At 61.1% G+C, this 57671-nt stretch carries 49 protein-coding genes, 2 pseudogenes and 1 riboswitch (2 of these 52 running past the window's edge); of the genes and pseudogenes, 21 read left to right on the forward strand and 30 right to left on the reverse strand.

Going from position 1 to position 57671, the window contains the following annotated elements:
- Both AC245Y_RS11555 and AC245Y_RS11560 read right to left on the reverse strand, forming a co-directional pair.
- Positions 1–634, reverse strand: partial view of an ABC transporter ATP-binding protein gene (locus tag AC245Y_RS11555; protein WP_011652197.1) — the 5' portion only. It extends 212 nt beyond the left edge of the window; the window shows 634 of its 846 coding nt (coding positions 1–634); it begins with the start codon at positions 632–634; the stop codon falls past the left edge of the window.
- A 1-nt stretch (position 635) separates the two neighbouring features.
- Positions 636–1803, reverse strand: a pseudogene (locus AC245Y_RS11560) (MlaE family lipid ABC transporter permease subunit).
- Positions 1804–1902: 99 nt separating this feature from the next.
- On the opposite strand from AC245Y_RS11560, the gene dgcA reads away from it, so the two are divergent.
- Positions 1903–2886 carry an N-acetyl-D-Glu racemase DgcA gene (dgcA, locus tag AC245Y_RS11565; RefSeq protein WP_017994238.1) on the forward strand — a complete coding sequence of 328 codons (984 nt, stop codon included), beginning with the start codon at positions 1903–1905 and terminating at the stop codon, positions 2884–2886.
- On the opposite strand, the gene AC245Y_RS11570 is transcribed toward dgcA, so the two are convergent.
- Both AC245Y_RS11570 and AC245Y_RS11575 read right to left on the reverse strand, forming a co-directional pair.
- The gene (locus AC245Y_RS11570) at positions 2838–4058 is read right to left on the reverse strand and encodes an MFS transporter (protein WP_012757681.1); all 1221 of its coding nucleotides are present in this window, start codon (positions 4056–4058) and stop codon (positions 2838–2840) included. The genes dgcA and AC245Y_RS11570 overlap by 49 nt on opposite strands.
- A 165-nt stretch (positions 4059–4223) precedes the next feature.
- Positions 4224–5066: a UDP-2,3-diacylglucosamine diphosphatase gene (locus AC245Y_RS11575; protein ID WP_017994239.1), complete on the reverse strand. Its 843-nt coding sequence runs from the start codon at positions 5064–5066 to the stop codon at positions 4224–4226.
- A gap of 234 nt (positions 5067–5300) precedes the next feature.
- Here AC245Y_RS11575 and AC245Y_RS11580 point away from each other — a divergent pair, with 234 nt between their 5' ends.
- Positions 5301–6050 (forward strand): histidine phosphatase family protein, encoded by a 750-nt coding sequence (locus tag AC245Y_RS11580; RefSeq protein WP_012757683.1) that lies wholly within the window; start codon positions 5301–5303, stop codon positions 6048–6050.
- 66 nt (positions 6051–6116) lie between these two features.
- On the opposite strand, the gene AC245Y_RS11585 is transcribed toward AC245Y_RS11580, so the two are convergent.
- Together AC245Y_RS11585 and AC245Y_RS11590 are read right to left on the reverse strand one after the other, a co-directional pair.
- The gene (locus AC245Y_RS11585) at positions 6117–9269 is read right to left on the reverse strand and encodes an efflux RND transporter permease subunit (protein ID WP_017994240.1); all 3153 of its coding nucleotides are present in this window, start codon (positions 9267–9269) and stop codon (positions 6117–6119) included.
- A 5-nt stretch (positions 9270–9274) separates the two neighbouring features.
- Positions 9275–10447, reverse strand: a complete 1173-nt coding sequence (locus AC245Y_RS11590; protein ID WP_032996381.1) for an efflux RND transporter periplasmic adaptor subunit — start codon at positions 10445–10447, stop codon at positions 9275–9277.
- A 239-nt stretch (positions 10448–10686) separates the two neighbouring features.
- On the opposite strand from AC245Y_RS11590, the gene AC245Y_RS11595 reads away from it, so the two are divergent.
- Positions 10687–11247, forward strand: coding sequence for a TetR/AcrR family transcriptional regulator (locus AC245Y_RS11595; RefSeq protein WP_026157371.1), 561 nt, complete (start codon positions 10687–10689; stop codon positions 11245–11247).
- A 60-nt stretch (positions 11248–11307) separates the two neighbouring features.
- On the opposite strand, the gene AC245Y_RS11600 is transcribed toward AC245Y_RS11595, so the two are convergent.
- Positions 11308–12747: an FAD-binding oxidoreductase gene (locus tag AC245Y_RS11600; protein ID WP_026157372.1), complete on the reverse strand. Its 1440-nt coding sequence runs from the start codon at positions 12745–12747 to the stop codon at positions 11308–11310.
- A 185-nt stretch (positions 12748–12932) separates the two neighbouring features.
- The gene (locus tag AC245Y_RS11605; protein WP_017994244.1) at positions 12933–13820 is read right to left on the reverse strand and encodes a LysR family transcriptional regulator; all 888 of its coding nucleotides are present in this window, start codon (positions 13818–13820) and stop codon (positions 12933–12935) included.
- 103 nt (positions 13821–13923) lie between these two features.
- Between AC245Y_RS11605 and AC245Y_RS11610 the strand changes: the two genes are divergently transcribed.
- Positions 13924–14544, forward strand: coding sequence for an NADPH-dependent F420 reductase (locus AC245Y_RS11610; RefSeq protein ID WP_017994245.1), 621 nt, complete (start codon positions 13924–13926; stop codon positions 14542–14544).
- Positions 14545–14699: 155 nt separating this feature from the next.
- The gene (locus tag AC245Y_RS11615) at positions 14700–17012 is read left to right on the forward strand and encodes an NADP-dependent malic enzyme (protein ID WP_017994246.1); all 2313 of its coding nucleotides are present in this window, start codon (positions 14700–14702) and stop codon (positions 17010–17012) included.
- A gap of 90 nt (positions 17013–17102) precedes the next feature.
- On the opposite strand, the gene AC245Y_RS11620 is transcribed toward AC245Y_RS11615, so the two are convergent.
- The gene (locus tag AC245Y_RS11620; protein ID WP_017994247.1) at positions 17103–17636 is read right to left on the reverse strand and encodes a ribonuclease H family protein; all 534 of its coding nucleotides are present in this window, start codon (positions 17634–17636) and stop codon (positions 17103–17105) included.
- A gap of 84 nt (positions 17637–17720) precedes the next feature.
- Positions 17721–18365, reverse strand: coding sequence for a hypothetical protein (locus tag AC245Y_RS11625; protein ID WP_032996383.1), 645 nt, complete (start codon positions 18363–18365; stop codon positions 17721–17723).
- A gap of 472 nt (positions 18366–18837) precedes the next feature.
- Between AC245Y_RS11625 and AC245Y_RS11630 the strand changes: the two genes are divergently transcribed.
- The gene (locus AC245Y_RS11630) at positions 18838–19938 is read left to right on the forward strand and encodes a DUF2865 domain-containing protein (RefSeq protein ID WP_017994249.1); all 1101 of its coding nucleotides are present in this window, start codon (positions 18838–18840) and stop codon (positions 19936–19938) included.
- Between the two features lie 114 nt (positions 19939–20052).
- On the opposite strand, the gene AC245Y_RS11635 is transcribed toward AC245Y_RS11630, so the two are convergent.
- From AC245Y_RS11635 to AC245Y_RS11645, 3 genes are all read right to left on the reverse strand, one after another.
- Positions 20053–20799, reverse strand: a complete 747-nt coding sequence (locus AC245Y_RS11635) for an SDR family NAD(P)-dependent oxidoreductase (protein WP_017994250.1) — start codon at positions 20797–20799, stop codon at positions 20053–20055.
- A 190-nt stretch (positions 20800–20989) separates the two neighbouring features.
- Positions 20990–21676: a 5,6-dimethylbenzimidazole synthase gene (gene bluB / locus AC245Y_RS11640; protein WP_017994251.1), complete on the reverse strand. Its 687-nt coding sequence runs from the start codon at positions 21674–21676 to the stop codon at positions 20990–20992.
- 42 nt (positions 21677–21718) lie between these two features.
- Positions 21719–21906, reverse strand: a riboswitch (cobalamin riboswitch).
- The gene (locus AC245Y_RS11645; RefSeq protein WP_162770403.1) at positions 21905–22816 is read right to left on the reverse strand and encodes a LysR family transcriptional regulator; all 912 of its coding nucleotides are present in this window, start codon (positions 22814–22816) and stop codon (positions 21905–21907) included. (Overlaps the previous riboswitch by 2 nt.)
- 148 nt (positions 22817–22964) lie before the next feature.
- On the opposite strand from AC245Y_RS11645, the gene AC245Y_RS11650 reads away from it, so the two are divergent.
- From AC245Y_RS11650 to AC245Y_RS11670, 5 genes are all read left to right on the forward strand, one after another.
- Entirely contained in the window at positions 22965–24512 is a 1548-nt protein-coding gene (locus AC245Y_RS11650) for an MFS transporter (protein ID WP_017994253.1), read from the forward strand.
- A gap of 218 nt (positions 24513–24730) precedes the next feature.
- Positions 24731–26134, forward strand: a complete 1404-nt coding sequence (locus AC245Y_RS11655; protein ID WP_017994254.1) for an MFS transporter — start codon at positions 24731–24733, stop codon at positions 26132–26134.
- 281 nt (positions 26135–26415) lie between these two features.
- On the forward strand, positions 26416–28290 hold the full coding sequence (locus tag AC245Y_RS11660; protein WP_017994256.1) for a methyl-accepting chemotaxis protein: 1875 nt from the start codon (positions 26416–26418) through the stop codon (positions 28288–28290).
- A 60-nt stretch (positions 28291–28350) separates the two neighbouring features.
- Positions 28351–28932, forward strand: coding sequence for a hypothetical protein (locus AC245Y_RS11665; protein WP_017994257.1), 582 nt, complete (start codon positions 28351–28353; stop codon positions 28930–28932).
- A 309-nt stretch (positions 28933–29241) separates the two neighbouring features.
- Positions 29242–30309 (forward strand): 3-deoxy-7-phosphoheptulonate synthase, encoded by a 1068-nt coding sequence (locus AC245Y_RS11670; RefSeq protein WP_017994258.1) that lies wholly within the window; start codon positions 29242–29244, stop codon positions 30307–30309.
- Between the two features lie 236 nt (positions 30310–30545).
- Here AC245Y_RS11670 and AC245Y_RS11675 read toward each other — a convergent pair whose 3' ends face one another.
- A complete protein-coding gene (locus AC245Y_RS11675; protein ID WP_017994259.1) occupies positions 30546–31112 on the reverse strand; it encodes a hypothetical protein in 567 nt (188 codons plus the stop codon).
- A 409-nt stretch (positions 31113–31521) separates the two neighbouring features.
- Between AC245Y_RS11675 and AC245Y_RS11680 the strand changes: the two genes are divergently transcribed.
- Complete coding sequence (locus AC245Y_RS11680; RefSeq protein WP_245274041.1) at positions 31522–31977, forward strand: hypothetical protein; 456 nt, start codon at positions 31522–31524, stop codon at positions 31975–31977.
- A 60-nt stretch (positions 31978–32037) separates the two neighbouring features.
- Here the strand turns inward: AC245Y_RS11680 and AC245Y_RS11685 are convergent.
- Together AC245Y_RS11685 and AC245Y_RS11690 are read right to left on the reverse strand one after the other, a co-directional pair.
- Positions 32038–32872: pseudogene (locus AC245Y_RS11685) on the reverse strand (TolB family protein).
- 42 nt (positions 32873–32914) lie between these two features.
- Positions 32915–34594, reverse strand: a complete 1680-nt coding sequence (locus AC245Y_RS11690) for an NAD+ synthase (protein WP_017994262.1) — start codon at positions 34592–34594, stop codon at positions 32915–32917.
- Positions 34595–34786: 192 nt separating this feature from the next.
- Here AC245Y_RS11690 and AC245Y_RS11695 point away from each other — a divergent pair, with 192 nt between their 5' ends.
- Positions 34787–35317, forward strand: coding sequence for a DUF1003 domain-containing protein (locus tag AC245Y_RS11695; RefSeq protein ID WP_003540234.1), 531 nt, complete (start codon positions 34787–34789; stop codon positions 35315–35317).
- A 22-nt stretch (positions 35318–35339) separates the two neighbouring features.
- On the opposite strand, the gene AC245Y_RS11700 is transcribed toward AC245Y_RS11695, so the two are convergent.
- Together AC245Y_RS11700 and AC245Y_RS11705 are read right to left on the reverse strand one after the other, a co-directional pair.
- On the reverse strand, positions 35340–35987 hold the full coding sequence (locus AC245Y_RS11700) for a VOC family protein (protein ID WP_026157373.1): 648 nt from the start codon (positions 35985–35987) through the stop codon (positions 35340–35342).
- Between the two features lie 101 nt (positions 35988–36088).
- Positions 36089–36511, reverse strand: a complete 423-nt coding sequence (locus AC245Y_RS11705; protein WP_017994265.1) for a GFA family protein — start codon at positions 36509–36511, stop codon at positions 36089–36091.
- 295 nt (positions 36512–36806) lie between these two features.
- Here AC245Y_RS11705 and AC245Y_RS11710 point away from each other — a divergent pair, with 295 nt between their 5' ends.
- A complete protein-coding gene (locus AC245Y_RS11710) occupies positions 36807–38645 on the forward strand; it encodes an ABC transporter ATP-binding protein (protein ID WP_017994267.1) in 1839 nt (612 codons plus the stop codon).
- A 73-nt stretch (positions 38646–38718) separates the two neighbouring features.
- Here AC245Y_RS11710 and AC245Y_RS11715 read toward each other — a convergent pair whose 3' ends face one another.
- Positions 38719–40092, reverse strand: a complete 1374-nt coding sequence (locus AC245Y_RS11715) for a class II 3-deoxy-7-phosphoheptulonate synthase (RefSeq protein WP_017994268.1) — start codon at positions 40090–40092, stop codon at positions 38719–38721.
- A gap of 219 nt (positions 40093–40311) precedes the next feature.
- On the opposite strand from AC245Y_RS11715, the gene AC245Y_RS11720 reads away from it, so the two are divergent.
- Complete coding sequence (locus AC245Y_RS11720; protein ID WP_017994269.1) at positions 40312–41601, forward strand: TadE/TadG family type IV pilus assembly protein; 1290 nt, start codon at positions 40312–40314, stop codon at positions 41599–41601.
- A 170-nt stretch (positions 41602–41771) separates the two neighbouring features.
- On the opposite strand, the gene gor is transcribed toward AC245Y_RS11720, so the two are convergent.
- A complete protein-coding gene (gene gor / locus AC245Y_RS11725; protein ID WP_017994270.1) occupies positions 41772–43157 on the reverse strand; it encodes a glutathione-disulfide reductase in 1386 nt (461 codons plus the stop codon).
- Between the two features lie 247 nt (positions 43158–43404).
- Between gor and AC245Y_RS11730 the strand changes: the two genes are divergently transcribed.
- Positions 43405–43617 (forward strand): hypothetical protein, encoded by a 213-nt coding sequence (locus tag AC245Y_RS11730; RefSeq protein WP_003540246.1) that lies wholly within the window; start codon positions 43405–43407, stop codon positions 43615–43617.
- Positions 43618–43674: 57 nt separating this feature from the next.
- On the opposite strand, the gene AC245Y_RS11735 is transcribed toward AC245Y_RS11730, so the two are convergent.
- The 3 genes from AC245Y_RS11735 to rpiA all read right to left on the reverse strand — a co-directional run bounded on the left by AC245Y_RS11735 (position 43675) and on the right by rpiA (position 45333).
- A complete protein-coding gene (locus AC245Y_RS11735) occupies positions 43675–43959 on the reverse strand; it encodes an acylphosphatase (protein WP_026157374.1) in 285 nt (94 codons plus the stop codon).
- A 96-nt stretch (positions 43960–44055) separates the two neighbouring features.
- Positions 44056–44619: a DUF2059 domain-containing protein gene (locus tag AC245Y_RS11740; RefSeq protein ID WP_012757712.1), complete on the reverse strand. Its 564-nt coding sequence runs from the start codon at positions 44617–44619 to the stop codon at positions 44056–44058.
- A gap of 15 nt (positions 44620–44634) precedes the next feature.
- Positions 44635–45333, reverse strand: coding sequence for a ribose-5-phosphate isomerase RpiA (rpiA, locus tag AC245Y_RS11745; RefSeq protein ID WP_012757713.1), 699 nt, complete (start codon positions 45331–45333; stop codon positions 44635–44637).
- Positions 45334–45558: 225 nt separating this feature from the next.
- Here rpiA and AC245Y_RS11750 point away from each other — a divergent pair, with 225 nt between their 5' ends.
- Positions 45559–46275 carry an HAD family hydrolase gene (locus tag AC245Y_RS11750; protein WP_172643736.1) on the forward strand — a complete coding sequence of 239 codons (717 nt, stop codon included), beginning with the start codon at positions 45559–45561 and terminating at the stop codon, positions 46273–46275.
- Between the two features lie 302 nt (positions 46276–46577).
- Here AC245Y_RS11750 and AC245Y_RS11755 read toward each other — a convergent pair whose 3' ends face one another.
- A complete protein-coding gene (locus AC245Y_RS11755) occupies positions 46578–48491 on the reverse strand; it encodes a L,D-transpeptidase family protein (protein ID WP_017994273.1) in 1914 nt (637 codons plus the stop codon).
- A 94-nt stretch (positions 48492–48585) separates the two neighbouring features.
- A complete protein-coding gene (locus AC245Y_RS11760; RefSeq protein ID WP_157628334.1) occupies positions 48586–48852 on the reverse strand; it encodes a hypothetical protein in 267 nt (88 codons plus the stop codon).
- Positions 48853–48913: 61 nt separating this feature from the next.
- On the opposite strand from AC245Y_RS11760, the gene fumC reads away from it, so the two are divergent.
- Positions 48914–50305, forward strand: a complete 1392-nt coding sequence (gene fumC / locus AC245Y_RS11765) for a class II fumarate hydratase (RefSeq protein WP_017994275.1) — start codon at positions 48914–48916, stop codon at positions 50303–50305.
- 134 nt (positions 50306–50439) lie between these two features.
- Here the strand turns inward: fumC and AC245Y_RS11770 are convergent, their stop codons facing one another.
- Positions 50440–51273, reverse strand: a complete 834-nt coding sequence (locus tag AC245Y_RS11770; protein WP_012757718.1) for a VCBS domain-containing protein — start codon at positions 51271–51273, stop codon at positions 50440–50442.
- A 255-nt stretch (positions 51274–51528) separates the two neighbouring features.
- On the opposite strand from AC245Y_RS11770, the gene AC245Y_RS11775 reads away from it, so the two are divergent.
- A complete protein-coding gene (locus tag AC245Y_RS11775) occupies positions 51529–53136 on the forward strand; it encodes a fumarate hydratase (protein ID WP_017994276.1) in 1608 nt (535 codons plus the stop codon).
- A gap of 27 nt (positions 53137–53163) precedes the next feature.
- On the opposite strand, the gene AC245Y_RS11780 is transcribed toward AC245Y_RS11775, so the two are convergent.
- Positions 53164–53370: a hypothetical protein gene (locus AC245Y_RS11780; protein ID WP_026157376.1), complete on the reverse strand. Its 207-nt coding sequence runs from the start codon at positions 53368–53370 to the stop codon at positions 53164–53166.
- A 347-nt stretch (positions 53371–53717) separates the two neighbouring features.
- Between AC245Y_RS11780 and AC245Y_RS11785 the strand changes: the two genes are divergently transcribed.
- On the forward strand, positions 53718–54785 hold the full coding sequence (locus AC245Y_RS11785) for a GGDEF domain-containing protein (RefSeq protein ID WP_012757721.1): 1068 nt from the start codon (positions 53718–53720) through the stop codon (positions 54783–54785).
- A 295-nt stretch (positions 54786–55080) separates the two neighbouring features.
- On the opposite strand, the gene AC245Y_RS11790 is transcribed toward AC245Y_RS11785, so the two are convergent.
- Positions 55081–55692 carry a pyridoxamine 5'-phosphate oxidase family protein gene (locus AC245Y_RS11790; RefSeq protein WP_017994278.1) on the reverse strand — a complete coding sequence of 204 codons (612 nt, stop codon included), beginning with the start codon at positions 55690–55692 and terminating at the stop codon, positions 55081–55083.
- A 37-nt stretch (positions 55693–55729) separates the two neighbouring features.
- A complete protein-coding gene (locus AC245Y_RS11795) occupies positions 55730–56710 on the reverse strand; it encodes an alpha/beta hydrolase (protein ID WP_017994279.1) in 981 nt (326 codons plus the stop codon).
- Between the two features lie 47 nt (positions 56711–56757).
- On the opposite strand from AC245Y_RS11795, the gene AC245Y_RS11800 reads away from it, so the two are divergent.
- Positions 56758–57225: a MarR family winged helix-turn-helix transcriptional regulator gene (locus tag AC245Y_RS11800; protein ID WP_011652244.1), complete on the forward strand. Its 468-nt coding sequence runs from the start codon at positions 56758–56760 to the stop codon at positions 57223–57225.
- A 3-nt stretch (positions 57226–57228) separates the two neighbouring features.
- Here the strand turns inward: AC245Y_RS11800 and AC245Y_RS11805 are convergent, their stop codons facing one another.
- Positions 57229–57671, reverse strand: the final stretch of a protein-coding gene (locus AC245Y_RS11805; protein WP_017994280.1) for a low temperature requirement protein A. Its footprint extends 748 nt past the window's final position; the window shows 443 of its 1191 coding nt (coding positions 749–1191); its start codon lies off the right edge, out of view; the stop codon is at positions 57229–57231.

Consider the following 57671-nt stretch of genomic DNA (forward strand, 5'->3'; position numbering starts at 1 on the left):
CGGTCAATCCCAGACTATCGCGCAGGTTGGCGATCAGTTCGTCGAATTCGGCCGCACCGATCGGGTCGAGGCCGGAGGTCGGTTCGTCCAGGAAAACGAGTTCCGGATCGAGTGACAGTGCGCGGGCAAGGGCTGCGCGCTTGATCATGCCGCCGGACAGTTCGGATGGATATTTGTCGGCGGCATCGGCTGCAAGACCGACCATACGGATCTTCAGATGCGCCAGCTCATCCATCAGCGAGGTCGGCAGGTCGAGATACTCGCGCATCGGCACCTGGATGTTCTCCTTGACCGTCAGCGACGAGAACAGCGCCCCCTGCTGGAACAGTACGCCGAGCCGCATGTCGAGCGCGTTGCGTTGTGGTTCGTCGAGCTCGTCGAAATCCTGGCCGAGGATCTTGATCGTGCCTGAGCGGCGCGGCAGCAGCCGGAGCACCGTACGCATCAGCACCGATTTACCCGTGCCCGACGCGCCGACGAATCCGAGGATCTCGCCGCGGTAGATATTGAGGTTCAGATTGTCGAGCACGACCTTGGAGCCGAAGCCGACGGTGACGTCGCGCGCCGACAGCACGATGTCCCTTTCGTCCTTGTCTTCCATATCGATCGGTTTCTCGTCCACGCGGTCCGCCATCCTAGAAATCGATCGCTGCATAGAACATCGCAAAAAGCCCGTCCATCAGGATGACGACGAAAATCGCCTTCACCACCGCGGCCGTCACGTGCTGGCCGAGCGATTCCGCGCTGCCGCCAACCTTCAGCCCCTCGACGGCGGCGACGATCCCGATGACCAGCGCCATGAACGGCGCCTTGATCATGCCTGACAGCACCGTCGACAATGTGACCGCCTCGTGGAGGCGCGACAGGAAATTGGCGAAGGTGATGCCGGAATAGCCCCAGGCGACAGCGGCAGCACCGCCCAGAGAAGCGAAATTCGCCAGCACCGTCAAAAGCGGCAGCGCAATGGTCAGCGCCACCAGCCGCGGAAAGATCAGCACGCCGATCGGGTTCAGCCCCATCACCTTCAGCGCGTCGATCTCTTCGCGCATCTTCATCGAACCGATTTCGGCGGTGATGGCGCTGCCCGAGCGGCCGGCGATCATGATCGAAGTCAGAAGCACGCCGATTTCGCGCAATTGCAGGATGCCGACGAGATCGACGACGAAAACCTCAGCGCCGAAGTAACGCAGCTGGAAGGCGCCCTGCTGGGCGATGATCCCCGATCAGGAAAGACATCAGCAAGATGATCGGAACGGCGCGAACGCCCATATGGTCGATCTGGTTGACGATCGAGGCCGGTGAAACGCCACTGCCGCGGCCGAACTTCATCTGCGCGCCGCGCACCGCCGAGCCGAGGATATACATGGCGGCGGCGAAATTGTCCCAGACCTCGTAGGTCATTTTGCCGATCGGCGCGAAGATGCGCGCGGCAAGCGAGACTTTCTCCGTCTGCTCCGGCTCGACCTTGGTCGGCTCCTCGGAAAACATCTCCAGCATTTCGTCGATATGCGAGTTGGTGCCTTCGAAGCGAACCATCCGCCCGCCCGCCTCTTCTTGCTTCTTCAGCCGGCACAGCAGCCAGATGCCGGCGGTGTCGATCTCCGAAATATCCGAGAGGTCTACCGTCAGGTCGCCAGTCTTCTTCTGCAAAAGCTTTTCGAAATCGCGTAGCACCAGATGGATGTAGGCGCTGCGCCAATTGCCCTGAAGACGCACACGCTGTCCCGATCCATCAGCCTGGTCGTCCACATCAAGGGAGGCGGCGTTGCGATTCTCGGCGTTCAAGATACTTGTGTCTTTCAAGGCTTACAGCGACATTGCCGAATCGCGAAGCAGATCGTTCGCCCGGCGCGTCAATATACAGAAGCACCGTGCAATTTCCATGCTTGCAGGAGAGCAATAATGCCGCGCACCCTCGATATCCAGATGAATTCCTTTCCGATTGCCGGGACCTTCACCATCTCGCGCGGGGCAAAGACCGAAGCCGAGGTTATCACCTGCACGCTTGTCGAAGAGGGTGCGCAGGGGCGCGGAGAATGCGTACCTTACCGCCGCTACGGCGAGACCATGGAGAGCGTTTTCGCCCAGATCGAGGCGGCGCGACCGCTGATCGAAGCCGGCATTTCACGCCATGACCTGCTGTCGGCCATGCCGCCGGGCGCGGCCCGCAACGCCGTCGATTGTGCCCTCTGGGACCTCCAGGCAAAGCAGACAGGAGACAGCGTCGCCGCCCGCCTCGGCATTGCCGCTCCGCAGCCGCTCACCACCGCTTACACCATCTCGCTCGGTGAACCGGAGGTGATGGCCGCCCAGGCGCGCGAACATGCCGGCCGCGCCCTGCTGAAGGTCAAGGTCGGCACCGGCGACGATGAAAGCCGCATCCGCGCCGTCCGCGCCGCCGCGCCCGATGCCGCCATCATTCTCGACGCCAATGAGGGCTGGCCGGACGCCGTGTTGGAGCGTCATCTCCATATCGCCGCGGAAGCAGGCATCGCCCTCGTCGAGCAGCCGCTGCCGGCTGGCCGCGATGGGCTGCTCGCCGAAATCCGCCGCCCGCTCCTCGTCTGCGCCGATGAGAGTGTCCACCACACCGGCGATCTCGCAAGCCTTGCCGACCGCTACGACGCGATCAACATCAAGCTCGACAAGACCGGCGGCCTGACGGAGGCGCTGTCGATGAAGGCCGAGGCCGAACGGCTCGGATTCAGTATCATGATCGGCTGCATGGTCGGCACCTCGCTTGCCATGGCGCCCGCCGTTCTCCTCGCCCAGAATGCCGATTTCGTCGATCTCGACGGTCCGCTGCTGCTTGCCCGCGACCGCGATCCCGGCCTGCGCTACGCCGCTTCGCTGGTCTTTCCGCCGGAAAGCACCCTTTGGGGCTGAAGATAGTAGGCGAAGATGACGAGGCCGAGGCCGGAAAACGCGACCAGCGCCATGACGTAATAGCTGACGACGCCGAGCCAGGCATAGAGATAACCCGACGCCAGGGTCATCAGCGCCATCGCCATGCCGACATAGAAGAAATAGGCGCCCTGTGCCGAAGATTCCTGCGTCTCCTGCACCGTCGCCATGATCCGTCGCTGCACGCCGGTATGCACGAAGGCATAGGTGAAGCCGTGGAAACATTGCAGCAGGAAGAAACCGGCAAAACCGGTATTCATCGGAAACAGGATCCAGCGGCAGACGCTGATGGCGCAGCCGAAGCGGATCAGCGTCCAGGCATCGAAGCGACGGTTGAGACGCTTCGACAGGAAGAACACCGTCACTTCCGAGGCGACGCCGGCGCTCCAGAGCAGCCCGACCTCAGTCCCGGAGAAGCCGAGCTGATGCCAATAGATCGAGGAAAAAGCGTTCAGCACCGCATGGCTCGACTGCTGGATGGCAACGCCGATCAAAAGCAGCAGCAGGTGCGGCTCGCGCAGGCCACTGCCGGTAGCGGCTGGGATGTTGATCGGCTGGCCCCGCCGTCGCGTTGGCCCGATGCGCGGACAGAAGATCGCCATGACAACGGTCATGACAAAGCCGAACACCATGACATCGAGCACCATTCCGCCGCCCCACCGGCTGATCATCTGGCCACCGACCAGCGTCGAGACGATAAAGGCGATGGAGCCCCACACGCGCATCGACCCGTAATCGAGCCCCCAGCGGCGCACGCCCGAGATGACGATCGATTCGACGACGGGCACATAGGGTGCGAAGGTGGCGCCCTGCAGCGCATAGACGATCGTCACCGGCCAGAAAGTCGTCGTCCAGAACAGCGCGACCGCCGTCAGCAGCGAAAGGCCGCCCGACCAGAGCAGCACGTCGGCGCGCTCCTTCAATCGATCGGCGATCATGGCGACGACAGGCGCCACCAGCACGCGAACCACCATGGGTATGGCAAGGATGATGCCGATCTCATGATCGCTAAAGCTATGGGTTGCGAGCCAGACGGGAAAGAACGGCAGGACGATGCCGTTGACGAGCAGCGGCGCACAATAGGAAAGCGCACTGAGAAGCCGGAAGCGCGGCGGCGCTCCCTCACCCGTCGGGGAATTTTGAGCGGGAATCATGGGTGGACCTGAAGGAAACTGGACGTTGTCCTAACACACCACTCTGGAGGCGACTATTGCGAGAAATAGCCGTTCTGAAACGTTTTAGAAAATAAATAGGGCCTGTCGCCTGACGGTAACGGCTAAATTCGTGGGAGCGCAGGCGCGGATGCGCCGGCGCCAAAATCAGGCGGCTTGCGGGGCCAGTTCGCCCTCGTCATGCATTTCGATAGCGGCAAGCGCCGGCACGCTGCTGGCGAGCGCCCGCCAGGTGATCAGTTCGAACGTGCCATCCTCGTGCTCGGCGACAGCCGTGCAGCTTTCCACCCAATCGCCGGTGTTGATGTAGCGGATACCGTCCATGTCCTGAATGATGGCATGATGGATATGTCCGCAGATCACCCCATCGGCGCCGTTTTTGCGGGCTTCCTCGGCCACGACGCGCTCAAATTCGCCGATAAAGTTGACAGCATGCTTGACCTGCAGCTTCGCCCAGGCCGAGAACGACCAGTAGGGCATGCCGAGTCGGCGGCGCACCGCCGCCAGGATGATGTTGATGCGGATTGCCGTGTCATAGGCCCAGTCGCCGAGATAGGCGAGCAGTCGGGCGTTGCGGACGACGACGTCGAACTCGTCGCCATGCAGGATCAGATATTTTCTGCCGTCGGCGCCGTCATGCATCATACGCTCGACGACCTCGATGCCGCCGAAATGCATGCCCGGGAAGGCGCGCAGGAATTCGTCGTGATTGCCGGGAATATAAACGACGCGCGTGCCCTTGCGCGCCTTGCGCAACAGTTTCTGGACGACGTCGTTGCAGACCTGTGGCCAGTACCAGCTGCGCTTCAGGCGCCAGCCGTCGACGATGTCGCCGACGAGCACGATCGTATCGGCCTCGTGGTGGCGCAGGAAATCCAGCAGGAAGTCGGCCTTCGCGGCCTTCGAGCCGAGATGGACATCGGAAATGAAGAGCGTGCGGAAATGTCTGGGTTCCATCATGTCTTTCACGAGCTGCCGCTCATGTCCCATCTTTCATCTAACCTTCCAAAACCAGACTCGTGTTTCAGGAAGATGACAAGCTGGGGAAAAGCCCTGCAAACCTGTTCATCCCACGCGGCCGCATGGCCGTTCGCCACGCGGGCCGCATGGCCGTCGCCACGCGGGCTGTATGCCCGTCGCCGCCAGGCCCGCCGAAAAGGTTGCCCTGTGCATTCAGGGCGTTCATGATGACGGCGATTCATATTCGACAATGCGGGATGGCTGATGCGTCTCTTTCTCGTTCGCCACGGCGAATCCCTCGGCAACATCAACGAACAGGCCTACCGTCAATTCGGCGATCACAATGTGCCGCTGACGCGATGGGGCCATCGGCAGGCTCTCGAAGCAGGCGGCGTGATCGCCTCCTACCTGCAAGCATTGCCGAGCGCTGGTTTCGGCAAGCTGCATATCTGGTACTCGCCCTTTCTGAGGACCCGGCAGAGCAAGGATGCGCTGCTCGAAGCCCTGCCGGAAAGTTTCGTCGGCGATATCAGGGAGGATTATCTGCTGCGCGAGCAGGATTTCGGTCTCTTCACCGAAATCTACGATCACGCGGAACAGAAGCAGAAGTTTCCCGAGGAGTTCGAAAAATGGGCGAGGCTGCGCAGCAACAGCGGCAAGTTCTACGCACGGCCGCCGGATGGCGAAAGCCGGGCGGATGTGGCCCAGCGGGTGCGCCTGTTCCTGCAAACCGTCATGCACGATGCAGAAAATAGCGACCACAACGTCGTGATCGTCGGCCATGGCGTCACCAACCGGGCGGTCGAAATGAATTTCCTGCACCGCCCCGTCGAGTGGTTCGAGCGCTCCGACAATCCTGGAAACGCCGATATCACCCTGATCGAGGGGACGCGCTCGCAAGGATACGAGTCGATCTTGTTGCATCAGGCCGCCGACCGGCAGCCGGGACAGGAAGGCGAACTGCGCGATGCCCATGGCGCCGACGTGACGATCACGCCGAAGCCGACTGCATAATTCCGAAATCGGACCGCCGCAAAGGTCTGTGGCGGGTTGCGTAAGGCAACCCGCCAATTCTTCACCTCAGGTCGGCGACGTCACGGTTGCCGGCTCCTGCCCGGCCGCCGCCTCCTCGTTCACAGTCTCGGGCCGCTTCGTCCTCAAGAGACGCAGCACGAAGACGAAGAAGACGGGAACGAAGAAGATCGCCAGCACCGTCGCCGAGATCATGCCGCCGAGCACGCCCGTGCCGATGGCATTTTGGCTCGCCGCACTTGGCCCGGTGGCGATCGCCAGAGGCACCACGCCCAATGTGAAGGCGAGCGAGGTCATGATGATCGGTCGGAAGCGCAGACGAGCGCCTTCGATCGCGGCATCCATCAGCGATTTGCCCTCGGCAAAACCGTCCTTGGCGAATTCGACGATCAGGATGGCGTTCTTTGCCGACAATCCGATGATCGCGATCAGACCGACCTTGAAGTAGATGTCGTTGGACATGTCGCGGCTCATCACCGCGAGCACGCAGCCGATGACGCCAAGCGGCACGACCAGCATCACCGACAACGGGATGGACCAACTCTCGTAAAGCCCCGACAGCAGCAGGAAGACGAAGAGGATGCTGAGGCCGAACAGGAACGGCGCCTGCGATCCCGATCTCAGCTCCTCCAGCGACTGGCCGGTCCATTCGAAGCCGAAGCCGTCGGGAAGTTCCGAGGCCAGCCGCTCCATTTCGGTAATCGCCGCCCCCGATGAATATCCCGGCGCCGGAGCGCCAGAGATACGCACGGAAGGGTAGCCGTTATAGCCGACGATCTGCGCCGGTCCCTTCTGCCATTCGGCGACGGCGAAGGACGATAGCGGCACCATGCCGCCGCTCGCATTGCGGACATTGAGCTTCATCAGGTCTTCCGCCTGAAGCCTGCTCTTGTCCTGCGCCTGCACGATGACGCGCTGCATGCGGCCCGAATTCGGGAAGTCGTTGACATAGCTCGAACCCAGATTGGCGGTGATCGTGCTGTTGATGTCGGCGAAGGCGACACCGAAGGTATTTGCCTTCTCGCGATCGATGACGAGCACGAGTTGGGCCGAGTCAGGCATGCCTTCCGGGCGGATACCTGCGATGATGGGGTTCTGCGATGCCTTGCCGATCAGCATTCCCGCCGCCTCGGTCAGTGCCGCCTGGCCTTTCGCCCCGCGATCCTGAAGGCGGAAGGTGAAGCCGTTGGTCGTGCCGAACCCTTCGATCGGCGGCGGCGACAGCGCGAAGGACGTCGCGTCCTTCAGCCCAAACAGCTGCATATTGGCGCGGTTGGAGATCTCCTGCACCGAATTGCCGGCGCCGCGTTCGGCCCAGTCCTTGAGCGTGACAAACACCAGGGCGGCGTTCGGTCCCTGCCCGGAGAAGCTGAAGCCCTGGATCGCGACGACGTTGGCAACGGCCGGCTCTTTCTTGAAGATTGCCTCGATGCTTTCGAGCGAGGCCACCGTGCGGTTGCGGCTCGCCTCCGGCGGTCCCTGCACGTCGACAATCAGGAAGCCCTGATCCTCGTCCGGCACGAAGCTGCTCGGCAGGTTGACGAAAAGATAGCCAAGGCCGATGAGCAGCGCGACATAGACGGCCATGACCCGCCAGGAGCGCTTGGCCAGTCCCTCGACGGTGCGGGCATAACGGCCGGTCAGCCGGTCGACGTTGCGGTTGAACCAGCCGGCGATGCCCTTCTTCTCGTGATGGCCCTTGATCGGTTTCAGGAAAGTGGCGCAGAGCGCCGGCGTCAGCGACAGCGCCAGGAAGGCGGAAAACAGGATGGATACGACCATGGTCAGGCTGAACTGACGGTAGATGATGCCTGTCGAGCCTGGGAAGAACGCCATCGGCACGAAGACGCAGGAGAGAACCAGCGTAATCCCGAGAATCGCGCCGGTGATCTGCCGCATCGCCTTCTTGGTCGCTTCCTTCGGTGACAGCCCTTCCACCGCCATCAGCCGCTCGACGTTTTCCACCACCACGATGGCGTCGTCGACGAGAATGCCGATGGCAAGCACCATCGCGAACATCGTCAGCACGTTGATCGAGAAGCCGGCAGCAAACATGACAGCAAGCGTCCCGAGCAGCGCGACCGGCACGACGAGCGTCGGAATGATGGTGTAACGGAAGCTCTGCAGGAAGATGAGCATCACAACAAAGACGAGCGCCACGGCTTCAGCGAGCGTATGCGCCACCTTCTCGATCGATGCCGAAACGAACGGGCTGGTATCATAGGGAACGGAATATTCGACGCCAGCAGGGAAGAAGCGCGACAGCTCCTCCATCTTCGCCTTGACCAGATTGGAAGTGTTGACGGCATTGCCCGTCGACGACAGCTGGATGGCAATGGCGGCGCTCGGCTGCCCGTTCAAGCGGGTGGAGAAGCTATAACTCTCGCTGCCCTCTTCGATGCGCGCGACATCGCGCAGCCGGACATTCGATCCGTCGGCATTGGCGCGCAGCACGATGTCTCCGAACTCCTTGATGTCGGTCAGTTGCCCCTTGACCAGCACTGTCGCCGTCAGGTCTTGCGAGATCGGATTGGGTGCTGCGCCGATCTGGCCCGCCGCGACCTGGGCGTTCTGCGCCGAGATCGCCGCGCTGATGTCGGATGCTGTGAGGTTCAGGCCGACCATCTTGTCGGGATCGATCCAGATGCGCATCGCCCTCTGCGACGCAAATAGCTGGGCGCGGCCGACGCCCTCGAGACGGCGCAGCTCGCCGATGACGTTTCGGTTGAGATAGTCGCCGAGCGCCACCTCGTCGGTCTTCCCGTCCGTCGATGTCAGCGAGATGAACATCAGGAAGCCCGACGACGCCTCCTCGACCGTGATGCCCTGATCCTTGACGGATTGCGGCAGCCGCGGTTCGACGCGGCGAATGGCATTCTGAACGTCGACGGAGGCCTGGTCGATATCGGTGCCGGCCGCAAAGGTCGCGGTGATCGTCATCGCGCCCGATGTGTCCGACGTCGACTCGAAATAAGAAAGGTGCTCGACCCCGTTCAGCTCTTCCTCGATTTGGCGGGTGACGCCCTGATAGATATCCTGGGGCGAAGCGCCGGGATAGCTGGTGGTGATGCTGAGCTGCGGCGGCGCGACCTTGGGATATTGGGCGACCGGCAGGAACGGCAGCGCGATCAGGCCAGCGATGGAGATGAAGATCGCAAAGACCCAGGCTAGGATCGGGCGATCGATAAAGAAACGTGCCATCGACCTTACTCCGGCTTCTTGGCGTCACCGGACGCGAGCTGGCCATCCCGCCACTCTTCCGGCGCGACCTTTGCGCCCGGCTGCAGCTTTTGGCTGCCGTCGACAACGAGACGCTCACCTGATGACAGACCGCTTTCGACCACCCATTCATTGCCGAAGGATTGACCGAGCTCCATGTCCCGCGGCTGTGCCACGTCTCCCTCCTGGACGACGTAGACCTGCGCCTTGCCGTCGGCCGTGCGGATGACGGCGCGTTGCGGGATAAGGATTGCCTTCTCTCGGACGGCCTGTTCGATGCGCACCCTGATGTAAAGACCGGGCAGCAGGTCGCCCTTCGGATTGGGGAATTCACCGCGGAGGGTGACTTGGCCCGTCGTCGCATCGACGCTGGCGCTGCTGAAGAGCAGCTTCCCGGCTTCGCCATAGACGGTGCCGTCGTCGAAGACGAGCTTGATGTCGGCCTTGCCTGGTTCGGTCGATGTGAGGCTGCCGTTCTCGACCGCCCGCTTCAACGCCAGCAGGTCTCCGGAGGATTGCATAAAGTCGGCATAAACGGGGTCAATCTGCTGGATCATCGCCAGCGCATCGCCTCCATCGGCCGTCACCAGCGCGCCTTCCGTCACCAGCGCGCCGCCGATGATGCCTGATATCGGTGCGCGGACTTCGGTATAGCCGAGATTGATCTTCGCTTCGTCGAGTGCGGCCTGCGCCAGCGCGACATCGGCATCGGCCTGGGCAAGGGCGACGGCGGCCGCATCATATTCGATACCGCTTGCAACATCACGGTCGCGCAGCGACTTCTGCCGGTCCAGCTGCTGGCGGGCATTCAGCTGCGTCGCCCTGGCGCGATCGAGGCTTGCTTCCGCACTGGCCACACGGACCCGGAAAAGCGCTGGATCGATCCGGTAGAGCACATCGCCCTGATGAACGAGGCTGCCCTGCTCGAAGATCCGTTCCTGCAGGATGCCGGAAACCCTGGCCCGCACTTCGGAAACGCGCGTCGCGGCAATGCGGCCGGGCAATTCGCTGATAACGGGAACCGGACGCGCGTTGAGCGTCAGGACGCTGACGGCTGTTGGCGGCATCGCGCCGCCTTCCTGTGCGTAAGCCGGCAGGTCGGCGCCGAATATCAGCGCCAGGACAAGCGTACAACCCAATGATTTCGTTCGAAAAAGCATGTTCACTAGCCTTCCTGTTGGTCCCGCTGGGGTCCAAAAAAGCACAGCCCGCCGAAATGACGTTCGGCGGGCCTCCTCAGCCGACAGATAGTCGATCTTTTTTTACTTTGCAAGATACCTACCGGTTGGTATGATAGCACTATCATGGCCGGAACTCCCATGGCCCGGCGATCCCGGGAGTGATACTGATCTTCTCGAGCCGTCTCGGCGCGAAGCTTATCTCGAACACAGGTCATGCATTGGTAGATAGCCCCCGCAACAGAAAGAAACAGCCGGATGTCGTGCGACAGGCTCTCCTCGATTGCGCCACCAAGCTGGCGCTTGAGCATGGTCTCGCCGCAGTCAGCCTGCAGGCGGTCGCAAGTGCTGCCGGCGTGACCAAGGGAGGGTTGTTTCACCACTTCCCCAATAAGCAGGCGCTTATAGAGGCCGTGTTCGACGGCATGATGGAAAGCCTCGACCGTGAGATCAATGGAGAACTGGAAAAGGATAAGGGCGGCCACGGCACATTCACCCGCGCCTATGTCCGCACCCTGTTTGCCGACCGCGCCCTCAACAACAGCCCATGGTCAGCGCAAACGATGACCGTGCTCGCCGACCCCTACTCCAAAAGCCTCTGGCACAGATGGATGAATGACCGGCTGGTCAGGCACGCCGAAACAGACGTGGGAATGCGGCTCGAGATCGTTCGCCTGGCGGCAGACGGAGCATGGCTTGCCCATGTTCTGAGGCCTGACGACCATGCCGGTTCGGACGACACGGCGCTGTTGCAGGAATTAATCGAACTCACCGAAGGGTGACAAGCGATTGGCGCCTCATCCCGCGCCCGAGTATATCACCCGAGCGCGGGCATGGTCGGGCTAGGCAGCGCGCACGGCCGCCGTCGGTTTGACGTTCTGGTTCATCCGGAACAGATTGTTCGGATCGTAACGCCGCTTGGCCCCGGCAAGGCGAGCGTAGTTGCCGCCATACGCGGCTTCGACGCGATCACCCTCATCATCCGGCATGAAGTTGATATAGGCGGTTCCCACAGCATGCGGCTTGGTTGCCTCGAAGAGCTCGCGCGCCCAACCGGTGCAGCTTGCGTCCATCCCGGCCTCCCGCCAGCGCGCATGCACATTCATGACGAAATGCGAGCTGCGCTGCGGAAATGCGGTGGCCTCGGTCGGCACACGGCCGGCCGCGCCGCCGATATGGGCGATGAAGATCTCGCATTCCGGGCCGGGCAGCTTGCGCACGGCGTTGAGCAGCACGTCGATCGCCGCATCCGGAAGGGAGGCGAAATCCTGGCTCTTCCAGTAATTGCGCGCACCGGGCGTGAGCAACGGGTCGAATGCCTGCTGCCAGCCGGTGAACGGCACCGGACCGACGACGTCGGCAATCGGTTTTCCGATCGCCCGCAATCTGGCCGTCGCCTTTTCGCCCGCCGCGATGTCTCCGCAATAGCACATGGCCAGCACCATGATCTCCTTGCCGTGCCATTCGGCCGGAAGGAACGGCAGCGGCGGCGCCTGGCGCATCACCACCCAGCAGGTCAGTTCGTCAGGTGCCGTCTCCAGCGCCTGCCGGTACTCCTTGAGCACCGTTTCCGCATCAGCAAAGGGATGCACGACGAGCCCAGCAAGAACCTCCGTGTTGAGAGGGTTGAGTTTGAATTCGAAGGAGGTCACGACGCCGAAATTGCCGCCTCCGCCGCGCAACGCCCAGAAGAGATCAGGCTTTTCCGTCTCGCTCGCCTTGACCAACTCGCCGTCGGCCGTCACCACATCAACCGAAAGCAGATTGTCGATGGTCAGCCCGAATTTGCGGGTCAGCCAGCCGAAGCCGCCGCCGAGCGTGAGCCCGGCGATGCCGGTGGTGGAATTGATGCCGGTCGGCAGCGCCAGCCCGAAGGCCAGCGTTTCCTGATCGACATCGGCAAGCGTGGCGCCCGGCTCGACCCTGGCGCGCCGCGTCTGCGCATCGACCCGCACCGATTTCATCGCCGACAGGTCGATGACGACACCGCCCTCGCAGACGGCGTTGCCGGCAATGCCGTGGCCGCCGCCACGCACTGAAACGAGCAGATTATTGTCGCGTGCAAACCGCACCGCCCGCATAACATCGGCAGCACCGGCGCAGCGCGCGATAAGTCCGGGCCGGCGGTCGATCATCGCATTCCAGATCGTCCGCGCCTCGTTGTAATCCATGTCTTTACTGGTCAGGAGACTGCCGCGAAATCCGGCGGCAAAGGCATCGATGGCCACGTCATTGACCATCGTCTGCCCCCTTTGCAGGGTCGTGAGGTTCAAATTGTCCATGGTTTCCTCCATGCGACCGGCGCCCCGCACCGTCGCGGCCGGCATTTTGCGCTTGCTACGATCCTCAAACAAGTTTCGAAAAGGATTAGCCCTCGGCGGCAGCAAAGAAAGGAAGCGACTTCCTATTGAATTTTCATGGGAAATCGATGACTGCGGCGGCAATCCCTCACGCGGCGGAACAATCCCTAATCCCGCAGCCCCCGAGCAATGGCATCAATGATCGCGCCAACCCTGCCGGGCACGAACCGGCGTGACGGATGAATGGCGTGGATCGGCAGCACCAGTTTCCGCCAGCCGGCGAGAACTTCCACGAGCCTGCCGTCCGCTATGTCTTCCGCCACGAGATCCACCGGGACGTAGATGATGCCTGCCCCGGCGAGCGCTGCCATTCGCAGCGCCTCTCCGTTGTCGATCTCGATGTTGCCGCGAACCCCAACCGTGAAACTTTCACCGCCCTTTGTCTCGAACGGCCATTCGTCGCGGGGCACGAGATTGAGGTTGAGAATGCAGCGGCCGAGGCGAATATCCTCAGGCCTCTCCGGCACGGCAAATCTATCGAGATATACCGGAGAGGCGCAGCAGACGAAATGATAGCTGCCGACACGCCGCGCGATAAGCGACGAAGGCTTCAATTCGCCGATCCGGATCGCTAGATCATACCCTTCGGCCACGAGGTCGACATTGCGGTCGCTGAGATTGAGCTCGACCGAAAGTGCCGGATGCCGCTCCGCGAGTTCGGCCATGACAGGCGCAAGCCGCTTGATCCCCAGTGTCGTCGGAGCGCTTAGACGCAGGCGTCCCGACATGGCCTCGGCGTCAGGCCGGGAGATGTCGTTGAGTTCCTCCAACTCGTCGATGATTCTGTTTGCCTTGACGAGGAAGCGGGACCCGACCTCGGTCAGCCGCTGCGTACGCGTCGTGCGTTCGATCAGCTTGACCCCATACTCCTGCTCCAGCGCCTGGATGCGCCTGCCGACCATGGCAGGCGAAATGCCGAGCCGCTTCGCGGCGGCGGCGAAACTCCCCGATGTCGCGGCGGCAATGAGGGTCTGCAAGTTCAGAAGATCGGGCATTCGATACTTTTATGCATCTCTGTTATCGGGATCAATGCAATTAACGACGGAATATTTCGGATGTATCCCTGTGGCCATCACATCGGAAACAGGAGACAGAACGATGAAGACTGCAATTATCGGCATCGGAAACATGGGCAAGGGCCTGGCCTCACGCCTTGCCGGGAAGACTGACCTGATCGTCGCGGCACGTAACGATCAGGCCGCGCGCAGCCTTGCCGAAAGCCTCGGCGTTGAAAGCGCTACTATTGCGGAGGCGATCGCCGCCGCGGGGATCGTCATCCTCGCCGTTCCCTATGCCAGCGCTCTTGAGATCGCCGCCTCGCCGTCGCTCTCGGGCAAGATTGTCGTCGACATCAGCAATCCCCTGAAGCCCGATTTCTCCGGTCTGCTCTTCGGTCACGAAACCTCCGCCGCCGACAAAATCCAGAATGCCGCGACCGGCGCCAGGGTGGTCAAAGCTTTCAACACCATCTTCGCCGAGCTCTTCAACGCGTCCCACGATGCCACGGCCAAGGTGCCGGTATTTGTCGCCGGAAATGACGCAGACGCGGTGGAAAAGGTTTCCAGACTAGTCGTCGACGCAGGATTTGCCGTCGAAAAGACCGGAGGCCTCGACGCTGCCAGGCTCCTGGAGCCGCTCGGCATGCTCAATATCCGCCTCGGCTACGGGCTCGGCCGCGGAACCGCCATCGCCCCGGCCTGGATGAACATCGCCGCCTGAGGTCTCTCATCGATCGGCAGGAGCGACATCCCGTCCGTGAGGGCGGGATGTTTTTATTGCCCAGACAAAAACTCGCCAACTCCGCCATTTCCATACTGTCGTGCGTATCCGATTGATGTATGGAGGGAGCTCAAAAGACGTGCACGGAGGCGGCGATGGATCACCCGGAAAAATCGAAGACAGAAAAGAACCTGACGAGCGGCGATCTCGACGAACAGGCGCTTTTCTTCCACCGCTATCCCCGCCCCGGCAAGCTTGAGATCCAGGCGACAAAGCCGCTCGGCAACCAGCGCGACCTGGCGCTCGCTTATTCGCCCGGCGTTGCCGCCCCTTGCCTTGCCATCCGCGACAATCCCGAAATGGCGGCAGAATATACCTCGCGCGCCAATCTCGTCGCCGTTATCTCCAACGGCACCGCCGTGCTTGGCCTCGGCAATATCGGCCCGCTTGCCTCCAAACCGGTCATGGAGGGCAAGGCCGTGCTCTTCAAGAAATTCGCCGGCATCGACGTATTCGATATCGAGATCGATGCCCCAGGCGTCGACCAGATGGTCTCGACCATTGCCTCGCTGGAGCCGACCTTCGGTGGTATCAACCTCGAAGACATCAAGGCGCCGGAATGTTTCGAGGTCGAGCGGCGCCTGCGCGAGAAGATGAAGATCCCCGTCTTCCACGACGATCAGCACGGCACGGCGATCATCGTCGCCGCCGCGATCCTGAACGGGCTGGAACTCGCCGGCAAGAACATCGCCGACATCAAGATCGTCGCCTCCGGCGCCGGTGCTGCCGCCCTTGCCTGCCTCAACCTGCTGGTCATTCTCGGGGCAAAACGCGAAAACATCTGGGTCCACGATCTTGAAGGCCTCGTCTATGAGGGCCGTGTCGAGCTGATGGACGAATGGAAATCCATCTATGCCCAGAAGAGCGATACGCGCACGCTCGCCGAAAATATCGGCGGCGCCGACGTCTTCCTTGGCCTTTCGGCCGCCGGCGTGCTGAAGCCCGAGCTGCTGGCGCAGATGGCTGACAAGCCGCTGATCATGGCGCTCGCCAATCCGACGCCGGAGATCATGCCCGATCTCGCCCGCGCTGCCCGTCCCGACGCGATGATCTGCACCGGCCGCTCGGATTTCGCCAACCAGGTCAACAACGTCCTCTGCTTCCCCTATATCTTCCGCGGCGCGCTCGATTGCGGCGCCGAGACGATCAATGAGGAAATGAAGATGGCGGCCGTGCGCGCCATCGCAGCCCTTGCGCGCGAAGAGCCGTCCGACGTCGCCGCCCGCGCCTATTCCGGTGAGACCCCGGTCTTCGGCCCTGACTACCTCATCCCCTCGCCCTTCGATCCGCGCCTGATCCTGCGCATCGCACCTGCGGTCGCCAAGGCCGCCGAGCAGAGCGGCGTGGCGCGCCGCCCAATCCAGGATTTCGACGCCTATCTCGACCAGTTGAACCGCTTTGTCTTCCGCTCCGGCTTCGTCATGAAGCCGATCTTCACCGCCGCCAAGGCCGCCGAGCGCAAACGCGTCATCTTCTCCGAAGGCGAGGACGAGCGCGTGCTGCGCGCTGCCCAGGTGCTGCTCGAAGAAGGCCTTGCCGAACCCATCCTGATCGGACGCCCGCAAGTCATCGAGACGCGTCTGAAGCGCTACGGCCTGCGCATTCGGCCGCTGCAGGATTTCGAAGTCATCAATCCGGAAGACGATCCGCGCTTCCGCGAATATGTCGATCTCTATTTCTCCCTCGTCGGCCGCCGCGGCGTCATCCCGGAAGCCGCCCGCACGATCGTGCGCACCAACACCACCGTCATCGGCGCGCTGGCGCTGAGGCGCGGCGAGGCCGATGCTCTGATCTGCGGCCTCGAAGGCCGCTACGAGAAGCATCTGCGCGATGTTCGCCAGATCATCGGCAAGCGCAAGAATGTCCGCGATTTCTCAGCCCTCAGCCTGATGATCTCGCAGCGCGGCGCCACCTTCTTCACCGACACTTACGTCACCTTCAATCCGACCGCCGAGGAGGTCGCCGAGGCGACGGTGCTGGCGGCCGAAGAAATCCGCCGTTTCGGCCTCACGCCGCGCGCCGCCCTGGTTTCGCATTCCAACTTCGGCTCGCGTGAATCCGAAAGCGCCACGAAGATGCGCAACGCCCTGCAGCTCGTGCGCGAAGCCGCGCCCGACCTTGAGGTCGACGGTGAGATGCACGGCGAAAGCGCCATCACCGAAGCACTGCGCAAGCGCGTCATGCCGGACACCACCCTGCACGACGAAGCCAATCTTTTGGTCTTCCCGAACCTCGATGCCGCCAACATTACCCTCGGTGTGGTCAAGTCGATGACCGACGGCCTGCATGTCGGCCCGATCCTGCTCGGCACCGCCCTGCCCGCCCACATCCTCGCCCCCTCGGTCACCTCTCGCGGCGTCGTCAACATGGCGGCACTCGCCGTCGTCGAGGCATCGCAACCGGCCTGAGCCGGCTCAGACTGCTGACAAAGTCGGCCAACTCCTCGTCATGCTCGGGCTTGTCCCGAGCATCTGCAGCCGGTTGATATCAAGCAGATATCAGGCACCTCGTATCGACAGGCGTCCTTTATCCGCAAGCTCATCGGCGCGTTCGTTGCCGGCAATACCGGAATGGCCCTTGCACCAGGCAACGGTCACCAGGGCGTTCTGGGAGAGTTGAAGATCGACCGCTTTCCAGAGTTCCGCATTGGCGATCGTTCGGCTTCGGCCATTCCCGTTCGGACTGCCTTTCTTCCAGCCATTGTTCTTCCAAATATGTCGCCTGATGTTGCAGCCTTTGACGGCGTAGACGGAATCCGACCAGATGGTTGCAGCGTCGCCCGACGCTTCGCTATTGATCCATAGCGCCGCCTTGAGGACGGCGATCAATTCCATCGAATTATTGGCGGAATCTTCGATGCCACCGAAGCCGGATGCGATTTTCATGGCATCGCGATAGACGACAAAAGCCCATCCTCCTTGTGCGGAATCGGGCTCATGACAACCGTCCACGAAGATGTGAAGGCCGTGTTGCGCGTCCGGGATTCCGGCTGTCGTGGCAGGGGAGTGAAGCTCGTTGGAACTGCCTGTCATTGTCTCCGCCCTTCTCGCCTTGGGTGCCCGCCGCGCAGACCAGCGAGATCTCGGCCAAAGCAACCACTCACAGGGCTAATCGCCCTAAAACGCGACTCGCTTTCTGACGTCGTCGATCTGGCGTTGAAAATCGATGTCATAGGTGACGGATTCCCAGACGACATCGTCCTGCACTTTCGCGATATTGTCCCGACTGAACCTGCAGCTCAGTGAGTGCAAAAGCTCGGAAGCCTCCGAAACTTGTTCGGGGGACTTCTCATCGAGTCTAAACATGGCGGGATAAATACGCCCACACTCGCTCGCAGCCTTTGTATACGGCTGGCGGTTGTCGTCAAAAAAGTAAACAGCACGCGCATTGGGCGTCGACAGGTTACCGGCGAAGTTGATACCCCACTCAGATATTAGTCCATCTTTCCAATCGGCTAAATGCATCAGGCCATCTGTCCGCCCCAGCGGTTTCATCGCATACTTGATCGAATAAACTCGACTCTCACTGAGCGGGGACGTTAAAGCGAAATCATAGCGACGTTCTAAATGCAGAAGTTGGTCGTTGAAGATCAACGTAATCGTCTGAAGATACGGCTCCTTGGCGGACGCGAGCAGCTCGACATTTTGCCGATTGTTTAGCTTTCTTGTGCGGTCTGATCTCGTCCAAAGGGCATACTTCGACGCTGCGATCTCCTCAATCTGATCCGCCGACATGCCAAGCGCAAAGTCGTCTGAATGCAAAAGCTGCTCTATACTGAAGGCTACCTTGGGTTGTTCAGAATTGTTAGAATTCCCCGCAGAGTAGCATACGCAAATCGACGACACGAAAACGACGCACGTTAAGAGTAAGCATCGAAACAATTTTACGTCCTCTCCTTTATGCCGCGTCACATCTTGAGACAGTCGTACAAGATTGCTCGCGGGTACCGAGGGAGCGATACGGGCGGGCATTTTCATGAATGGAAATCCAGGCTGAAAAATTGGTAAGCCTCAGGATAATATCGGTTTGAACAGCATGCGCAATGGCCGCTCGTGGCGCAAAACTACCCCGACCTCCCCTAATGGAAGACTCCCCCGCATCCGCTGGATAAAATCCCGAAAATGCGCTAGTAATTGATCCAAGCTTATTAAGAGAAATACGCTAAGAGACAAAGCGCGGCGTATCGGCGCCGCGACTGACCGATCGACATTTTTCTCACCCCGGGACGACGCCGTGAAACGCCGAAACCTGTCTCTTGCCCTTCTCCTTGCCTTTGCGGCGCCCGCCGCCGCGCAGACCAGTGCGATCTGCGATGACCTGCGCGGCCGCCTTGCCGATCTGCCGCGATCGATCGGCAATAGCAACGGCCCGGAAGCACGCCAATATGCCAGCGCCTTGTCCGAGCAGAACCTCGAGCTGCGCAAAGTTCGCAACGAACTGCGCAGCAATGGCTGCACCTCAGGCAGCATGGTCGTAATCGGCGGCGAGAATACCGATTATTGCGCCGAACTCTCGCAGTCCGAAGCCCGCATGATCGACAATATCCGCTATCTCCAGGACCGCCGCAACGAACTGGCCGGCCAGAACGGTGCCGATGACGGCGCGCGCCGCGAACTGGTCGCGGCTCTCGACCGCAATGGCTGCAACAGCGAAAACTTCTATGCCCCGAGCGATCGCAGCGCCAACGAACCGGCTCCGAGCGTCGAAGAACAGGCGATGCGCACCGATACCTTCATTCCGCTCGGCGGCGGTGAAGAGGTCGATCCGCGCTACGGCGTGCCGCGGGCCGAGATGCTCTCACCGGTCAGCACCATGTGCGTGCGCAGCTGCGACGGCGGCTTCTTCCCGATCAGCTCGAACGCCACCTCGGCCGATTTCGGCCGCGACGCCCAGACCTGCGCCAAGATGTGCCCGGGCATCGAGACCGAACTGTTCTATCGTGACGTGACGAGCACCGAAGCCTCGAACATGATCTCGGTCGCAACGGGCACGCCCTACAGCGCCATGAAAAATGCCTTTGCCTACAAGAACCGCACGCCCGGGGAAAAGTCCGCCTGCGCCTGCAATCTCACCGCCTATTACGAGGAGATGCGCGGCAAGCAGGCGGTGAGCGAACCGCCGCAGCAGGGCTCGATCACCACCATCCGCACCAATCCCCCGGCGAAGGATGCGGCAGCGCAGATCGCACCGCAGCCGTCCGTTCCCGAGCGCCCCTACGATCCGGCGCAGAACCGCGTCCGTCAGGTCGGCCCGCAATTTCTGGCCGGTGATCAGGGCTCGATTGATCTCGCCAACCCGGCAACGTCAGGTCCGCAGCCGCAACAGCAGCAGTGATCGAACAGCTGGATGCGGTGGCCGAGCCATAGCGCCGTTGTGCCAGGGGGCATGAGATGACCGCGAGTCAGGTGAACGTGCGGCGGGAGGTGAATGCGGGTCGCTGGAGCATGGTCAGTAGGTCGTACGACCGCCGCTCAAGTCGAACGTCGATGCGGTCGTGAAGGAGTTCTCTTCGGAGAGCAGCCAGACGACCATCGAAGCGATCTCATGAAGTTCGGCAAAACGGTCGCGCGGAATGCGGACGCGCATATATTCGATAAACTCGGGTGTCAGCCCGTCCAATATGGGTGTCTTTGCGGTGGTCGGCGTTACCGCGTTCACGGCGATCCCTGTCTTTGCGAGTTCTTTGCCAAGAGACTTGGTGAAGCCCAGCACACCAGCTTTCGCTGCGCTGTAGGCGGCGATGTTCGGATTTCCTTCCTTGCCCGCAACCGAGGAAATGTTCACGATCCGCCCGTAGTCGCGCTTTAACATGACCGGAACGACGTGCCGGCAACAATTGAAGGTTCCCGTGAGGCAGACATCGACGACGTCTTTCCACTCGCTGACATCGTATTCGACCGCAGGTTTTGCCGGGCCGGTAATCCCGGCGGAATTGACGAGCCCGTCGATACGGCCAAAAATCTCCTCGGTCGCCGCCGCCGCATTTTCCACTGATACGGGATCTGCGACGTTGACGCCGAAAGCGACGGTGCCGGATCCGAGAGCGGAAGCGCTGTCCTTCGCCATGTTTTCGTTCAAGTCCCAGATGGCCACCTTGCCACCAGACTGGATGACGCGCTCTGCGATAGCATAGCCGATGCCGCGCGCACCGCCTGTGATCACGATGATGCGTTCCTTCAAGTCGATCATGTTCATTGGGCCGTTATCCTCCGATTGAGCCGCCGATAGCCGAATATCCAATTCCGGGACTTCGCCTTCAGCGTATCGATATGACGGTCAGGAATAAAGACATCTCGGCCTCGCACGGCGTCGGCGATACCGGTTTGCTCACCTTGACTGTCAATGGCGTGACTGTGCGATTGAGGCGATGCTCCACCGCACTGCCCTAGGCGTTCAGTCCCCATCCATCATGAAAGACGAGTTCCTCGAGCGGTAGCCGCTGCCGCCAGCCTTTGACGGAGAGTTCCGGCTCGTCATAGAGCCGGTCGACGAAACCGGCACAGAGCCAGGCGACCACCTCGATATGCTCGGGTATGCCGAGAATGCTCTTTAGATCGCCTTCGCGAAAAATGCTGACCCAACCGATGCCGACCCCTTCCGCCCGCGCCGCCAGCCAGAGATTCTGGATGGCGCAGACGGTCGAATATGAATCCATCTTCGGATTGTGGGTGCGCCCCAGCACCACGCTGCCACTACGCGTGGGATCGCAGGTCACGCATATGCCGAGCGGCGCCTCCACGATGCCTTCGAGCTTGAGGGCGCGGTAGGCCTGCCGCCGCTCGCCGGCAAACATCTGCGCCGCCTCCTCGTTGGCGCTCGCAAAGGCGTCCCGGACGCGCGCCCGCACAGTTGGGCTTTTCACCAGAATGAAATTCCACGGCTGCATGAAACCAACCGACGGCGCGTGATGCGCTGCCGTCAGCAACCGCTTCACGACATCGTCGGGCAAAGGGTCGGGGAGGAACTGACTGCGAACGTCACGCCGCGTCATGATCGCGTGATAGACGGCCTCGCGTTCGATCAAGGAAAAACCGGATGCCGCCGAAAGGGCATCCTCATCAAAGGGTCGCATCGTCAAATCCCAAACAACGCGACCGCCCCGCCGTCCGCGCGGATCGGTCTATCTTGCCAGGCCGGTCTTCTGACTCGGCGTCATCCGTCTGCCGCAGCCTTCCCGGCGAAAAGCCAGTGGCGTGATGAAGCGGCAGGCGTCGGCCTTACAGCGTTGGGCACGTTCCGGTCTTGCACCGGATTCCCGATTCTCCCGCCTTACCGGCGGGCACCTGACGGCGCATCTATTTCAGGAAACCGGCGCGGCGGCAAGCTGGACCCGATGTGGCGTTGAAGCCGCGTTCGGTTTGGCAGCGGCGCGATGTTCCCTGAACGCCGCAGCCAGCGTTCTGAGCGCCGAGCGCGATCTTGCATCCGTTAGTGTCGAATGCAGGACAATCTCCGACGAGGGCAGCGGCGGCAGGCTGAAGCGCTGACTCACTTCAATCGAGCCCACCGGCGCAAGACGGTGGGAGAATGCCGCGACCGCAAGTCCAGCCGACACCGCCGCCGTCATCACCAGCGAGCCCCCGCCGAGGAAAACCTCGTTCCACGCGATTCCTGCACCATCGAGCGCGTGGGTGGCGATGTTGTGGACGCCACAGGACGGTGACAGCGCAGCAAGACGCAGCGGCTCGCCGCGGCGATACTCGAACTGCGGTGCCGCGAACCACCCGAAATGCTCCGGCCCCAGCACCTCGCCGTCACGCCGGTCCTCCTCCCGGCGAATGATCGCCGCATCCAGCTCACCGCGATCGAATGCATCGAGCAACACTCGAGAATTGTCGAGCCGCACCTCGATCGTCAGCCCTGGATCGTGAGCGCTGAGACGCGCCAGAATCGTCGGAACCTCCGGCCCCGCCACATGCGCGGCTATGCCGAGCGTGAAGTGCCGGCTTGTCGAGGAAAGAGCTGCGACCGCACGATCATGAGCGCCGATGAAATCCCGCGCGGATTGAAGAAAGACCGCGCCCTGCGCCGACAGGCGCACCAAACGCGGGGTCCGCTCGATCAGCCTGTGGCCGAGCCGCTCCTCCAACCGCTTCAACTTGACGCTAATTGCGGCCTGGGTGCTGCCTAACGCCTCAGCGGCGCGGGTGAAGCTCTGCAGCTCGGCAATAGTCACGAACGCCCGGACCGCATCCACATCGAGCATCGTCATATCAATCATCCAAAATTGTTGTTTCTGAAATAGAAAATCATCCAATTCAGTTATGGTCAAGTGACGATTATGGTGGCTCCCGGCAGCGCATCGATTTCACCTGTCATCGGGATTTCGCCGTCGCTCATCCCGTGCTGAAAGGATAACCATGTCACCCGCTTCCATCATCTCATCCAGGCTGCAGGGCATCGTCGCCTTGGCAGCTGCTTGCCTTTCATCCCTGATGTTCGGCCTGGAGATCTCAAGCGTACCCGCGATATTGCCGACGCTGGAGGCGGTGCTGCATGCCGATTTCCAGCAACTTCAATGGATCATGAATGCCTATACGATCGCGGTGACAACGGTGCTTATGGCAACGGGCACGCTGGCCGACCGTTATGGCCGCAAGCGCGTCTTCCTGATCGGCATCATTGCCTTCGGCTTGACCTCGCTGATCTGCGGGCTCGCGGACAATGCATCCGTTCTGATCGTCGCCCGCTTCCTCCAGGGCATGAGTGGCGGCGCTATGCTGATCTGCCAGGTGGCCGTCCTCTCGCACCAGTTTCCAGAGGGGCGGCAGCGCAGCATGGCCTTCGGCTGGTGGGGGATTATCTTCGGCATCGGCTTGGGATTCGGGCCGCTCGTCGGCGTTATGATCGCGGCCTTGTCGACCTGGGAATGGGTGTTCCTGGTCCATGTTGTGCTGGCGGCCGTGACAGCCACGCTCGCCGTCTTCGGTGTCTGTGAATCGCGTGACCCCGAGGCGAAAAGCCTCGATATCGCGGGCATCGCCACCCTGTCGCTTTCCGTCTTCTGCCTTGCCTTCTACATCACCCAGGGGCCGGCCCTCGGTTTTGACAATACGACGGCACTTGCAGCCATCGGCCTTTCTGCCGCAAGTTTCATAGCCTTCATCGTTGCAGAGAAGATCAATTCGCGGCCGATGTTTGATGTCTCGGTCTTTCGCATCCGCGCCTTCTCCGGCGCCATAATCGGCTCGGTCGCGATGAATATCAGCTTTTGGCCCTTCATGATCTATCTGCCGATCTGGTTTCAGGCAGGCCTTGGTTATGGTAGTCTCGCCGCCGGTCTGTCGCTGCTCGCCTATACGCTTCCCACGCTCATCGTCCCGCCGCTGGCTGAGCGGCTATCGCTGCGCTATCGCCCCGGTCTCGTCATTCCAATCGGCCTGTTCACGATCGGCCTCGGTTTCCTGCTGATGCGGCTCGGAGCTGCCTCCGACGCGGCAAGCTGGCTGACCATGCTGCCCGGCGCATTGCTTTCCGGCCTCGGCCTCGGAATGACCAATACCCCCGTCACCAACACGACGACAGGTGCGGTCGCGCGCGACCGCGCCGGCATGGCATCGGGGATCGATATGAGCGCCCGGATGATCTCACTCGCGATCAACATCGCAGTGATGGGCTTCATCCTGGTCAGCGGCGTGTTCTCACATCTAGAAAACGTCCTGCCGGCGACGCTCGGCCCGGAACAACTGCGGGCTATGGCTGAACGCATCTCAGCCGGAAACATCGCCTCCCTCCCCGATCTGCCCGCCAACATCATCCGCGACGCGCTCGTCGAGGGATTCGGCTGGGTGATGCTCTACGGTGGCCTCGGTGCGTGGCTGCTGGCCACGGCCAGCTTCCTCGTCTTCGGCTCAGGAAAGATTCGCCGCTGCGCCGAAGATGAGGCATGCAATTCGACTGTGGTTTGAGGATGAGGCAGTGCTATGCTCTGGAGGTGAGAATGGAGCAAGACGTCACCGCGCACCCCCTCTATCCAGCAGCGAACAGACAGCCGCCCCGCGTCGGTTTGAAGCGGCTTGGCAAGCCTCTTCACCCCATCGTTCCTATGGCCTTATCGCCACCGAAGGCGTATGGACTGAGACAGTCCATCGCAGCATCCCGGTTGCCCGTGCCCCGCCTCACACCCATGATCCTTGCCGTCGCCCTGTTCATGGAACAGATGGATTCGACCGTGATCGCCACCAGCCTGCCGGCAATCGCCGCCGATATCGGCACCTCGCCGATCGCGCTGAAGCTCGCCGTCACCAGCTATCTCGTGGCGCTGGCGATCTTCATCCCGATCAGCGGCTGGATGTCCGATCGTTTCGGTGCGCGCAACATCTTCCGCATGGCGATCTTCGTCTTCATGATCGGCTCGATCGCCTGCGCCTTTTCAAACTCGATCACGGCCTTCGTCATCTCGCGCCTGATTCAGGGCGCCGGCGGCTCGATGATGACGCCGGTCAGCCGCTTGCTGCTGGTCCGGGGAACACCGCGCCACGAACTCGTCGATGCCATGGCCTGGCTCACCATTCCCGCTCTGATCGGCCCGATCATGGGTCCGCCGATCGGCGGCTTCCTCACCACCTACCTCACCTGGCACTGGATCTTCTGGATCAACGTCCCGATCGGCGTGCTCGGCATCATCCTCGTCACGCGTTTCCTGCCGGCCGTCGAGCCACGCAGTCCGCGGCCGATGGACTTCCCGGGCTTTTTCCTTTGCGGCATCGGCTTCTCTGGCTTCGTCTTCGGCGTGTCGGTGATCAGCCTGCCGGCCGTGCCCGTCATTTACGGTTATGTCACGGTTGCGATCGGCATCCTTGCCGGCCTCATCTACCTCCTCCATGCCCGCCGCGCGCCCTATCCGCTTCTCGATCCGAAGATGTTCCGTTATCCGATGTTCCGGGCGGCGATCCTCGGCGCCTCGAATTTCCGCATGGGGCTCGGCGCCTTGCCCTTCCTGATGCCATTGATGCTGCAGCTCGGCTTCGGCCTGACGCCGCTGCAATCGGGCTCTGTCACCTTCGTCAGCGCGCTCGGCTCCATGGGCTCGAAATTCGCCGCCGCGCGTACCTTCAATGCCTTCGGCTTCCGCACCGTCATATCAATCACGACCTTGCTGGCGGCGATCTTCCTCGGCATCAACGGCCTTTTCACCGCCGAAACGCCGCTGTTCCTGATCATGGCCTGCCTGCTGATCGGCGGCCTGTTCCGCTCCATGGCTTTTTCGGGCGTCAACGCCATGGCCTTCGGCGATGTCGACGACGCCGACAGCAGCCAGGCGACCGCGATCAATGCCGTTGCCCAGCGTATCTCCATGGCGATGGGCGTGGCGATCGCCGGCGGCATCCTCGAAATCTCCAGCAGCTTTCACGACGGTAGGCTGCTGGTCTCCGATTTCCACATCGCCTTCTTCAGCGTCTCGGCGATTTCGGCGCTGGCCTGCATCACCTTCCTGCGCCTGCCGCATGATGCCGGCGCGGAACTGACGGCGCGCGGTCGCAAGCGCAGGCATGCCGAGCCCGAAGAGGCCGTGGCGGAAAATAGCTGATTGAGACAGATCTGCCTGGCGCGATGGAAGCATTCCTCACCCGCCGGTTCGCAAGACTCGGCACCGGCAGGCGCCAGGGTGAAATGACCCACGTGTACCCCAACACCCCATTCTACTTTATGATTTATTCACACATCAAATACACACTGCGTTTGCGCGTTTTGGGTTGCTATCAGGACATGGGCATGAGGGCTCGTGATGTGACCGTCAGCGTCGATGCCCGTATTGATACGCCAGTCGGGAACATGTCCGACTGAGCCGCAATTCTAGGCCGCCGCGGAATGTTTCATTTTTTGAAAACGATGCCTCTGACCGCCAAGCTGGCGGCGATTATCGTTGCCGTCAACCTCTGCGGCATTTCCGCTTTCGCCACCTATACCTGGATGTACGAAACCCGGGCGTTGATCGATGGCGCGAAGGCGAACTGGTCCAAGGATGCCGAGCAATTTGCATCTCTGGCTGCGGGCGGCGTGAAATGGGGGAAGGCGAACGCCGTTCGAGAGGCTTATTCGCTCTACCGCGACGACCCCTCGCTCGATCTCGTGCAGTTTGCCGCATTCAACGCCGAACCTGCCGCCGTCGATACCTGGGCGCGCGATGGCGTCAGTGGTTTGCCCGCACCAGCCGATCTGGCGAAGAGCCTCACCGCGAAACCGGAAAAGACGACCATCGATGACGGTAGAATATCTGCCGGCGTCGTGACGATCATCGCGCCGCTCCCGCTGGATAAGTCGGGCAAGGCCACCGGTTACATCGTCACGAACTGGTCCGTCGAAAAAATCGCTTCCGAAGTCAGGCAGAAAGTTCTCATTTCGCTGCTCACGCAGTCCGCGATCACCGCCATGGCCGTCGTTGCCTTCCTTCTCGCCATGCGCAACCTGGTCGGCCGACCCATCAGGGTGATCAGCGAACGAATCAGCGCGTTGCAGAAAGGCGATCTGGTCTCTCCCGTTACCTACAGGGAAAATGGCGACGAGATCGGCTTTCTGGCGCGCGCATTGGAAGTTTTCCGTCACGAGGCGATTGCGAAGGTCGAGAGAGAGCAGGCGGCTGCCGAGCAGAGTGCCTCGCTCGACGCCGAGCGGGCGCGCAACGCAATGTTGACAGAAGAGGCCAGCAACACGCAGCGGCTGGTGATGCACGCTCTTGAAAATGCCTTGGAACAGCTCGCCGCTGGCGACTTCTCGATACATCTGGCCGATGTCGGTCCTGAATTCGATAAGTTGCGGCAGGACTTCAACAACATGGTCGATGCGGTCGCAGCCGCCCTGACAGAGATCAAGACCGCCTCCGTGGCTGTCGAAACTGGCTCGAGCGAGCTGGCGACCTCCGCGGATCAGCTCGCAAGACGCACAGAGCAACAGGCAGCCGCATTGGAAGAAACCGCCGCCGCACTGGATGAGGTGACCACCACGGTCAGAACATCGTCGCAACGGGCTGAAAATGCCGGGCAGCTGGTCGAGGAGACAAAACGGAGCGCCCATGTGTCGGCGACGGTGGTGCGCGATGCGATCGGGGCGATGGACCGGATCCAAACCTCGTCGAGCCAGATCGGCCGCATCATCGGCGTCATCGACGAGATTGCCTTCCAGACGAACCTGCTGGCGCTGAATGCCGGCGTCGAGGCCGCGCGCGCCGGCGAGGCCGGCAAGGGTTTTGCGGTCGTTGCGCAGGAAGTGCGTGAACTCGCCCAGCGGTCGGCAAATGCCGCAAAGGAAATCAAGAACCTGATCAACGTATCCGGCCAGGAAGTTGCCGCGGGCGTCGGGCTGGTGAACGAAACCGGTGACGCACTCCTGAAGATCGAGGAGCAGATCAACCGCATCAGCGACAGTATAGCTTCCATCGTCCAATCCTATCGCGAACAGGCGACGGGCCTGCAGGAAATCAATAGCGCGATCAACCAGATGGATCAGACGACACAGCAGAACGCGGCAATGGTCGAGGAAACCAACGCGGCCTGCCACGAACTGCTGTCGCAAGGACGCCTTCTACAGGACTCGGCCGGCAGGTTCGTCGTCAGTGCGTCTACCGCCAGCCAGCCCAAACCCGTTCAAGCCGCCCGCCAAGCTCGTCCTGAGCCCAGAGCCTTCGCGCAGCGTCATACAGGAAATGCCGCCGTTGCCGCTGCTCCCGGTGCCTGGGAGGAGTTCTGACGTCGTCTGCATCCGATAAGCCTTAGTTCTCAGCAACCTATAATCAGGAAGGAAACGCTTATGAAGAAAATCGTGCCCGCATTTCTTTTGGCCTGCACGGCATTTGCCATGCCCATGGGCGTATCCATGGCGCAAGATGCCAAGCTTGCCCCGATCTCCGACTACGTGACGAGCGACGTCAAGCCCTGGCTCAACGACCCAGCCATCATCGAGGCTGTCAAGGCGCAGAACACTGCCAACGCCAATCTCAGCGCGGCTGAGGTTGACGCCCTCGACAAGAAGTGGCGTGCCGAAGTCGATGGCTCAGACCACTCGATGATCGACGGCGTGCTCAACAATGCACTGTCGAAATTCCTTCAGGGAAAGAAGGAGGCTTCCGGCGGCAAGATCACGGAAATCTTCGTCATGGATGCAAAAGGCCTGAATGTCGGTCAAAGCGACACTACATCCGACTACTGGCAGGGCGACGAGGGCAAATTCCAGAAGTCCTTCGGCGCCGGCAAGGACGCCGTCTTCGTCGATGAGATCGAAAAGGATGAGTCGACCCAGACGCTGCAGTCGCAGGCAAGCGTCACGATTTCCGACGACAAGGGAACGCCGATCGGCGCCATCACCGTCGGCGTGAACGTCGACGCCCTCTGATCTCGGCTTCTCCTTCATATCGCCCTGAAGCCCAGCGCTTTCGGGCGATATGCTTTCTGCTCCCTGCGGGAAGGGTACCGCGCCCTGGTTTTTAAGCCGCAAATTCTGCGTGACAAAATGCTGCCGCGACGATACACACGCCCGATGTCGACCACTTCGATCTACGCCTCGCGATTTTATTGGTACCGCTGCTCCCAGCGGATGCGGGTCTATGCGTAACTGAAGTCGACGCGACGACAACCCGAACAGCCGCTAGTCTACCTGGCGGCTTTTTTGTTCCGCACGGTATGACCAAACAGGAGCCATACCGTGTCCGATACCATTGACGATCTCCGCATCCTCGAGATCACACCGCTGACCAAACCCGCTGATATCATCGCGGAAATCCCCCGAACCGTTGCCGTCAGCGAGACGGTAACCAGCAACCGCCATGCGATCCATAAGATTCTCGAGGGAGAAGACGACCGCCTGATCGTCGTCATCGGCCCTTGCTCCATCCATGATCCTGCTGCGGCACGCGAATATGCCGAGCGACTGGCGGAACAGCGGCAGCGCTTCTCCAGCGATCTCGAAATCGTCATGCGCGTCTATTTCGAAAAGCCTCGCACCACGGTCGGCTGGAAGGGCTTAATGAACGACCCGCATCTCGATGGCAGCTACCGCATCGAGGAGGGGCTTCGGATTGCCAGGCGCCTGCTGCTCGACGTCAATGCCATGGGGCTGCCCGCCGGCGTCGAATTCCTCGAGACGATCACGCCGCAATACATTGCCGACCTCGTCAGTTGGGGCGCGATCGGCGCCCGCACGACGGAAAGCCAGATCCATCGCCAGCTCGCTTCCGGCCTCTCCTGCCCGATCGGCTTCAAGAACGGCACTGACGGCGGCGTCCGTGTCGCGCTCGACGCCATCCTGGCCGCCTCGCAGCCGCATCATTTCCCCGCCGTCACCAAGGACGGGCAAGCCGCCATTGCCTCGACGAAGGGCAATGAGGACTGCCACATCATCCTGCGTGGCGGCAAACAGCCGAACTATGAAGCAGCCGATGTCGAAGCTGTCGTGGGCGAAGCCGTCAAACTGGGTGTGACCCCACGCATCCTGATCGATGCCAGCCATGCCAACAGCAGCAAGGATCCGATGAACCAGCCGCGCGTCGTCAAATCCGTGGCCTCGCAGATCGCCGCCGGCAACCGCCACATCAAGGGCATGATGATCGAGAGCAACCTCGTCGCCGGCCGCCAGGATCTCGTGCCCGGCAAACCGCTGGTCTACGGCCAGTCCATCACCGACGGCTGCATCGACTGGGACATGTCGGTCGACGTGCTCGATAATCTGGCCCACGCCGTCCGCGATCGTCGCAAGGCCGCCGTCGCGGCCTGAGCGGCACTATCAAGCGCGGCGGGCAGATATCCCGCCGCCCAACAGGGCGGTGGGGGCCAACCCCGGTTATCTCATGGGTACGTCTACCGGATACGGCTTCATAACTCACGCCCGGATGATCGATCCAAGTTCCGATTTGAAAACTGGTACGAGCAACGTGGGGTTACCAACCAACCGGTCCGCCATCATGGGTGGAGCCCGAGGCCGGATCATCGGCACGCGGAATAGGAGCAGATTCAATAGAGCAGCCGTGGATGCACTGAATCGGGCCCGTGTTCAGTCGCGACCCTGTAATAAGTACGCATGCCGTCGCGCTCTTTTTCGTAAGTCCACTTCAAGCCCCATCTGCATTCTTCCGTCATGCAGTCACGGCTCTTCGATTCGAACATATCGAGTTGAAATGCCTCGCCATTGATTTCGCCGGTGATCGAGCCGGTTTTCCCCTTATCCTTCGATATGAGTTCAAACGCCCCTGCTCGACCATCCAGACAGTAGATTTTCCCGCGATAGGTTCGCTCGCCGGTCTCCAGCTTCCAGAAATTTGTCTTCACCTGCGACACGCTGTAGCGACCCTTGCATTGCTGCCTTTCGGCAGAGCCGATCTCAATCGTTCCACCCATCTCCTCACTCTCGTTCCTCGCAGTCACCTTTCCGACCACCGGAGTACCCGTTGCAAGGTAGCTTCCCTCGACACCACGGACAAAAAGATATGAACATCCTGCGAGCGTGAAACCCATTGCCACCACGGAGCCGGCGATCATAAAACCACGTAGCGTCCACGCGCATCTCAAGAGAGCCAGCAAGTCTCCACCTCCAGTTTCATCTTCATGTTTGCGGATGCCAAAAGAGCGAGTTGGAGCAGTGGACGACCAGTCGTTAACAGCCAGAATAGCACTGATATTCAGGTCACGATATTTCCCCACAATTAAGAAGATGAATGAATGCCACAGCTCATCCTGAAATAGAATACCTCGTCCGCTTCGGCGAGGTGCACGGAACCGGAGGCAGCAACTGCAATCAAACCTTGGCAGTCCCCCAATCACCCACCCCTCAAAAGCGTTCGCATCAGCAATTCGGAGATGAGCCCAGGCGCGACGTTGTCACGCACACTGTAACGTGCAATCCTGCCGAATAAACTTTTTCGATAGCGGACGCATGCCTGTAGAAACTCTTCCGTCTCCACCTTGGTGGAGAGTAGCGATTGCGTTGATCGTGGTTCCCTTAATCGCGTCCTTCGCATACGCTCTTTACAGCCCACTGTATCAGGGCCTGCCGGATATGACCGAGCGCGTTATCCGAACAACTCAGGCCGTCGCGCTCATTGGTGCGTATCCGCCAACTGCTGTGTTGGGGATTCCATTGCTATTCTACTTCAGGCGACGTGTATGGCCGTCCCTTGCAAATTGCGCGATGGTTGGGGCCTTTGTTGCGACCTTCCCCTGGATGTGCCTAGTTGCATTTTTCGGCTCTGACGAGGCTTATACTGGTGACCACATCACTTACCAAAACGGCATGATGACATGGTGGGGATTGCTGGAGACCCTCAAACTCCTCGCAGTGACAGCTGTATTCGGCTTTGCTGCTGGTGGACTGTTCTGGCTAATGGCCGCCGCTGGCGTTAAAAGACAGCCCGTTTCTGAAACGGTTCCCAGCAAAGTGTTCGAGTAGGTGGTCTCTCGATATCATCAGATACCCACCACTCGATCACTAAATGGCCGTGCGTCGCTCTCAAAAGTTCACCGGGAAATACCGCACATAGGCAAACTCGTCACCGTCTGGTGACCAGCAGGGCACGTTGATCGTGCCCTGCCCGCCGAACAGCTCGAACAACGTCTTCAGATTGCCGCCATCCATATCCATCAGCCGCAGCCGTACGTCGAGGTCGCGCGGATGGTCGAATACCGACGGGTCGTAGGACAAGAGCAGCACCATGTCGTTGTTGGGCGACGGATGGGCGAACCAGTTGCCGTAATCGTCTGATGTCACCTGCTGGAGACCCGTGCCGTCGGGATGGACGCGCCAGATCTGCATCAGCCCGGTGCGGCTGGAATTGAAATAGATCCATTGGCCGTCGGCGGAATAATCCGGTCCGTCATTGCGCCCCTCGCCATGCGTCAGCCGCGTCTCGGCGCCGCCGTCGACGGAGATGGTGTAGATATCGAAGAGGTCGTCGCGGATGCCGCAATAGGCGAGTTGGCGCCCGTCCGGCGACCAGCCATGCCAGTAGGATGGCAGGTTCTCGGTGATCAGCCTCGGCGTGCCGCCTTCGATCGGCAGAATATAGATCGCCGACTTGCCGAATTCGGTCTTGTCGGAAATGACGATCTCACTGCCATTGGGCGAAATGCCGTGATCATTATTGCAGTTGACGGCAAAGCCGGTATCAACCTTGACCACCTCGCCGCCATCGATCGAGCGGCAACCGGTAAAGCAGCCCATCGCCGTTCAAGAGCAGGTAGGAACCATCCGGCGAGAAATTCGGCGCCTCCACCAGCTTGTCCGTCTGCCAGACCTCGCGGGCCCTGCCCGTTCGGACATTGTAGATCTCAACCGAGCTGCGCATGATTCCTCCCAAAGCTTGATGCCGTCAGCAATCTCGATTGCGTCAGCGATCCCGGAAACGGTTGGTGATCGGATAGCGCCTGTCGCGTCCGAAATTCTTCTTGGTGATCTTCACGCCGGGCGCCGATTGCCGGCGCTTGTATTCGGCGAGATAGAGCAGGTGCTCGACCCGGTGGACGGTCGCAACATCATGGCCGCGCGCGACGATCTCCTCGACCGCCATTTCCTTTTCCACCAGGCATTCAAGGATATCGTCGAGAACGGGATAGGGCGGCAGCGAATCCTGGTCCTTCTGGTCGGGACGAAGCTCGGCCGAAGGCGCCTTGTCGATGATATTCTGCGGGATCACCTCGCCCGACGGTCCCAGCGCACCCGGCGGCACGTTTTCGTTGCGCCAGCGCGAAATCGCATAGACCTGCATCTTGTAGAGGTCCTTGATCGGATTGAAGCCGCCGTTCATGTCGCCGTAGAGCGTGGCGTAGCCGACCGACATTTCCGACTTGTTGCCCGTCGTCACCACCATCGAGCCAAACTTGTTGGAGATCGCCATCAGGATGACGCCGCGCGCCCGGCTCTGCAGGTTCTCCTCGGTGATGCCGCTGTCCGTGCCTTCGAAAAGGCTGGCGAGCGCGCTGCTGAAACCCGTCACCGGCTGTTCGATCGGCACGATATCGTAGCGGCAACCGAGCGCCCTCGCGCAATCGGCCGCATCCTTCAGCGAATCCTCAGAGGTGTATCGATAGGGCAGCATGACGGTGCGCACCCGCTCTTCGCCGAGCGCATCGACAGCGATTGCTGCGCAGATCGCAGAATCGATGCCGCCGGAAAGGCCGAGCACCACGGTCTTGAAGCCGTTCTTATTGACGTAGTCGCGGAAGCCGAGCAGGCAGGCGCGGTAATCGGCCTCCTCGCTTTCAGGAATATGCGCCATCGGCCCTTCGGCGCAATGCCAACCATCTTCGCCGCGCTTCCACGTGGTCACCGCCAGCGCCGTTTCGAACTGGCTCATCTGGAAGGCGAGCGACTTGTCGGCATTGAAGGCGAAACTCGCACCGTCGAAAACCAGTTCGTCCTGGCCGCCGAGCTGGGCGGCATAGATCAGCGGCAGACCGGTCTCGATCACCTGCTTCAGCACCACCTGATGGCGGATATCGACCTTGCCGCGATAATAGGGCGAACCGTTCGGCGACAGCAGGATCTCGGCCCCGCTTTCGGCCAGCGTCTCGCAGACGCCGAGATCGCCCCAGATATCCTCGCAGATCGGAATGCCGATGCGCACGCCACGAAAATTCACCGGCCCCGGCAGGGCGCCCTGGTCGAAGACGCGCTTCTCGTCGAACTCGCCGTAATTCGGCAGGTCGATCTTGTCGCGCACCGCGATCACCTTGCCTGCGTCGAGCACCGCGACCGAATTGTAGCGCCCGGTCTCGTCCTGCCGGGGAAAGCCGATGATCACGCCCGGCCCGCCATCGGCGGTATCGGCGGCCAGGTTTTCGACCGCCTTCCAGCAGGCGCGGATGAAGGCGGGCTTCAGCACCAGATCTTCAGGCGGATAACCGGAAATGAAAAGCTCGGTCAGCACGAGCAGATGCGCGCCCTCCCGGGCAGCATCCGTGCGCGCCTCGCGCGCCTTGGCAAGATTGCAGGCGACATCGCCGACCGTCGGGTTGAGCTGGCCGATGGCGATGCGGAAGATATCAGAAAGAGCGTTTTCCTGTGTCATGTCATTTATTTAGACTGCACCTTTCACGACCGCAACACGTTCGGGCCGAAAGCGGCACCTCGCAACGACGAAATTTTTCTGAACGGATCGCGCGTGCTCCCGCGCGGCACTGATACGCATTGCAATTTGCCTCTGGAGCGGAATACTGGCGCCGAAAGCGACCGCATCGATAACCGGTATCGGAAACAGGCAATGTCTAATCTTTCGAATTTCGTGCACCATCATTTCGACAAGCCGGCCGATGAACTCGGCGACATCGAGAAGCGCGTGCTGGCGAAAACGCACGCGCGCAAGATCATCTCGACCGACGTCAATGCCGCCTTATCCGCCGAGTCATCCTTCGGCGAGCGTATCGCCGATGGCATCGCCCGCGTCGGCGGCTCCTGGTCCTTCATACTCGCCTTCCTCGCCTTTCTCGCCGTCTGGACACTGATGAACACCATCGGTCTGGTGGCGAATCCCTTCGACCCATACCCCTTCATTTTTCTGAATCTGATCCTGTCGATGATCGCCGCCATCCAGGCGCCGATCATCATGATGTCCCAGAACCGGCAGGCCGAGCGCGACCGCTTCGAGGCCGCCAAGGATTATGAGGTCAATCTCAAGGCCGAGCTCGAAGTGCTCTCCCTGCACCAGAAGATCGATATGAGCGTGCTGACCGAACTGACGGCGCTGCGCGAGGATGTGGCCCGCCTCAGCGCCGAACTTTCCGCCAGAAGCTGAGGCAGCGCTTATTGCGCAATGATCAGCCGCCCGGACCAGCAAACAGGATGAGATTTCCGTCCGGATCCAGCACGATGAAGTTTCTGGCGCCCCACGGCTCCTTCCTGAGGGGCTGATGGAAGGATACGCCTGCAGCCTGGAAATCCAGGAACAGGCGCTTGATCTCGTCTGATGTACCGACGGTGATCGAGGCTGAAAGCAGATGCTCCCGTTGCCTGATATCGCCGACGAACACGGGCTCGCATACCAGCCTCAGAGCGAGTTGAGCATTGTCGCGGATGACCTGTCCGTAAAACGGCGGGTCGCCATAGACGAAGTCGACCCTGAAGCCGAGTTTGCCGGTGAAGAATTCGCACGACGCTTTGATTTCGGTGACGAACAACTGCGCGGATAGCGAACTCAGGATGGCTTGTGGTGCTGGCTGTTTTTTCGGATCTGTCATGGCTGCGGCTCCTGTCTTGAGCGCCTGCCATCCCTCGAAACCCATTTGACGTGCGATCAGGTCCTGCGCGTCGCTAAGCTTGAAGCGCGCCTCCAGCACCTGGCTGTCATCGAGATGACGGAAGCGCGGCAACGCAGCTCTGATCTCGGCTGCAACAGGATAGTATCTTTCGCTGTGCCATCGCAAATACTGCTTGGCCTGCTTTTTGAGGTTTTCGAGATTCGGCATGGGCGCAACTGTTGATACATTGTAGGCGGGCATTGCCCTTTCGACATTCGACGAAGCGCCCTACGCAGCACGGTAAACCTAGCCTCGGCGATCAACCTTTGTCAATCACGGGCCGGCGAGGATGACGATGGGGGATTCACGGCGTATTGTCGCAGGCCGTCCGATATCTCGTAGAAATCGCCCTTGTCGGCACAGTAGATATGATGGCCGAAGGTCAGGCCGCTCGGCGCGTCGAAGGCGCCGGCCATCACCGAAATCTCCGCCGATCCATCCGCCTGCCAGAACAGCGCGGAGCCACAATTCGAGCAGAAGCCGCGCTGCGCCTCTTCGCTTGACCGGTACCAGCGGACCGCCTCAGTGCCATCAACCGAAAGAGCCGCGCGGGCCACGTTGACCGCGGCGTAATAAAACCCGGTCTGCCGGCGGCACTGCGAGCAATGGCAGCCGACGACAGGTCCTGGCTTCGCCGTCGTTGAAAATCGTACGGCGCCGCAAAGGCAGCCGCCTGTATGCCGTTCGGTCATGATCGCTCTCCCGTTTACGACGGAACGTTGCCGCCGATCGCCCTTGGCGTCAAATCCATTCCGCTCAACGAAATCATCAGAAATCTTGAAAATCGCCAGCCTTATCCATGCTTGGTCGGCGCGAGCACGTGTTGCTCGACGACAACAGCTGCCAACCTCATCTCATCCCGGCATTGAATCGCCGGCTGTTGTCGGTGATACTTAAGGTCCAATTCACTCGACCCTCGGGAGACTGACATGAGAGCGACCCTGTCCGAACAGAAAGGAAACATCCCCCACAAGGACATTCAGCTTCATGAACATTCGGTTCTCCCGCGCGAGGAAAAGCTCGCGACGCCATAACGTCTTCCCGAGATTCTTCCGCGACGATGCGAATGCCGCCGACCGCGAGCGGCGCTGGTCGCGTATGCGCAAATTCCTCTCCTACTACCGTCCGCATCTGCCTTTGCTGCTGGCGGATCTGCTTTGCGCCATCCTGGTCGCCGGCACGGCGGTCGCCCTCCCGCTCTGCGCCAACATCGTCACGAGCCGCCTTCTGGCTCTGCCCGACATACCGCAGGCCTTCGCACAAATCCTGACGATGGGCGGCGTCATGCTGGTCGTTCTGGCGGTCCAGATCGTCGCCATCTTCTTCGTCGATTATCGCGGCCACGTGATGGGCGCGCGCATCGAAGCGACGGTGCGGCAGGAACTCTTCGAGCATTGCCAGAAGCTCTCGTTCAGCTTCTACGACCGCCAGCGCACCGGCCAGCTGATGAGCCGCATCACCAATGACAGCCTGTGGCTGGGCGAGCTCTTCCATCACGGCCCCGAGGATCTTTCCATCGCCGTGCTGAAATATGGCGGCGCCATGTTGGTATTGTTCTTCATCGATCCGCCATTGGCCGGGCTCATCCTGCTGCTCACCCCGGTAGCGGTGGCTTATGCGCTCTATTTCAACCGGCGCATGAACCGCGCGCTCGAAGCCAGCAAACGGCAGATCGCCGCCGTCAACGAGCGGGTGGAGGATGCTCTTGCGGGCATCCGCGTGGTCCAGTCCTTCGCCAATGAAGCGCTGGAAAAGGAACGCTTCGCCGAGCAGAACCGGCGTTTCCTGCAAAGCCGTGCCGAGGGCTACCGCAGCGAAGCCTGGTTTTCGGTCGGCACCGAAACTTTCGCCCAACTCGTCACCATATTGGTGATCATCATCGGCGGCCTGCGCATCCTGGCGGCGGAACTGACTGTGCCGGACATGCTGACCTTCCTGCTCTGCGTCGCCGTGCTGGTCGATCCGGTGCAGCGGCTCGCCAATTTCGTGCGCCTTTGGCAGGAGGGCTACACCGGCTTCAGCAGGGCCATGGAGATCCTGGAGATAGCCCCCGATATCACCGATCGACCGGCCGCGCGTCCGATGCTGACACCAAGGGGCGAGATCAGTTTTTCCAACGTCGCCTTCGGTTACGAGGCCGATGGCCCGCGGGTGCTCGAGCAGCTGTCGCTCACCATCGCGCCCGGTGAGTTCGTCGCCCTGGTCGGCCCGTCTGGGGTCGGCAAGAGCACGCTTTGCGCGCTGATACCGCGTTTCTACGATGTCGAGGCCGGGGCGATCCAGATCGATGGCATCGATATCCGCGATGTGACGCTGGCCTCGCTCCGGCGCCATGTCGGGGTGGTGCAGCAGGATGTCTACCTGTTTGCCGGTACAGTGGCGGAAAACCTGCGCTACGGCCGGCCCGACGCCAGCGATGCCGCGCTGGAAGCGGCCGCGCGCGCGGCCAATGCACACGACTTCATCATCGCCCTGCCGCATGGCTATGACACCGATATCGGCCAGCGGGGCGTCAAGCTCTCGGGCGGCCAGCGCCAGCGCATCACCATCGCTCGCGCCTTCCTCAAGAATCCGGAAATCCTGATCTTCGACGAAGCAACCAGCGCGCTCGACAACGAGAGCGAACGGGCGGTGCAGCAGGCGCTGCTGAGCCTGGCAAACGGCCGAACCACCCTGGTCATCGCCCACCGTCTGTCGACCGTCCGCCATGCCGACCGCATCCTGGTCCTGACGGCTGATGGCATCGTCGAACAGGGCACTCATGACGAGCTCATGGCGCAAGACGGCGTCTACGCCAATCTGCACAGCGTCCAAGCCAGCATCTGACTGCCTGTTCCACCTTCGCAGCATAAAAAAGCCCGGCATCGCCGGGCTTTTCTTCATCCATTTGGGGCTGCGATCAGCCGTTGGCGACCATGCGCTTTTCGTCGCGGCCACCCTTCATGCGCTCGGCAAGCAGGAAGGCCAGCTCGAGCGCCTGGTCGGCGTTGAGGCGCGGATCGCAATGGGTGTGATAGCGATCCTGCAGGTCTTCGGCGGAGACCGCGCGGGCGCCGCCGGTGCACTCGGTCACGTCCTTGCCGGTCATCTCGATATGGATGCCACCCGGATGTGAGCCTTCGGCGCGGTGGATCTGGAAGAAGCTTTCGACTTCCGACAGGATCCGCTCGAAGGGACGGGTCTTGTAGTTGTTGAGCGTGATCGTGTTGCCGTGCATCGGATCGCAGGACCAGACGACCTTGCGGCCCTCGCGCTCGACGGCGCGAATGAGCTTCGGCAGGCTGTCGGCGACCTTCTCATGGCCGAAGCGGCAGATCAGCGTCAGGCGCCCGGCCTCGTTGGCAGGATTCAGGATGTCGATCAGTTGCAGCAGATCGTCGGCCTGCAGCGACGGGCCGCATTTCAGGCCGATCGGGTTCTTGATGCCGCGGCAATATTCGACATGCGCATGGTCGGCCTGGCGCGTGCGGTCGCCGATCCAGATCATGTGGCCCGACGTTGCATACCAGTCGCCCGAGGTGGAATCGACGCGGGTCAGCGCCTCCTCGTAGCCGAGCAGCAGCGCCTCGTGGCTGGTGAAGAAATCGGTCTCGCGCAGCGCCGGCTGGTTTTCCGAGGTGATACCGATCGCCTTCATGAAATCCATGGTTTCGCTGATGCGGTCGGCAAGCTTGCGGTAGCGCTCGCCCTGCGGGCTGTCCTTGACGAAGCCGAGCATCCACTGATGCACGTTTTCGAGATTGGCATAACCGCCCATCGCAAAGGCACGCAATAGGTTCAGCGTCGCAGCCGACTGGCGATAGGCCATGGCCTGGCGTTCCGGGTTCGGAATGCGCGATTCCTCGGTGAACTCGATACCGTTGATGATGTCGCCGCGATAGGCCGGCAGCGTCACATCGCCCTGCTTCTCGACATTCGACGACCGCGGCTTGGCGAACTGGCCGGCGATGCGGCCGACCTTGACGACCGGCAGCTGAGCCCCGAAGGTCAGCACCACGGCCATCTGCAGGAAGGCGCGGAAGAAGTCGCGGATATTGTCGGCACCGTGTTCGGCGAAGCTCTCGGCGCAGTCGCCGCCCTGCAGCAGGAAGCCGTTGCCTTCGACGACATTGGCGAGATGTTTCTTCAGGCGGCGCGCCTCACCTGCAAAGACAAGCGGCGGATAGCTGGCGAGCGTGGCTTCCGTTGCCGCCAAAGCGGCTGCGTCGGGATATTCGGGAACCTGCAGGATCGGTTTTTGCCGCCAGCTGCTCGGGGTCCAATTGTCTGCCATCTCACTCACCTGTTCTCACATCCATACCTCAGGACGCCCTCAATATGCGGCGGCTTATAGACCTTTAGGTCAGGCTTGCAAAGACCATTCGCCGACAGTTGTCGCCTCATCGCCGCCGCCCGCCCTGCTCTAGTTAAACCAGCGTATACCATGTCGATTTTCCCATACTTTAGACTTTCAATGTAGAACCGGAGAGAGTTTCAACTTCGGGGACATGGCATGGCGATCCTTCCGCCCGGTTTCATATCAGACCGCTCGGGCAATTTCGGCATCATGACGGCACTGCTGGTGGTGCCGCTCTTCGGTGCGGCCGGCATGGCGGTGGATTTCGCCCACGCGCTCAGCCTGAGGACGCAGCTCTACGCCGCTGCCGATGCTGCCGCCGTCGGTTCGATCGCCGAAAAATCCGGCGCCGTCGCAGCCGCCATGACCATGAGCGGCAACGGCACGATCTCGCTCGGCAAGGACGACGCCCGCAGCATCTTCATGTCTCAAATATCCGGGGAGCTGATCGACGTTCAGGTCGATCTCGGAATCGATGTCACCAAGACCGCCAACAAGCTGAATTCGCAGGTTTCCTTCAGTGCGACTGTGCCTACCACCTTCATGCGCGTTCTTGGCCGGGATTCGATCACGATCTCTGGTACAGCGACGGCCGAATACCAGACCGCGTCTTTTATGGATTTCTACATTCTCCTCGACAACACCCCTTCGATGGGCGTTGGCGCCACCGCGACAGACGTCTCGACGATGGAAAAAAACACCAGCGATACCTGCGCTTTCGCGTGCCATGAAACGCAGAACAACAACAATTATTACAATCTCGCCAAGAAGCTCGGCGTCAGCATGCGCATCGACGTCGTGCGCCAGGCGACCAAGGAACTGACGGTGACCGCCAAGTCCACGCGTGTTTCCAGCAATCAGTTCCGCATGGGCGTCTATACGTTCGGCACCAAGGCCGAGGATGCAAAGCTGACCACCATATCCGACCCGACGGACGATCTCGACAAGGTGCGCAGCTATACCGACGCCGTCGATCTCATGACCATTCCGTTTCAGGGCTATAACAACGACCAGCAGACGAGCTTCGACAGCGCGCTGACGCAGATGAAAACCATTATCACCACCCCCGGCGACGGCAGCACCGCCACGACACCGCAGAAGATTCTGTTCTTCGTCTCGGACGGCGTCGGCGACAGCGAAAAACCGAAAGGCTGCACCAAGAAACTCACCGGCAACCGTTGCCAGGAGCCGATCGACACGTCCTTCTGTCAGCCACTGAAGGACAAGGGTATCAGGATCGCGGTGCTCTACACCACCTATCTGCCGCTGCCGAAAAACAGCTGGTACAATACGTGGATCAAGCCTTTCCAGGGCGAGATCCCGACGAAGATGCAGGCATGCGCCTCGCCCGGCCTCTATTTCGAAGTGACGCCGACCGAAGGCATCGCCGATGCGATGAAGGCGCTTTTCCTCAAGGTCATCCGGGCACCGCGCATCACCAGCTAGCGCATCGGCTGGAAAATCGAAATCGGTTTTCGGAAAGCACGATGCGTAGGCTCAAAGAGTTAGAGCGTCCTTTGTGCGTCCGAAAGGACGCAGGGCGCTCTAATGCATGTCGCCCGGAAGTGCGCAGCGGTTCCGGGTCAACGACATGCAAGGCAAAAGCACGTTGCGGCTCAAATGCGCTTACCGTCGCGGATCCGATAGCTCGGCGCATACATGGTGACGAGCTCTTCGGCCGCCGTCGGATGCAGCGCCATCGTCCGGTCGAAATCGTCCTTGGTGCAGCCGGCCTTCAGCGTGACGCCGAGCAGCTGCGCCATCTCGCCGGCATCGTGGCCGAGGATATGGGCACCCACCACCTTGCGGCTCGCCGCATCGACGATCAGCTTCATGATCATCCGCTCGGCCCGCCCGGAAAGCGTGGCCTTCAACGGCCGGAACTGGGCGCGGTAGACCTCGAGTTCGGGATAACGCTTGCCCGCCTCCTCTTCCGAAAGGCCGACGGTGCCGATCTCCGGCTGCGAGAACACGGCGGTCGGGATCAGCTCGTAATCCGGCCGGGTCGGATTGTTCTTGTACTCGGTCTCGATGAAACACATCGCCTCGTGGATCGCCACCGGCGTCAGCTGTACCCGGTTGGTGACATCGCCGAGCGCATAGATGTTTTCGACATTGGTACGGGAATATTCATCGACGATAACGGCGCCACGCTCGTCGACGGCGACGCCGGCCGCCTCAAGACCGAGGCCTTCGGTGTTCGGATCGCGCCCGAGCGCCAGCATGACGACGCCGGCTTGCAGCGTGCCGTTGTTCAGCGTCTCCAGAACGAGCCCGTCCGCACCCTTCGAAACCTTCTGCAGCGTGTCGTGGCAGAGGATGCGGATACCCTTGGCGACCATCGCCTCGTGCAGCCCGCGCCTCAAATCTTCGTCGAAGCGCGACAGGATCTCGGCACCGCGATAGATCAGCGTCGTCTCGACGCCGAGGCCATGGAAGATATTGGCGAATTCGACGGCAATATAGCCGCCGCCGGCGATGACGATCGATTTCGGCAGTTCTTCAAGATGAAAGGCCTCGTTGGAGGAGATGCAGAGTTCGTGACCGGGAAGGGCCGCATGCGGGTTCGGCCGTCCGCCGGTGGCGATCACGATCGTCTTTGCCGTCACCGTCTGTCCGGTTTTCAGCAGCCGGACCGTATGGGCATCGACGAGTTCCGCGCGCGTTTCCAGGATCTCGGCATTGGCGCCGGCGAGACCTTTCTTGTAGAGGCCTTCGAGCCGGGCGATTTCAACATCCTTGGCCGCCACCAGCTTCATCCAGTCGAAGCTGCTTTCGCCGACCGTCCAGCCGAAGCCCGCCGCATCCTCGAAATGCTCATGGAACTGCGAGGCGTAGACGAAGAGCTTTTTTGGCACGCAGCCGCGGATGACGCAGGTGCCGCCGTAGCGATACTCCTCGGCGATCGCCACTTTCTTGCCGAGCGAGGCGGCGACACGGGCGCCGCGCACACCTCCTGAACCGCCACCGATGACGAAGAGGTCGTAGTCGTAGGAAGACATGAGGAGCTCCGGAAGGGAATCGCAGGAAGGATGTTCCTGATATAGGGGCGATCATCATGAAAACAAAAGCCCGCTCCTGCATCATCCGGTTCCCATCGCCGAATCTTCATTGTAAAGGGCTGACCCCAGTCACCGTCTAGGTTGGCCCAGACACCGTCTTCGGTTGACCAGTCACCGTTTACGGTTGACCCGGTCGGCCGAGGCTGGCAGGCAATCCATGGGATGGAAAAGAATGGCGGAGCAAAAGATGGATCAAACTCTCTTCAGCAACCTGTGCAAGGCTGGCAAGTTCAAGGAAGCGCTCGGCCTCGCCATTCAGGGCCACGAGGACGAAAAATACACGCCGAGCCGTTTCTCGATCGACAAGAAGACGCGACTGCCGATCTTCTACCGCGGCAACAAGCGCGTGGAGCCGGATGAAGAGGGTGTGTGGCAACTTGCAAAGAACCCGAACCCATAGGGGCTGAGGTGCGGCGCATATGCGATGCCAATTGCATCTGCTTAGCGATTAGCGCTGTCAGCGGGTAATGCGGAAATCCGTCGGGTTCTTCGCAAGCTGGGCTGCTTCCGTCTCGACGCCCGAAACCGACGCCCCCAAAGGCCCGCGCCTGAAACGCTCGATCATCGTCGAGATGGCGCTGTCGGGTCCTGCGATCACAGCGACGACGGCCCCGTCCTCTTCATTGCGAACCCAACCCGTCAAACCGAGCCGTACGGCCTCATCGCGCGTCCAATAGCGAAAACCGACACCCTGGACCTTGCCGGATATCCGCACTCGGACGGCCTTGTCATGATCAAACATGTCTGCGGTCACCTGAAGCCTCGCCGGCGGCATTTGCCGTATCATAGCAAAAAAGCCCGGACGATGCCGGGCTTTCGCAAATTAGATGGGGCAGCCTTACTGCTGGGCAGCCGGTGCCGGAGCCGGAGCGGTCGGGCTGTCGGTTGCCGGCGGCGGTGCCTTGATGACCTTGGAAAGCTCGACGTTGCTCTGCTTTTCCAGGTCGCGGGAAATGCCCTGCGCCCAGATGTCGGCAGCCTTCGCCGTCTCGCGCGAGGCGACCGGGCCGTCGCGCAGCAGCTTCTTGCCGACGTCGGAATTATAGAAGTCGGCGATCGCCTTCAGCTCGTCGACGGTGAAGGTCTTGGCATAGGTGAGTGCCGCCTCCTTCTCCAGATCGCCGCGGCGCGGCGCCAGCGCCAGCGCCTGCGCGTCGACCGTGGACGAAATGATGTCCTGGTAGTTCGGCGAATCCTGGATCAGCCCGGCCTTCAGGCGCTCGGCGAGACCAGGCAGGATGTTGTCGAACTGGGCGGTGGCGCCAATGGCGTCGATCGCCGCGCGAGACGCCTTCAGCTGATCCTCGGAGACTTCCTGCGCCTTGACGGCGGAGCCGAAGGCAAGCCCGGAAAGAACGACGGTGGCAGCGGCGAGACGGCCAAGACCTGCAATGTTCATCATGAGTATATGCTCCTGTTATCTGTTTGCCTGCAGCGTGCGCGCACCCGCAGGACCGGCAATGATCGCAAGTGCCGCCATATTGATAAAGAGCCCGTGTTCAACGACGCCGGGTATGGAATTCAGCTCGCTCGAAAGCGCCTCTGCATCAGGAATGCGGCCAAAAGATGCATCGATGATGTGATGGCCGCCATCCGTGGTAAACTCTCCGTCACCCGACTGGCGCAGAGCGAGTTCACCCGAGAGGCCGAGCCGGGCCGCGACCTTTTCGATCGCGATCCGCGTCGAGACGAGCCCGAACGGATTGACCTCTATCGGCAGCGCGAAGGCACCGAGCGTATCGACCAGCTTGCTCTCGTCGGCAATGACGATCATTCGCTCTGACGCGGCCGCGACGATCTTTTCGCGCAGCAGCGCACCGCCGCCACCCTTGATCAGCCTGAGCGCCTGATCGACCTCGTCGGCGCCATCGATCGTCAGATCGAGTGCCGGCAGTTCGTCGAGCGACTTCAGCGGCACACCGAGTTCGACGCAGAGCCGCGCGGTTCGTTCGGACGTCGGGACGCCTTCGACCCTGAAGCCGCCAGCAACCTTCTCCGCCAGCAGGCGAACGAATTCTTCCGCCGTGCTGCCGGTGCCGATCCCGAGACGCATCCCGCTTTCGACATGCGCGAGTGCGGCCTCGGCGGCCTTGATCTTCATTTCGCGGGCATCCATGCGCCGCCAGCTCCTGATATTGCGTTGGATGTGCTGTTTACACGGCTCGCCTGGCAAACGAAAGTCAAAATCATCACGGAAAATGAAAAGCCGAAACAGAGGCCTGCGGCCTTCCCGGCCATCGCCGGACGTTGCTTTCCGCCGCACGATCGCCTACCTCAGGGACGATCCACCGTTCCTCAGAACGATACATCGCTCCTCAAAACGACCATCGCTCAAAGAGACATGCCCTTGACCCCTGCCCCCACTCGCCCGGCGCTCGTCGTCTTCGATCTCGACGGCACCCTTCTCGATACGCATGTGGACCTGGTCGAGAGCCTGAACCACACGATCGCGGCCCTTGACCTCGAGCCGGTCAGCTACGACGACCTCACCCATCTCGTCGGCCAGGGCGCGCGCGTCATGATCGAGCGCGCCTGCCGGCTGCGCGGCCATCCGCTCGAAAGCGACGCCCTGCCGCCGCTGGTCGAGCGCTTCGTCGCTCATTATGCCGGCAACATGCCCGGCCGGACCGAACCCTATCCCGGCCTGGTCGCCGCCATGGACCGGCTGAGATCTCAGGGTTACCGCCTCGCCGTCTGCACCAACAAGATGGAAAGCCTGGCAGTCCGCCTGCTCGACAAGCTCGACCTCGTCAGATATTTCGACACCATCACCGGCGGCGACAGCTTCGAATACCGCAAGCCCGACGCCCGCCACCTCACCGGCACCATCGAACGCGCCGGCGGCGACATCGCCCGCACCGTGATGATCGGTGACAGCGTCAACGATATTGCCGTAGCAAGAAACGCCGGCATACCGTCGATCGCCGTGCCTTTCGGTTACTCCGACGTGCCGGTTTCGAGCCTCGATCCGGATCTTATCATCACCCATTTCGATGAGTTGACGCCGGATCTGGTGGAAACGCTGTTGCGGGAATATGCGGAGAAAGTCGCCGTCTGAAGCTTGGCGATCAGGCGTATGTCTTTGCGATCGCGGCCCCCTCATCCGACCCTTCGGGCCACCTTCTCCCCACTGGGGAGAAGAGGGAGAGCAAGTTGCTTTCGCTCGTTTCCACAAACGGCGCTTTCAGGAAGGGCGAGACGCCGCCACGATTCCGCTTCTCCCCGGCGGGGAGAAGATGCCGGCAGGCAGATGAGGGGGCCACACAGCACGCCCTCTCCTCTTAGTTCTTGCACGCAGACACCCCAAGACAGACCGGGCGGCCCAAAGACCGCCCGCCAGCATCACTAATTCAGAGCTAATTAGATCTGCGCCCCACGCGCCTTGGTCGTCGCGTCGAAGGCCTTGTCGACATAGGCGTCGCGGCCGTAGACGTCGTCGAAATATTCCACCACGCCGTCCTTGTTCGGCCAGGCGGTGAAGTAGGAGACGTAGACCGGGATCTTCTGCGGCACGCGTACCGCATGGTTCTGTCCGCTGGCGATCTGCTTGGCGACGTCGTCGACCGTCGTGCCGAGCACGGCGGCCGCCATTGCGCGCGGATCGGCAAGGCGTACGCAACCGTGGCTCAGCGCCCGCATGTCGCGCTTGAAGAAGCTCTTCGACGGCGTGTCATGCATATAGATCGCGTGGCTGTTCGGGAACAGGATCTTCAGTTCACCGAGCGCATTGTCGCTGCTCGGCGGCTGGCGCACCGAAACATTATTGGTCGAGCCATACCAGTCGACGCTCGACGAGGCGACAGCGTGGCCGTTCACCTCGACCTCATAACCGAGCTGGTCGAGATAGTTCGGATCCGAGCGCAGTTTCGGTAGCATCTCGTTGATGATGATCGACTGCGGCACGCCCCAGAAAGGGTTGAACTCGACCGTCTCGATTTCGTCGTCGAAGAAATAGGTCTGATTGTTCTTGCCGCCGACCACCACGCGCATCGACAGCTGTTCCTTGCCGTCATTGTGGTAGTAGACCATGTAGGCAGGCTGGTTGATCATGACATAACGGGAGCCGAGATCTTCCGGCAGCCAGCGCGCCTGCTCCATGGCGACGATGAGCTTGTCGATCTTCGAGGCATTGGTGTCGCCGCCGGTCATGGCGCGCACGGTCGCCTGGCCGATGACGCCATCGGCCTTCAGCCCACGCTCCTTCTGGAATTCCTCGACCAGCGAAACGATGTCAGGCGAATAATCGATGCTGCCGGCGTAAGCAGCAAGCGTTGCCGCATGATCTGTCCTCAGCGTTTCGGAACCGTGCTTGCCGATCGCCTTGACAATATTGGCGATCTCCCGCGAGCTGTCGCCAGGCCTCAGCAGCCTGTCGAGCGAAACGACGATTCGCTCCTCATTGCCGCCGTCGGCGGCGCGAAGCTTGGCAAGCTCCGCCTTCAGCGCCTGGAATTGCGAACTATCAGGCGAGCGGCTGGCGATATAGGCGCCGACATCGGGGCTCAGGCGGGCAAGCTTCAGCACCGGGGCCAGGTTGACCACCTTGCGCTGGAAGTCGTGATAGCCGGAGATCTTGTTCGGATCGATGCGGCCACGCACCGTGTCCTGGACGAAGGCGAGCACCTTGGCGGAGAGATCGAGCTCGAACTGTGTCAAAGCCCGGTCGCGGAAGGCGGGATCGGGATTGGCCGGGTCGATATCAGGCGTCTGGACGGCGTAGTCCGCCGGGTCGAGGCCGACGGAGGCTGCATCGGCAAGTACCAGCATCGCCGACTTGGCGCGGTCGTTGACCTGATTGCCCTCGACCCAGACGAGCGGATTGCGGCTGTCGCCGTAATAGGCTTCGAGCGCCTTTGCGACGTCGGCATTGGCGCGCACCTTAGCCTGCGCCAGGAAACGGCGCTGCACGGCCGGCTCGGCGCTGGCATCGCCGCTGCCCGAAACATCGGCGACCGCGCCGGTGACGACGGGATCGGCGAACCTGCCGGTATCGACGAACTGCAGCGTCTCGGTTTTATAAGTATAATAACGCGGACCGCTCACCTTCGGCAGCGGCGCTTCCGGATCGAGCCCGCCGAGCGATCCGCCGACGCCGCCGCGCGGGCCTACACGGCCGGGCGGCATCTGGTCCATGAAGATAGTGCTCTGGGTCCGCTGCCTGTCGCCGCGCAACATGTCCATCAATGTATAAGCATGCGCGGGTGCGGCACTCATCATTGCCACGCCGCAGGAAATTGCCAATGCGGATGCCGCGCTTTTCAAAACGAACGTCATATATCTTCCAGTCCCGGTGTCATGCTGTTCTTGTCACGAGCGCAAGGCTCAAGCTCAAATCCCGCGAAACTCAAGCAGCGTAGGGCCTCATTGATCAGAAACCGGCCTGCGCCGCCAGCGCCGGCGGACTCAAATTTGTGTGACGGAGATCCTGCACGGCGCCGCCCAGCAGTTCACACAAAATTATGAAATTATTGGTTAATTTTTTACCGAATTTTCGCCGCCAGACCAGTGCGGCGAAAACGCCAGGATGCATAAAATTTCCAAAGTGGCTTAAAAGGCACGCCGAAAAGCCTGCGCAAACATGACTTCCGGTTTCAATATTTCGCACGGCATCCAGTTTTCTTGTCGGACTTTCCAACCTATAAGACCTCATCTTTCGAAGATGCCCGAAAACAGCATGTAAAGGGAAGGCAAGGCTGATGACCGCAACCCGCACCGAAACCGATACTTTTGGCCCGATCGACGTCGCCGCCGACCGATATTGGGGCGCCCAGGCCGAACGTTCGCTCGGCAATTTCAAAATCGGCTGGGAAAAGCAGCCGCTGTCGATCGTGCGTGCGCTCGGAATCGTCAAGCAGGCCGCCGCCCGCGCCAACATGTCGCTCGACCAGCTCGATCCTGGCCTCGGCAAAGCGATCGTCGACGCCGCCCAGGAGGTGATCGAGGGCAAGCTGAACGACCATTTTCCGCTGGTCGTCTGGCAGACCGGCTCAGGCACGCAGTCCAATATGAATGCCAACGAAGTGATCTCCAATCGTGCGATAGAAATGCTCGGCGGCGTCATGGGTTCCAAAAAACCGGTGCATCCGAACGATCACGTCAATATGAGCCAGTCGTCGAATGACACCTATCCGACGGCCATGCACATCGCCTGCGCCGAGCAGATCGCCCATCACTTGCTGCCGGCCCTGAAGCACCTGCATGCCGCCCTCGACATGAAGGTCACCGAATTCAGTCACATCATCAAGATCGGCCGCACCCACACCCAGGATGCGACGCCGCTGACGCTCGGCCAGGAATTTTCGGGTTATGCCGCCCAGGTCGGCTCCGCCATCAAGCGCATCGAAATGACCCTGCCCGGCCTTTGCGAGCTCGCCCAGGGCGGTACTGCCGTCGGCACCGGCCTCAACGCGCCGGTGGGCTTTGCCGAAAAGGTCGCCGAGGAGATCGCCGCCATCACAGGCATGCCTTTCGTCACCGCGCCGAACAAGTTCGAGGCGCTCGCCTCGCATGACAGCATGGTCTTTTCCCATGGCGCCATCAATGCGGCAGCCGCCGCCCTCTTCAAGATCGCCAACGATATCCGCTTGCTCGGTTCCGGCCCGCGCGCCGGCCTCGGCGAGCTGGCGCTGCCGGAAAACGAGCCCGGCTCCTCGATCATGCCCGGCAAGGTCAACCCGACCCAGTGCGAGGCGCTGACCCAGGTCTGCATCCATATCTTCGGCAACAACGCGGCTTTGACCTTCGCCGACAGCCAGGGCCATTTCGAACTCAACGTCTACAATCCGATGATGGCCTATAATTTCCTGCAGTCGGTGCAACTGCTCGCCGACGCCGCCGTCTCCTTCACCGACAATTGCGTCGTCGGCATCGAGGCGCGCGAGGACAATATCAAGGCAGGCCTCGAACGCTCGCTGATGCTGGTGACCGCACTCGCCCCGAAGATCGGCTACGACGCAGCCGCGAAGATCGCCAAGACGGCGCACAAGAACGGCACGACGCTGAAGGAAGAGGCCCTCGCCAGCGGCCTGGTGACATCGGAAGAGTACGACGAGATCGTGCGCCCGGAATCGATGATCGGGCCGAAGTAGGAAGGTCGCATAGGCCACAACCGCTCATCCGGCTGCCGCCACCAACCGGGGTCGAGCCACAGGTCTCGACCCGTCCTTCGGACCCCGCTCGCGGGGAGAAGGAGATATGCCGCAACGCCTCGACTCCCTCCAGCCTATAGCAAGGCAAACAGCGAAAAATTGTCCATCACGACGGAATTGCCCATGAAGTCGAAACGGATTTCTTCGATGTCTTCGAGATTGACCTCGAGAGTGGGGCCGGTGACCTCGAGCTCCTGCTGATAAACGATCTGGCCGTCGTTCAGCGCGGTGAGCGTCAGGTGAAAGGGCGCTGCCGACAATTCGGCAATCGAAACGCTCTGAAAGGTGAATTCCCCGCCATCGAGCATTTTCAAGCTTACGGGCGCAGAACCCGGCGATAGAACGGTATCGCTGAAACCGTCCTCGGTGATGGCGTCGACACCCGGGATGGTATCATAGACATACCCGTTCAGAAGCGTCACCTCGTGGCTTCCATTCACCGAGAGCGCAAAGTTGCGATAATCAGGCAGAGAGAAATTATCGGCCCTCGACGTGACGCCCAAATCGTCGAAATCCAGGATTTCGTGGTATTTGTCGCCTTCGTTGACGCCGTCGATCGCGAGCGTCAGCACGCCGAGGTCCGTGCCTCCTGAGCCATCGGACATCTTGAAGCTCAGCTTCTCGATGAGCTGATCGTATTTCGTTAAATTTTTCACGACGTCGAGCGTGTAGTCCAGCTCGTACTCGAAGTGACCGTCAGGTTTCAGTCTGAAGGTTCCGTATTCGCCCCTTATGATCGTTTCGTGGTCAGGTCCATGTTTGGCGTCGATACGCACGCCATTGACGAAGCGAACATACATGTCCGCTCCCTCGGGATCGCTGGAGAGGCGCAGCAGATTCCCGCGGATCCAATTGTCTTCGAAAAAAACGAGAAGGTCGTCGACAGCAGTTGGCTTTGCATTTGTCATTGGAAGCCCCGGCAGGTTAACGCTGCCGGGAATATGAACTGGCCGCGGACCGAAGGCAACCTGAAGTCGTCTGTTTCGCGACAAATGTCGATTTCGCCTGTTCTTTCACTCGCTTACCGCGTGTGACGTGCCGACTGCAAAACGCGGCACGACATGCCCCCCACTCCAGAGTCCGCCGCATCCCGATTGCATTTGCCCCGTGGCGGATTTAGACCGCTTCCAATCTAGCGACGCCCTACCAGAAAGGTCACTTCGATGGCTGACGATCTCTTTCCCCTCGGCAAGGATGCCACCCCCTATCGCAAGCTCAGCGGCGACCATGTCTCGGTCGACACGTTCAAGGGCCAGGAGATCCTGACCGTCGAGCCGGAGGGGATCCGGCTGCTCGCCGAAACCGCCTTTGCCGACATCAACCACCTGCTGCGTCCCGGCCATCTGAAGCAGCTCGCCTCGATCCTCGATGACCCCGAGGCAACGGACAATGACCGTTTCGTCGCCTACGACCTGCTGAAGAACGCCAATATCGCCGCCGGCGGCGTGCTGCCGATGTGCCAGGATACCGGCACGGCGATCATCATGGGCAAGAAAGGCCGCAGGGTCTGGACGGAGGGGGAGGATACCGCCGCACTCGCCCGCGGCGTCATGGATGCCTATGAGAAGAAGAACCTGCGTTATTCGCAGCTCGCGCCGATCAAAATGTTCGAGGAAAAGAATACCAGGAACAATCTGCCGGCCCAGATCGACATCTACGAGGAAGGCACCGATGCCTACGAATTCCTCTTCGTCGCCAAGGGCGGCGGCTCGGCCAACAAGACCTTTCTCTACCAGGGCACGCCTTCGCTCTTGACCCATGACCGAATGATCGACTTCCTTAAGGAGAAGATCCTGACGTTAGGGACGGCAGCCTGTCCCCCCTACCATTTGGCGATCGTCATCGGCGGCACCTCGGCCGAGATGAACCTCAAAACTGTCAAGCTCGCCTCTACCCGCTATCTCGACGAGCTGCCGACCGAAGGGTCCGAGAGCGGCCACGCTTTTCGCGATATCGAGATGGAGAAGGAAATCCACAAGCTGACCCAGCAGATGGGCGTCGGCGCCCAGTTCGGCGGCAAGTATTTCTGTCATGACGTGCGTGTCATCCGCCTGCCCCGCCACGGCGCCTCGCTGCCGATCGGCCTCGGCGTCTCCTGTTCCGCCGATCGCCAAGCCAAGGGCCGCATCACCCGCGATGGCATCTTCATCGAGCAGCTCGAAACCGATCCGTCTAAATACATGCCTGAGATCGACGAGGCGAAACTGTCGGAATCGACAGTGCGCATAGATCTCAACCGGCCGATGGCAGACGTGCTTGCCGAACTCTCCAGGCATCCGGTCAAGACGCGCCTGTCGCTATCAGGCACCATCATCGTCGCTCGCGACCTCGCCCATGCCAAGATCCGCGAGCGGCTGGAAAAGGGCGAAGGCATGCCCGATTACCTGAAAAACCACCCGGTCTATTATGCCGGTCCCGCCAAGACGCCCGCCGGCTACGCCTCCGGCTCCTTCGGCCCGACCACGGCCGGCCGCATGGACAGCTATGTCGACCAGTTCCAGTCCTTCGGCGGCTCGATGGTGATGCTCGCCAAGGGCAATCGTTCGCGCGCCGTGCGCGAAGCCTGCAAGAAGCACGGCGGCTTCTATCTCGGCTCGATCGGCGGACCCGCCGCCCGTCTTGCTCAGGACTGTATCCGCAAGGTCGAAGTATTCGAATATCCCGAACTCGGCATGGAAGCGGTCTGGAAGATCGAAGTCGAAGACTTCCCCGCCTTCATCGTCATCGACGACAAGGGCAATGATTTCTTCCAGGAGCTGAATTTGGGGTGACGGGGGCAGGCTGCGTTGCCGCCTGCTCTACCGCGGCTTCGCCTTGTCCGTCGCGCTGATATTCCGCGCCGCCACCGCCTCGCTCGCACTCACCACATTCCCGGCATCGACCCTCGCCAGGATCTCCGTGCGGAACGCGCCGGCGAAGAAGCCGGTGTGCTCCAGCAACAAGGTGCCGGCGGCGAAGACGGTGAAGGCAAGGATGGCAAAAGAAATATGGCGGGAGGTTTCCACGATCTCACGCCCTGGCTTGCAGGCTACGATCGGGTTTGCCACCAAGAAATATCAACCCGAAATACTGCCACTGCAATACGAAACGGCCAAAACCAGCTGTCGACAAGATGAATACGGTCTCCGGCAGAGAAGAACTGTAAGTTTTCCAGACAACGCTCCCGCTCAGCGAGTACGCACTGTGCCGCTAAAGATACTTTTTCCCGTGGAAAATCATAGGCCTGATCGAAGTATTGACCGATGGGGCATTTGTCGTATGTAATCTTTGGTATATATCGCTTTAATCTTTTCCCAAGAAATTTAAGCTAACAAATGGAATATTGCCTTTGAATATATGAGGAGTTCGCCGGATGAATACGGCTGTCGCGCCCAAGGTGCAGGTTCCCGACGTTGCGGGTCAGATCACCTATGCCATGCGCTCCATGGGCGTTGCGCCGATACCGCGCAATTACGAACTCTTCTACGAGGCCTATATCGGCTCCAATCCAGCCCTGACCCGTGAGCTCGCGGCCCTCGGCGGCCAGGTGACCCAGGCCGAACTCGATGCGCTCGGCGCGCAGCACTTCACCCACAGCCCGGCCCGTGTCTTCGACGATGCCCATACGCGCATATCGGGCGAACTCGATGGCCTGCTGCGCATTCTCAAGCAGGAGCAGAGCTCGCTCGAAAGTTATACCAGGCTGCTCGGCGAAACCCACAAGCGCATTACCTCCAAGAGCAATGCCAGCGTCGAACTGATCGAAAACGCCATCGATCTGCTGAGCCAGGCAACCGGAGACACAATGGCGCATGGCGAACGCACCGTCGAGGACGTCGTCCAGCGCTCGCAGGAGATGGATCAGGTCCGCAAGGAACTCGACGAATACAAGCGCATCGCCAACACCGACTCGCTGACCCGCCTTTCCAACCGCCGCGCCTTCGACGACCGCCTCGCCGCCATCTTCGACAATTCGAGCATGCGGCCGGTGACGGCTCTGCTGCTCTGCGACATCGACAATTTCAAGAAGATCAACGACACCTACGGCCATCCGGTCGGCGACAAGGTGCTCGCCACCGTCGCCTCCGTCATCCGCAGCAATGTCCGCCGCGACATCTTCGTCGCCCGCACCGGCGGCGAAGAGTTCGCCCTCATCATCGATGGCAACACGCCCGAGGAAGTCACCGGCATCGCCGAGCGCATCCGCCGCACGCTAGAGACGACGCCCTTCAAGAATTCCCGCACGCGGGTGAATTACGGCCCGGTCACCGTCTCGATCGGCATCTGCATGGCCTCCAATGCCGAGGATGCCGGCGAACTCTACAGCAAGACCGACATCGCGCTCTACGGCGCCAAGAATGCCGGCCGCAACTGCACCATCCTCTATCAGGACGGCATGCAGAAGGATTTCACCAAGAGCTGGCTGATTTATAAGACGTGAGGGTAATCGGTCGCCGTGCGCACGCTGTCACCACAACGTGACGGCTTAGACTGTTGTCCGGTTCGCGCCGATGGCTCCCTTGTCCGCCAGGAGTCCGAGGGAACGGACGAGGTAGCCGCTTGCTCCCTCATTCCTGTGCCTGTCACAGGAATCCAGCCACCACGCGTCTGCGCGGTGAATAACTCTTTGCGACCGTGAAAATATCTTCCGCGCCCAAGCACTTGGGCACTGGATTCCTGTGACAAGCACAGGAATGAGGGAAGAGAGGTGGGTGTCCGCTTCTCGGCACCACACCCTACCACATCGTCTTCGCCGCCCGCCCCGGCCATTCCCGATCGTAGGTTTCCTGGTCGAAATCGCCGGTTGCGGCCTTCAGCATCTGCCCGGGCGTCGGCAGCTTTGCCGGATCGGCGAAGTGTTCTCCATTCCACAGCTCGGCCCGCATCACGGCGCGCGCGCATTGGAAATAGACCTCGTCGATCGAAATCACGACGACGGTGCGCGGATGTTTGCCGTCCATCTCGAAGCTTGAAAGCAGCGCCTCATCGTCGGAAACGACGCCGCGGCCGTTGATGCGCATCGTCGTGTTCGAGCCGGGGATCAGAAACATCAGCGCCAGGCGCGGATCGCGCACGATGTTGGAGAGCGAATCGACCCGGTTGTTGCCGCGCCAATCCGGCAGATGCAGCGTCTCGTCGTCGGCGACGCGCACCACGCCGCCAAGATCACCGCGCGGCGAACAGTCGAGACCCTCCGGGCCGACGGTCGCAAGCGCCGCAAACGGTGAGATCTCGATCATCTCGCGATAGAGGGGGGTCAATTGCTTCGTCACCTTGGCGACGGAGGCCGGCGAAAGCCCGGCGCCGTAGATCGTATTGAGCTCTTCGATGCTGCTGATGATTTTCATGAGGCGTCCCGCCGCGGCTTGATCTTCGCGACGGACGCTACAATGCCGCGCGCCTTGCCGGAAGCTCAAAAAACGGAATGATCTCCGCATCTTTTTTGATGCTTTCATCGGGCACTTCAACCACGCCTCGATCGCCGTCGAGAAACGCCGCGATCGCGGCAAGAACCGGCTCGGCGCCGATGATGCGCCGGTGGCCGAAGCCGTTCGCCCAGAACAGCCGAACGCCCTTCCCCGCTGCGCCATAGCGCCTGGCATGGAGAGACGACACCTCCTTGTCGTCCTCGGCATGGATGACGAGCACCGGCCGGCCGATGCCGCCCGCAGCCCCGCCGACGTCGAAATCCTCAAGTCTCCGTCCGGTGATGCGATGGACCTCGTTCTCCAGTGCCGCTTGCGCTGTAGGGCGAAGGCCGATCATCCCGCCGAAATCGGTAAACAGCGAGCCCATCTCGCTCGGCGCGCCGATCAGCACCAGTCTCTCGCCGGTGACAGGCGCCACACCAGGCAGCAGCCCCGCCGCCGAGACCATCAGCGCCGCACCGCCGAAGGAATGGCCGATAGCCGCATCGAATGCGCCGAAGCGCGCCTCGGCCGCCGCGATCGTCTCGACCGCAAGCCCCATATGCAGGAAGCGTCCGCCGGAACGGCCGTGGCCGGGAAAATCGAGCGCCACGACCTCCGCGCCCATTGCCGCAAGCATCGAGACGAGTTCGGCCATATATGCCGCGCTCGATCCCCAGCCATGTGTCACCAGATAGCGCTTGCGTTTACCCCTCGCCCCGCCGTTCAGCCGATAGGCATGCGCTTGGCGCCCGCCGGCAAGCCGGAGGGTGAAGCGTTCGGCACCGGCAAGCCGGAGCGCACCCGCTGCATGCACCGCTTTCGCCTTTGCTCCCTTCGGCTTTGTCGATGGCGTCCGGCAGAACAGCTGGAACGCCGCTTTGCCTGCCAGATCAGGAGAAACCGCCTGCAGAACCGAAAACCCGAGGCGGGTGACGTCAAGCGCAAAGTTTGCCATAGTGGGATTCCAAAAGACTGTTCAACACTGAACAATAAAGTACAACGATGAACAAAAATCAATCCCTTCCCTGGGATCATCCGCGTTTTCGCAGCTGGATCGCGGTGGCTCGCGCCTGCCAGCTGATGCAACAATCCCTGGCCCGCTCGCTTGCCGATCTCGATATCAAGCCGCCGCACCTCGATATCCTGGTCAATCTCTATCGTTTCGAAGGCATCTCGCAGCAGGAGCTGGCGCGCAAACTGCTGGTCGGCCGCTCCAATATGAGCATGCTCTTGCCGCAGATGGAGAAGCGCGGCCTGATCCTTCGCCGCGATGACGAGCGCGACAAGCGCGTGCTGCGCCTCTATTTGACGCCAGAGGGTCGGAAACTGAGTGAGGAAGCCATGGCCATCCAGACCGGCCTCATCGACCGCGTGCTGTCGGACGAGCCGATAGAGCAATGCATGGCGACTGCCGATTCGATGGAGCGGATCATCACTGTGCTGCTGAAAGATCTGCGCGACGAGGACTGATGTTCAATGCAGCGTCGGCGCCGCCTCCGTGCCCGTCAGCGAGCGGTATTCCCAGGCGGCGACGACGATCAGCACCAGCGTCGCCAGAATGCCCATCAGATAGACCTCGATGAAAGGCGCGACAAAGGCAAGCAGGATCAAAAACACCAGGCCGGCGAGATGCGAGAGCGGCATCCGCCCGCTGGTCGCGCCCTTGAACCAGAGATTGCCGATCAGGAATAGGCCGGAGCCGCCGAGCACGGCTGCGGCGATGCCGAGATCACCGGTTTCATGCGGATGCGAGAACATGAACTCGACCGCGACCGCATGGACGATGATGCCGGCAAGAATTGGGATATGTCCATAGGTGAAGGCCTGCCGCGCCAAGCTTCCCGGCGTCTCCTCATGCTCGATGCGGTGGGCGGCGCGCCCGTGGCCGAAGCGGAAGTAGAGCCACCACATGGCGA

The sequence above is a fragment of the Rhizobium sp. SRDI943 genome, from assembly GCF_057653695.1.

Excerpts from the sequence above, each read along its gene's own strand:
- dgcA (WP_017994238.1), top strand. The coding sequence starts at position 1,903 with ATGCCGCGCACCCTCGATATCCAGATGAATTCCTTTCCGATTGCCGGG.
- AC245Y_RS11570 (WP_012757681.1), bottom strand. The coding sequence starts at position 4,058 with ATGATTCCCGCTCAAAATTCCCCGACGGGTGAGGGAGCGCCGCCGCGC.
- AC245Y_RS11575 (WP_017994239.1), bottom strand. The coding sequence starts at position 5,066 with ATGGGACATGAGCGGCAGCTCGTGAAAGACATGATGGAACCCAGACAT.
- AC245Y_RS11580 (WP_012757683.1), top strand. The coding sequence starts at position 5,301 with ATGCGTCTCTTTCTCGTTCGCCACGGCGAATCCCTCGGCAACATCAAC.
- AC245Y_RS11585 (WP_017994240.1), bottom strand. The coding sequence starts at position 9,269 with ATGGCACGTTTCTTTATCGATCGCCCGATCCTAGCCTGGGTCTTTGCG.
- AC245Y_RS11590 (WP_032996381.1), bottom strand. The coding sequence starts at position 10,447 with ATGCTTTTTCGAACGAAATCATTGGGTTGTACGCTTGTCCTGGCGCTG.
- AC245Y_RS11600 (WP_026157372.1), bottom strand. The coding sequence starts at position 12,747 with ATGGACAATTTGAACCTCACGACCCTGCAAAGGGGGCAGACGATGGTC.
- AC245Y_RS11605 (WP_017994244.1), bottom strand. The coding sequence starts at position 13,820 with ATGCCCGATCTTCTGAACTTGCAGACCCTCATTGCCGCCGCGACATCG.
- AC245Y_RS11610 (WP_017994245.1), top strand. The coding sequence starts at position 13,924 with ATGAAGACTGCAATTATCGGCATCGGAAACATGGGCAAGGGCCTGGCC.
- AC245Y_RS11615 (WP_017994246.1), top strand. The coding sequence starts at position 14,700 with ATGGATCACCCGGAAAAATCGAAGACAGAAAAGAACCTGACGAGCGGC.
- AC245Y_RS11620 (WP_017994247.1), bottom strand. The coding sequence starts at position 17,636 with ATGACAGGCAGTTCCAACGAGCTTCACTCCCCTGCCACGACAGCCGGA.
- AC245Y_RS11635 (WP_017994250.1), bottom strand. The coding sequence starts at position 20,799 with ATGAACATGATCGACTTGAAGGAACGCATCATCGTGATCACAGGCGGT.
- bluB (WP_017994251.1), bottom strand. The coding sequence starts at position 21,676 with ATGCGACCCTTTGATGAGGATGCCCTTTCGGCGGCATCCGGTTTTTCC.
- AC245Y_RS11645 (WP_162770403.1), bottom strand. The coding sequence starts at position 22,816 with ATGACGATGCTCGATGTGGATGCGGTCCGGGCGTTCGTGACTATTGCC.
- AC245Y_RS11650 (WP_017994253.1), top strand. The coding sequence starts at position 22,965 with ATGTCACCCGCTTCCATCATCTCATCCAGGCTGCAGGGCATCGTCGCC.
- AC245Y_RS11655 (WP_017994254.1), top strand. The coding sequence starts at position 24,731 with ATGATCCTTGCCGTCGCCCTGTTCATGGAACAGATGGATTCGACCGTG.
- AC245Y_RS11660 (WP_017994256.1), top strand. The coding sequence starts at position 26,416 with ATGTTTCATTTTTTGAAAACGATGCCTCTGACCGCCAAGCTGGCGGCG.
- AC245Y_RS11665 (WP_017994257.1), top strand. The coding sequence starts at position 28,351 with ATGAAGAAAATCGTGCCCGCATTTCTTTTGGCCTGCACGGCATTTGCC.
- AC245Y_RS11690 (WP_017994262.1), bottom strand. The coding sequence starts at position 34,594 with ATGACACAGGAAAACGCTCTTTCTGATATCTTCCGCATCGCCATCGGC.
- AC245Y_RS11695 (WP_003540234.1), top strand. The coding sequence starts at position 34,787 with ATGTCTAATCTTTCGAATTTCGTGCACCATCATTTCGACAAGCCGGCC.
- AC245Y_RS11700 (WP_026157373.1), bottom strand. The coding sequence starts at position 35,987 with ATGCCGAATCTCGAAAACCTCAAAAAGCAGGCCAAGCAGTATTTGCGA.
- AC245Y_RS11705 (WP_017994265.1), bottom strand. The coding sequence starts at position 36,511 with ATGACCGAACGGCATACAGGCGGCTGCCTTTGCGGCGCCGTACGATTT.
- AC245Y_RS11710 (WP_017994267.1), top strand. The coding sequence starts at position 36,807 with ATGAACATTCGGTTCTCCCGCGCGAGGAAAAGCTCGCGACGCCATAAC.
- AC245Y_RS11715 (WP_017994268.1), bottom strand. The coding sequence starts at position 40,092 with ATGGCAGACAATTGGACCCCGAGCAGCTGGCGGCAAAAACCGATCCTG.
- AC245Y_RS11720 (WP_017994269.1), top strand. The coding sequence starts at position 40,312 with ATGGCGATCCTTCCGCCCGGTTTCATATCAGACCGCTCGGGCAATTTC.
- gor (WP_017994270.1), bottom strand. The coding sequence starts at position 43,157 with ATGTCTTCCTACGACTACGACCTCTTCGTCATCGGTGGCGGTTCAGGA.
- AC245Y_RS11730 (WP_003540246.1), top strand. The coding sequence starts at position 43,405 with ATGGATCAAACTCTCTTCAGCAACCTGTGCAAGGCTGGCAAGTTCAAG.
- AC245Y_RS11735 (WP_026157374.1), bottom strand. The coding sequence starts at position 43,959 with ATGTTTGATCATGACAAGGCCGTCCGAGTGCGGATATCCGGCAAGGTC.
- AC245Y_RS11740 (WP_012757712.1), bottom strand. The coding sequence starts at position 44,619 with ATGATGAACATTGCAGGTCTTGGCCGTCTCGCCGCTGCCACCGTCGTT.
- rpiA (WP_012757713.1), bottom strand. The coding sequence starts at position 45,333 with ATGGATGCCCGCGAAATGAAGATCAAGGCCGCCGAGGCCGCACTCGCG.
- AC245Y_RS11750 (WP_172643736.1), top strand. The coding sequence starts at position 45,559 with ATGCCCTTGACCCCTGCCCCCACTCGCCCGGCGCTCGTCGTCTTCGAT.
- AC245Y_RS11755 (WP_017994273.1), bottom strand. The coding sequence starts at position 48,491 with ATGACGTTCGTTTTGAAAAGCGCGGCATCCGCATTGGCAATTTCCTGC.
- fumC (WP_017994275.1), top strand. The coding sequence starts at position 48,914 with ATGACCGCAACCCGCACCGAAACCGATACTTTTGGCCCGATCGACGTC.
- AC245Y_RS11770 (WP_012757718.1), bottom strand. The coding sequence starts at position 51,273 with ATGACAAATGCAAAGCCAACTGCTGTCGACGACCTTCTCGTTTTTTTC.
- AC245Y_RS11775 (WP_017994276.1), top strand. The coding sequence starts at position 51,529 with ATGGCTGACGATCTCTTTCCCCTCGGCAAGGATGCCACCCCCTATCGC.
- AC245Y_RS11785 (WP_012757721.1), top strand. The coding sequence starts at position 53,718 with ATGAATACGGCTGTCGCGCCCAAGGTGCAGGTTCCCGACGTTGCGGGT.
- AC245Y_RS11790 (WP_017994278.1), bottom strand. The coding sequence starts at position 55,692 with ATGAAAATCATCAGCAGCATCGAAGAGCTCAATACGATCTACGGCGCC.
- AC245Y_RS11795 (WP_017994279.1), bottom strand. The coding sequence starts at position 56,710 with ATGGCAAACTTTGCGCTTGACGTCACCCGCCTCGGGTTTTCGGTTCTG.
- AC245Y_RS11800 (WP_011652244.1), top strand. The coding sequence starts at position 56,758 with ATGAACAAAAATCAATCCCTTCCCTGGGATCATCCGCGTTTTCGCAGC.